The sequence below is a fragment of the Lentilactobacillus parafarraginis DSM 18390 = JCM 14109 genome, from assembly GCF_001435895.1.
Taxonomy (GTDB): domain Bacteria; phylum Bacillota; class Bacilli; order Lactobacillales; family Lactobacillaceae; genus Lentilactobacillus; species Lentilactobacillus parafarraginis.
This window is the reverse complement of the sequence record NZ_AZFZ01000006.1, coordinates 1-57,671: the sequence shown is the minus strand read 5'-3', so window position 1 is coordinate 57,671 and position 57,671 is coordinate 1. Positions and strand designations below refer to the sequence as shown.

The window sequence follows — 57,671 nt, the reverse complement described above, 5'->3', positions numbered from 1 at the left end:
AGGTGGTCTCGTTTTTTAGAGCGATTCCCTTTATTATCCTGCTGGCGTTTATTGCCCCGGTCACTCAAAAAATTGTTGGGACCCAAATTGGGACCACCGCGGCTCTTGTGCCCTTATCGCTGGGGGTGTTTCCGTTTTATGCCCGGCAGGTTCAAGTGGCATTGACCAGTATTGACCATGGTAAGATTGAAGCCGCGCAGTCGGTGGGCGCAACGTTTGGTGATCTGGTGTTTGACGTCTACCTGAAGGAGGCCCGGTCTGAATTGGTTCGAGTTACCACGGTGACGCTGATCAGTCTGATTGGTTTGACCGCGATGGCTGGGGCAATCGGTGCCGGGGGTTTGGGAAATACGGCGATTGCCTATGGCTATAACCGTTTTGATAATGACGTGACGGTTGTCGCAACCTTTTTAGTCCTGATTTTTGTCTTAATTATTCAGGTGGGCGGCGATTACCTGGCAAAGATATTAAATCATAAAGCTTCTTAAAAGAGGGTAATGGGTGTTGGATCAAACGGAACAGTTGAAGATATTACGAGATTTAATTCAGATTCAAAGTCCGAATGGCAATGAAATTGCGGTTTCGAAATACATTGGGCAGCTTTTTGACAAGTATGGCATCCACTATCGACTGGATGCTTTTGGGGATCGGCGGGCTGACTTAGTGGCGCAGATTGGTAATGAAGAATCGACCAATATTCTGGGCTTTACCGGTCATCAGGACACTGTCAGTGTTTCGAACCCCGATCAATGGCAGCATGATCCCTTTTCCGCAGCCGTTGTTGGTGATCAGGTGTTTGGCAGGGGGGCTGCCGATATGAAAAGCGGGTTGGCGGCCCAAATCATTGCCCTGATCGACTTAAAGCAGGCTGGCTTACCTAAACACGGCCAAATTCGGTTTATTGCGACCGCGGGGGAGGAGTATGGCACGCCGGGCGCATTTCGATTAAATGATCAGCACGTCGTCGATGACGTGGCCGCCCTTGTCGTCGGTGAACCAACCAGCGGCCAGGTCGTTTACGCCCATTCCGGGAGTATTAACTACCGAGTGAAAAGCTTTGGCCAGGCGACCCACAGTTCGACCCCCCAAAAGGGCATCAATGCCATTAGTGGGTTGAATCAGTTTATTAATCGGGAAACCACTTTGTTTGACCAGGCACCGGTCGATCCATTCCTCGGGCACGTTCAGCACAGCATTACGATGATTAAGGGCGGTGAGCAGGTCAATATCATTCCAGCGGCCGCTGAGCTTTCTGGGAATATTCGGCCAACGGAATCTTTTAACAATGACGCCGTGATTCGGACGCTTAAACAAGCCGTGGTTGACATTAACGCGGCCAGTCATTATCGGTTGGAATTTTCACTCATCCACAACTTCTTTCCGGTTGAAACGGATCCGCAAAATGGGTTTGTCCAGTTAGCCAAACAGGCGGCAACCGCCCACTTTTCTGATCGGCAAGTCGATTTGATCACCATTAACGGCGCTACCGATGCCAGTGTCTTCGTTCAGGCAAACCCGCAAATGCCCGTGGTTGTCTTAGGGCCGGACACTTGGGCGGAGGCCCATCAAACCGATGAATTTACCACCATCTCAAGCTTTCGCAGGACGATTGGCACCTATGAGCAGTTGGCCCAGGATTATTTTCACGAATTCGACTGAGCATCCCAGACGTGGCTATGATAAAATATCCCCAAGAAGGTGATCCCGTGAAAATTAGCTGGAACCCGACATTCTATCGAAACGTGAATTTCTGGTCGGGAATTTCGTTTTCGATTGTGGGCCTCGTCTTGTTAAGCGGCACGTTTAACCGGTTGATCAGCGCACTGTTCCTGGTGGCCGGCATTGGGTTGCTGTTAACGGCGATCCTAAATTTGGTGCGAAAGCCATCCGGAAAGTGAAACCAGTATTGATAAATTTTCAAAGGCGTTTTCGATTGGGAATTCCAGTCGGAAGCGTCTTTTTCGGATTGGAAATCGGGCGGGCATCAATTTGAAACTTTTAGTGGAAACTTGGTCACTTCCAAAGAAATTCCCATTAATTTTGCGTATACTATACTGAGTGACAAAACTAGAAAGGGGACTTTTTTTCGATGACGCCCCAAGAACTTTTAAAAACAAAATTTGGCTACGATGACTTTCGCCCCGGCCAGCAGGCGGTAATCGACGATATTTTGGCGCACAAGAGCGTGCTGACGATCATGCCCACTGGTGGGGGAAAGTCGCTGTGTTACCAGATCCCGGCGCTGATGCTTGATGGCTTAACGCTTGTAATTTCACCGTTAATTGCGTTAATGAAGGATCAGGTTGACGCGTTAAATGACAGTGGAATTCCCGCTACTTTCGTGAACAGTACCCTGGATTTTCAACAGATCGATGAGCGGCTCGCCGAAGCCCGGAACGGTGACGTTAAATTGCTGTATGTTTCTCCAGAACGGCTTGACTCTGGGGCTTTTTCCCAATTGGCAGCTTTACCGATTGATCTAGTGGCGGTTGACGAGGCGCACTGTATTTCTCAATGGGGCCATGACTTTCGTCCCAGTTACTTAGCGCTGACGCAACGATTAAATGATTTACCAAGCGACCCAACCATTGTGGCGCTAACGGCAACCGCCACACCGCGAGTTGCGCAGGATATTCAGCAGCGATTAGGCATCCACGAAGAGGTTAAGACCGGTTTTGAACGGGATAACCTGGCGTTTAAGGTGATTAAAAATCAGGATAGCGATCGGTTTATCCTGGATTGTTTGAAGTTAAATTCTGACCAATCCGGAATTATCTATGCCAGCACCCGTAAAGAGGTTGAACGGCTGACCCGCCTGCTGAAAAAGCATCATTTTTCGGTGGCGATGTATCATGGGGGCTTAAGTAAAGAACAGCGGCGCAAGAATCAGGACGATTTTCTATACGACCGGTCGTTGGTGATGGTGGCAACCAACGCCTTTGGAATGGGAATTAACAAGAGCAACGTCCGCTTTGTCATTCATGATTCGGTGCCGGGAACGTTGGAGGCCTACTATCAGGAAGCTGGCCGTGCCGGCCGGGATGGGCTGCCAAGTGAGGCAATCCTGATTTTCAAGCTCAAAGACGTTCAGACCCAGCACTTTTTCATCGAACAGTCTGATCGTGACGAGCAGAGCAAGCAGCGGGAGTATGAAAAGCTGCAGATCATGACCCAGTACGCCAATACCCAGCAGTGTCTGCAACAATTTATTCTGAATTACTTTGGTGAAGATGGCCCGAAATGCGGCCGCTGCAGCAACTGCTTGGATACCCGAGAAGCACGGGACATTACCGTTGATACGCAGAAGGTGCTGTCATGCGTTTATCGAATGAATGAACGGTTTGGCAAGAATCTAGTCGCTCAGGTTTTAAGCGGATCCCAGGTTAAGAAGGTACTGGATCTCCACTTCGACGACCTGTCAACCTATGGCATTATGAAATCGATGTCGCAAAAAAATATTGTGAGTCTCATCGACTATTTAACGGCTACAGGCTACTTGCAGGCTGATGGCGACCAATTTCCGGTTTTAAAAATTACGGCGAGTGGTTTCGCGGTTTTAAAGGGCCAGCAAAAAGTGACTCGAAAAACCGCTGTCCACGCAACCAAGAGCTTGCCGCAAAATGATGAATTATTCGAAGAACTCCGGCAATTGCGTCGTGAATTCGCGGAAAAGCAGGGTGTGCCACCGTTCGTTATCTTCTCGGATAAGACGCTGCATGAAATGAGCGCGGTGATGCCCGCAACTGCCGCTGACATGTTAAATGTGAAGGGTGTCGGTGAGAGTAAGATGGAGAAGTATGGTAAACAATTCCTAGAAGTTATTTCAAAGTATCAGGATGATCAAGCTAGTGATAAGGTCAAAGCGTAGTTAGGCAAGATCGATTTTGTAATTCGCCAATTAATGATTTGACAGCTCGTTAGACCAATTAAAAGTAATTAAAGAGGCCGAAGCACAAGCGTTTTAACTGGTGTTTCGGCCTTAATTGCGTATTTATGTATTCATTCAGATTTAGATGGCTGATTATAGCTCCCAATACCGGTGAGCACGGCGCCTTGCTTTTCCACTAGTGCGAAAGACCAAGGGTAAAGCCAACAACAAACGCAAGGCCAAATAAAATAATAATTGGTCCGACGTGAATAGCAAATTTTAAAAGTGCTTTTAACACGAAATCAACTCCATCGATTTGGTAGGTAAAGCGCACTGTTAATGCTTGGACAGGAATTCTTAAAAATGCGTTGGAAGTTTGAATGAGGAGGTCCAAAGAATTTTATTTATGGATTTCGACTTTGAACTGGTTATTTGCAGAGTGAGTTTGCGAGTATGCCTCATTGCCTCGGGTGGTTACTAACTTTCATGATATCAGATATTCGGCCATAAAAAAATCCCAATAATAACAGACGAAATTATCGAACAAGGTAACGGCGAAAATACCAATGATTTGTGACGGTTCACCATAAGGAAGCTAATGATATAGGCCAAAGCAATAATTACCGCCACTCAAACGATAAAATGGTAAGCTAACAGTAACTAGTAAAGCGATTACATTTGGCGAAATGACTCATTAAAGGAAGTCCTCACCATGGCCCGTTCAACTCACAAACAACTTAACGCCCTCAGCATCTTTTTACTGGGAATTGACGGCATCATTGGATCCGGTATTTTTCTAATGCCCAGCCGGGTTTACGCAAAGCTCGGTGATTTGAGTATGGTTGTCATGCCGCTTGCTGGAATTGCAATTTTATCGATCGCCCTGTGCTTTGCAAACCTCGCCAGCAAGATTCCCGGGGATGGTGGCGCCTGGTTATACACCTACACGGCATTCGGGCGGTTTGCCGGCTTTGAGATCGGTATCTTTACCTGGTTACTAGGGATTATTACGATGGCAACGGAAATATCGGCCTTTGTGACCAGCTTACGGAGCCTTTTTCCGGTGCTTAACCAGCACGGGCCGTATCTGATTACCGCCCTTGGCATTTTAGCCGCGTTAACGGGTCTGAACCTCATGGGATCCGGATTCATGGACTGGGTTGACAACGTTTCGACGATCGCTAAAGTGGGGGTTCTGGTGGCCTTTGTCGTGATTGGCCTGTTCTTTATTCATCCGGCGAACCTTGGAAATTTAACGGGAAGTCCAGCAGCGACGCCACTTTTCAGCCGTTTTAACCAGGGATTTGGCATGGTATTCTACATGTTCACTGGTTTTTCGTTCTTACCAATTGCCGCGTCCAAGATGAAAAATCCCGAAAAAATGCTGCCCCGAGCACTGATCAGCGTGCTTTTAACGGCTGCCGGGCTCTACTTAGTGGTTCAGCTGACGGCAATTGGCGTGGCCGGTAGTGGTCTGGCCGCCGCAAACGTGCCGATTGCCGTGGCTTTCAGTCACTTTGCCGGCACGGTGGGTTATGATCTGGCATTGATGGGGATGCTGATTTCGATTCTCGGCGTTGCTTTGTCGGTTTCGTTTTCAACCCCGCTGATCGCCAGTTCACTGGCTTCCGAACATCAACTGTTGCCGCGAACGCTGGGCCGGCAGAATAAGCGCGGGGTCCCGCTGCAGTCACTGATCCTATCGGTTGTGATCTGCGCGTTATTCTTGCTGTCCGGCAACTACTTATTTCTGGCTTCCTGCATTGTTTTCACATCATTTGTGCAGTACGTGCCGACAATTTTCGCGGCGATCAAATTACGGCATCACAGTAAATTGCCGGTGGGCTTCAAACTTCCGGGGGGACTCACAATTCCAGTTCTGGCACTGTTGGTAACCATGTATTTGACGCTCAGCTTTTCAGTCACCTTGGTTTTGACGGGGTTGGGGATTTTCCTGGTGAGTGCCCTGTGGTATCTGTACGATGACCGTGATCGCAAGGCAAACGGCTTGGAACGGGACATTTCGGCTAAGGACCGGCCATTTTAATATAGCCCGGCTATCGTTTTTTCAGGATTGGACAAATTGAATCACAGCCTCCACATCGTTGGCTTTGGCAAGTTTATTGGCCGTGGTTTGGATGGTCGCACGTGACTTTTGACCGCGAGATGTTAGTTGAATCGCAATTAACTGGCGCTTGTGATTGGCCTTATCGACCACTTCACCGGTAAGCACATTGGTAATTTGGCGGGGATACTGCTTCACCAAATCGGATTGCACATGATTAAGAGACTTATTTTCGGGCGTCTGCGAATTCACCGCTGGGGTCGTTTGGGGATTATTCTGCTTCATATAATCTTGAAATTCTTTGGCGGTAATATAGTTTCCCCGGGTAAGCTGCTTAATTGAGAGTGCATAGTGGTCGAGGTGGTAAACTTTAAGTGAGCGATCCAGGCTTTTAACCTTCTGATCACTGAGGTGGGTGCCGATCACCGTTAGCTGAATTGTTTTTCCAGTCACTGACTGCTGGGCAATGTATTGATCAGGAAGCTTATCCTCGACAAATTGGGATAGTTGGGCGGTTACGTACGATTTCTGCACGATTGAATAGGCAGAAATGGAGCTTGGAATAACGACGATAATGGCCACAATCAGCACGATGACTTCCTGTTTGACGGACACGTTTAACCGCTCACCGCTGCGAATTCTAAAGAAGATCGTTCCCACAGCGGTTGCCAGGGCAATAAAGAACGCGTTGATGAGAAATAGGTACCCGGCGCCCCACACAAATGGCCAGTTCAGATGACTGATGCCATACCCAATTGTACACAGTGGCGGCATCAGCGCCGTGGCAATGGCGACGCCGGGGACCACGTTTCCGCCGTCCTTCTTGGCGGAACTAATCACCCCGGCAAAGCCACCAAAAAGGCGATTAAAACGTCCCACAGGGTTGGCTCGGTGCGGGCAAGTAACTGGTCAGTGGCGGCATTCAAGGGTGAAACGAAGAAGTAAATCGTTGCTCCAGTAACGGCAATGATGAACTGCGCAGCAAATAGCCGAGCGCCCCGGGAAAGAAGGCCGGAGTTGCTATTTCCCAACGCGTACCCGATGCCAACGATTGGGCCCATCAGTGGGGAGATTAACATTGCCCCAATGACGATGGGCGCTGAGTTGGTATTAAGTCCGATACAGGCAATGATGATGGCACAGAATAGAATTGCCTGAGTTGACCAGTTTAGCGTCAGGCCCTTGCGAACATTTTGATTTAAGACGTCAGTTGAAATTTCTTGCATGATAACTCCCCCATAACCAGCATTTTAATGACAATTTCAGAATAGCACACCCACCGAAAATGCTCATTAAATTAGGTTCACCTAGCTAATTGTTACGGAGGGAAAGTTGCACCGAGGAGGTTATTTAAATGGCAGAGAATTATCCAGAAAACATGACAGAATTAAATAAGCAGTATCTTGAGGAACAGAAGCGTGATCCAACAATCACGAAGCAGCAGCTGATTCGTCGCGCCGTTGCCGATGCCTTTCAGGACTTCTTGTCTGAGGCTGAAGAGGGCCATTATGATAGTGGTAAGTTGGTTGGCAATGAAATACAGGTGTTTGGGATCAATCAAAAGCTGCGGCACGTGATCAAACCAATGGGGACGTCATTTGAGAGTGACTTTGAGAAGGATGGCGCCAAATTGATGTGGTATCTGGAAGAACAGGCCAATAAGGCGATTAAATAGGGGCACGCCAGCGAAAGCAGGTTACTCACAAAATGTTTTTTAAAATTGAAAAGAAGCCACCGGCTCAAGCGCTTAAAGCGTTGGGCTGGTGGCTTCTGTCATATTACAAAAGTTATTCGGTGTGGGTAGTTGATCGGCGGCGCTTATAGATTTGGAACCCTAAAAATAGGATGATTAACCCAAGCGTTGTCAACGAAATTGTGAGCCCTAAGCTCAAGCCAAGTGGGAAGTAGGTGAATTTAACGACGTGGTGCCCCTTGCCGAGGTTAATCGCCATAAATTCATGAGCCCACTGCTTTGGCGTAACGGTTCGACCATCGACAGAAGCGTGCCACCCCTTTGAATACGGAATGGTTGTGACCATCGTGCCGTTGTCCCGTGGCGAATTAATCGTCCCGGTGATCTCCGAATTGGTGTACTTTGTGATGCGGTACGGGTTCTGCTTCAAATGATTGGCAAATGTGGCAACCTTGGTGTTATCCACACTGTAGAGATAAACGTTTTGCAGTGGGGCCCGATTGACGTTGGCCAGGATTTTAAAATGAATGGTCTTGTCGGTTCCCTTAACGCTTGACAGGTTCAACAAGGTATCCTTGGCGGAAGCCCGGTACTGCTGAAGGGTTTTGCCATTGACCTGGTAAGTGAACGCCTGTTGCGACATTCGCGGTCCTAAAGAAACGTAGTATGAATGGTGCTTTTGAACCGGAACGGTGATGTCAAGTGAGGCGGGTTCGGTTTTGTCCCGCTTTCGAATAACCCCGTTAGAAATGTTCACCAGAGGGTAGGCGTTGTCATATTTAACGTGAGTGATCGGAATTGGCGTAAAGATGTTCTTAACCGTCGGATCCAGCTGGGAGGCAATCTCAGTTTGATACGAAATCGGGTCGGCCATGTTATTGATGGGGAACATGTACTGTGCCCGGGTCATGAATCCCAGCGGCAGGGCGTTTGGATTTTCGTGAATGTTGATCAGATCAGTCTGGGCCTTGACCGGGTAGTTATTGAGATCGGGACGCGACGTGAGCGGGACCAGATAATTTAAGGATTTGCGGGTTTCGTTGGCCCCGGTGACTTTTCTGGCGGTGAAGTAATACTTCATCGAGAGAAGGGAGTCGGTAAAGGTGGTGCCATTCGCGTAAACCGCATAGTAGACGTCACTCGGATTTCCCATATTGTTGAAGAATTGGGTGGTTGACGTTTCCAGAGTCGAAGAAAATACCGATCCGCCGTTGAAGTTGCCCGTAAACGGATCGTTTCGGGTCCGGTTAAAGGTCTCGGCAATCCGGTGGAAGTTCGGATCCATCTTGTTGGCCTTGGTGCTGGCCTGCCGAATCAGTTTTGAAAATTCAGTGTAGTTGGCGTTTGGCAGATAGGAAAGTCCATTTAAGGAGGTCACAAAGTTGGTGCCCATTTCCGCGGCCATGACAACGCAGAGAAGCAGCGGGAAAAACCGCTTCTGGGGATATCGTTGCCAAGCAAACAGAAGCCCGGCAGTAATGAGGAGAAAAATGACTGTGATGACGAGTTTAAGTGGCGTTAGGAACGTCAGCTTTTTGAGGATGATGAGAATGTAAATGAATCCGAGAACCATCAACCCCAAAGAACTGGCAAATCCCCACCAAACAACCCCGTTGGCCAAAATATCCGCCAGGGCTTCGAAGGCAATCACAATGAGGAGAAACGAAAAGACAAACGAGAATCGGTAAGGATACCAAACTGGCGCGGCCATCCCATGCCAAATAACGTCCAACGGCTGGAAGGACATTGATAGAACCAGAAAAGCGGTCAGCAGGCCGTTGGCGATTTTTCGGCGGCGGTTAATCGTTGGTGAGAAAAACGAATACAGAAATAAAATGAGAACCGCGCTGCCAACAAAAATATTCGGCGTTCCCTTTGGCAATTGCGTGAAGTCAAAGGCGCCGTTCACGAATTTGGCAATCATATTGAGCGGGTTGTATTCAAATTTAAAGGCGAAGATTAACTGCTGAACCCCCATCTTGCTGGAAGCCAGCGCCTTAAAGGTTGGAATCAGAATCCATGCCGCCAGCACGCCGCTGACCAGTGAAGCACCGAGCCACTTCAGGAAAACTTTGAGGTAGGATTGCGTGGTTTCATAAGCTTTGCAGAGGGTAAAAATGACCGTGTAGGCACCGACGAAGATGGCAATCATCCAGCCGATGTAGTAGTTGATCATCAGGACGGCGGCTAAACTGATGATATACAGTTTGGTCGATTGCCCCTTTAACAGTTGATTGAGACCCAAGAAAATTAACGGTAGTAAAATGACGCCGTCAACCCACAGAATGTTCAGCTGGTTGGCCACCATCCAGCCAATTAAGGAATAGGTGGTCGCAAAGCCAACCGTGATCCAGCCGTTTATCTGCGGACGGGTTTTTATGAATAGAATCGCGCTGGTGAGGCCGGCAAAGGCGTATTTGAGGATGGTGATAATTGCGACGACGCTTGGAAGCTTGCTCAGTGGAAATAGTAACAGAAGCAGGTTGAACGGACTCATCAAGTAATAGCTCCACGTTCCCAGCATGTCACCGCCGAGAGCCTTCCCAAACGAATAGAAGAATCCGCTGGGATCATGAAGCAGAGTTGTCCGAAAATACGAAAAGAAGTCGACGTACTGCTGCCCCATGTCGACAGTCATGACTGATGATGAGCCGAAGGGCGCAAAGCCCCGGTAGATAAAGTAGCCGGTCACAATCAGTGTGGGAACTAAGAAACTCAAAAACAGTGTCAGGCGCTTTGATTTCATGAGACGGGTCCTTTCTTAAATCTATGTAATGATGCCTAAATCATCATATCATTTTTTTAAATGATTCGGCACCAAATCTTTTTACAAAAAATGCTCTCGTTATGGGTGAGGTAGATGACCTGAGATGCCTCAATCACGGGAGCATAGTTATAAATCGTTCAAAAACACGATGGTAAATGGTAGGCGGCTAACTAAAAGAGCGCTTTGGCAAGCTTAGCTGGCAACTGTTTGGATGACATGGTTACTTGAGCCGGCACGTCAACTTTCTTGACCTTGTTGATGTCTTCATAGCTGCCGCTGACGGTGCTGGTCGTTGCCCCCTTCGAACCATCGGTGTATTTCATCTTGATGGTTGACTTTGTTGGCAGGTAAGTCTTCTTGTTAACGGTATAACTGAACGTTAAGTGGGAGACCTTGTATTGGCTGGTGGCGTTGGCCTTGCTGCCGGATTCAGCCTTGATAATCTTTTGGGCAACCTTCTTGGCCTTGCTGCTGTTACCTGAGTAAGACAGGGTGTAAGTATTCTTGTTGCTCTTAGCTTTCAGATCGGACTTCATGCCCTTCAAAATATCGGTTGCAGAAGCTGAAGTTAAGGCCCGCTTTGTGTTCTGCAAGATTGGGCTGTTATCAGCGACTTTTTGACGATACCACTTATTTGCCATCTGGAAGTACAGGGTGTTGCCGACAAAGTAATAGTGGGTTGTTTGCTGATTCTGGTTCGATTGGTTCAGGGTGATGACCTGGGGCTTCAAGGTAAACGTCCCGCCATCAATGGTCTGCTGGGTGTTGCCGTTGGCCGTGGTTGACATGGTCACAACCGCTTGACCACTCTTGATCGTGTCAGCTGCTTTGGTTGCTTTATCAGCGACTTTGGCTGAGTTGACGCCACAGCCCCCCAATGCTAATAAACAAACGCCGACTACTACCGCTAATGCTTTCTTCATGTGAAAATTTCTCCGTCATAATTCAGAATATGATATTATCGCCAAATTAAATCTCTGACAATCAAATAATTACAATAACCATTTTAACACGTTGACTGCTTCGTTAAAATTGATAATCCAGCAAAAAGAAGAATTGGCAATAATAAAATGATTATCTATCAGGTAATTTAGACAGTTTTGCTGGAAAGTCCTTAAATTTTGGATATGATTTTGCCAAATCAGTCATGGGCTCAAGATCGAAACGGGATATGGGCGAAAAATAACCTCTTTGAACCGAATGATTCCGATTCAAAGAGGTATTGTAAGTATTCAGGCAGGTGAACAGATTCAAAGCGCCGTTGCTTGGAACCGGGCTTTCTGGCCTAATTTGTTTTATAATACGTTTCTTTATTGGTATTCTTGGTTCCAGTACCGACGACGATTTTTTTCTTGTTAATCTGCTTCACGTTTAAGATTGTGCCCTGACTATCAACGAATAACGTTCGAATGAGGTACGTGTGCTTGCCCGTTTTACGGTATTGCACTGGCCGAATTCGAAATTCAAGGGTTTTCTTGTTAATTGTGGCGGAATTGCCAACCGTCTTTTTAGTGAACGACAGCGAGTAATAGACGATCACTTTTCGACCGTGGTCAGTTTCCGTTTTGGCATTTGAATTCCAATTTCCACGAAGAATGGCGGGAGTCCCGGTATGCCATGAAGCGGCCTGGGCAGTTGTTAAACTCAACCCTAGTATTAACGTCATAACCAAGCCGACCAGGGCGATGCTTCGTTTAACAAACTTTGTCATTTTCATTTATCTAACTCACCTCTCAATTCCTTTAATATAGCACCTGGTTATGGAATTGCCAACTTGTTTCAGTTAAAAAGAATCGCTGGTCACCATTTTGCTGATGACAACGATTCGTTGTGAATCTTTCCGTTAGGCTTTATAGTACTTGGCTGGATTAACATTCTTAGTTCCGTTGCCGATAACGAGCACCTTTGAGCTTTGTTTTTTTACGTGAAGGGTGCCGTACACGCCCTTGGCGATCTTAACTTTGATGACGTATGTATACTTACCCACGGTGGCATATTTTGCCGAAGTTCCCTTAATGCCAACTCTCGAGGAGCCGGTGTATGAATAGTCGGCAAGGCTGGTTTTGCCAATCGTTACCTGGTCGTAGGCGGTGAGTGAGGTTGAGCCGGTATTCACCTTGAGCTTTTTAGTTTTCCATGTACCCCGGACGTTAGAGGGAGTCCCTTTGTGCCACGTTGCGGCCTGAGTAGGTTGAGCAGCCATGAAAAGTAAGGAACCGAACGTTGCGCCAACTACGAGCGTCAAGCGGGCTGTGAATCTTGTCATGTTCATAAAAATCATCCTCCAATGGCATTAATGTATCACGTCCTCTACAAATACACAACTATCAGAGTCTTCACCAATCGGCTTCGATTAGGTGTATGATAAGGGTACCTTGGCAGGGGCACTAATTGCCTAAACGAGCTCGGACAAACGCAAAATTTTGTTCGAGCTCGTTTTTTAATCTGAGCGCGCCAATTGGCAGGTGGGGTTGTATGGTATCATTGATTTGCCTTGGGAGGGTTTCGCCTCATTTGGTGAATCGATGTAAAAATTGGCCATCCACAACTTTTTGGGAAGTGGATGGCCAATTTTAGTTAACTTATTCTTTGACAGTGTCGTTAAGTTCCTTGGCCTGATAATAATCCGGGAATACGTGCGCACTCTTGATTCCCCAAACGTAAAAGCCGAGGGAAGCCAGGATAATGACAACAAAATCCCATGGATAATGAATCCAGTTAATACCGTTGAACTGGCGGCTGCCAATGTAGGACATCACCGAGATGAAAATCAAGTAGAAAATCATCCACATGCTTGACCAAAAGGCCTTGCGAGTGTTGACGTAACCGGCGCGATATTCGTAGTAGAAGTAAAACGGTAAGCCTAATAAAATGACCAGAATCACTTCAACGGTTGTTGGCCACATGGCCCAGTAAACTGCCAATGAAGCCAGCATAAACGATAATGGGGCCATCCAATTAAGATGCTTTAGGCGAACGGGGCGTTTGAAGTCCGGGGCCATTTTCCGAAATGAAACGGCCGTCACCGGCCCGGTCAGATAAGCAATCAGTGTCGACGTACAGATAACCGTCGCCAGGGTTGCCCATGAACGAAACACCGACACCATCAGCATACTGAGGATCAGGTTGACGATCATTGCCACCCGGGGAATCCCGTACTTTTGGTTGATTTTCCCCAAAAAGCTGGGGATGTGCTGATTACCTTCCATGGCGTAGAGCGCCCGGCCAGTTGAAGCGGCAAAGGAAACGCCAGTGCCGACTGGAGATACAAACGCGTCCATGTAAAGAAGAATTGATAGCCAGCGAATGCCCAGCATGATTGCCAAGTCCGCAAATGGCGAGTTGAAGTTGATGCCGGCCCAACCGTGGGCGGCAACGACTGACGGCTTAATGGCGGTAATGAAGACACTTTGCAGGGTAACGTAAATGACGCCGCTGATCAACAGCGAGTAAAAGATACCCCGACCAATATTCTTCTTGGGATTTTTAATTTCACTTCCCATGTTAATGACCGTTTGAAAGGCATTAAACGAGAAAATAATGCCGGCAGACGAGGTTGCCGCAAAAATGGGGGCCGATCCGTATGGCATAAACTCGTGTAGCGAGTGGCCATAATTTTCGGGATGAAAACTTGCAATCGTCAACATCACGATTGTCAACGCAGGCACCCCGATTTTAAAGATTGAAATTAAACTGGTAAAACTTGTTAAAATTTTGACGGACCAGAAATTAAGTAGGGTAAATACCAACATGAATAGAAAAACAATCATCAGGCCAGCAGTCGTAATCGTTCCCTTGCTGAGAAACTGGTGGGTCCAGTTCGCCCATGACCAGGGCCAGGAGCTCATGTACTGAACGGCGGCCACGGCTTCGATAGGAATCAGGGTGATGAGCGAAATCCAGTTTGCCCATGACGCGATGAATCCCAATAGCGGGCCGTGAGAATATTGGGCGTACTTGCTCATCCCACCAGCTTCGGGAAACATTGCCCCAAGCTCTACGTAATCGTAAGCGACCGCGGCAATCACGGCGCCACCAATCAGCCATGAAATGATGGCTGAAGGGCCGGCAATCTTGGAAGCCTCCCAGGAACCAAACAGCCACCCGGAGCCGATGAGCGATCCCAGGGTGAGCATGATCAGTTGAAACAGGCCGATCTTTGTCGTTTTGTCAGAATCCATTGTTACCTCCTTTAAAACTATGACAACCAGTGTAACAAATGAGAAAATTAATGCAAATCAGTGAAAACCATTAAAAGACGCTCGTGACTATTATGATACCCTTAGATGGCGGCTATGACAATTTCGGAATACCCATTTTCCGGATGGATGTGATATCTTGAGGTTAATGACCGATTAACCGATGTCTGGTAAGTACATAGTTGTTAATTCTGCAGGCTTTGATGAGGTGAGATTAATGAGAAAATGGTTGACGAATCATCCGAAAATCAGCGCGTTTCTGCTTCTGGAGTTTGCTCTGATTATCGGCACCTGTTTGTGGGCAGCGGTGAGCCCGGCCACAATTGGGGCGCTTGTGATCGGAAACATCGCGATTCCCAGTGTTGTTCTGATAGTTATCTTCGCAATTGAAGCGGGGAAGAACCTTCTCAAGCAATAACGGGGGACCGAACGACTCATTTAGTCGGATTAATAAGAAAATCAGTGAATTCAAAAGAGGTTGGTGCAAAACTGTTCGTTTTGGGCCAACCCCTTTGCTTTTAATGTTGATGACTGCTAGTAAATCACCTTTGTCTTTTGATCGGCAAACTTATCGAACGCCCCAATCGTTTCGTGACGATCACTTTGATGCAGGGCGAGAACCGACGCATCATGGCCATCCTTCTTGATGAAGTCGTAAATGTAATCGTCCCGAAAGCCAATTTTGGCAGCGTCCTTGGCACTATTTCCATAGTAGACCACTTTAATATTTGACCAGATAATGGCCCCGAGACACATCGGGCAAGGGTAGCAGGACGTATACAGGGTGTAGCCGCTGAGATCATAGGAGCCAAGCTTCTTAGTAGCCTTTCGAATTGCCGTGATTTCGGCATGGGCGGTCGGATCCTGATCCTTTAACACTTGATTATGAGCAGAAACGAGCAGCTGACCGTCCTTAGCGATCACGCAGCCGAATGGACCGCCATCTTGAGTTGTGAGGTTGCTTTCGGCCTCTTGAGCTGCCTGTTTCATAAAAATTGTTGTTTGATTATCTGTCATGTATTAAGACTCCTGACGTTTTTGAATTAATTTAGATTGGGTGTTGTCTGGTAAAAGCTGGTTGAGAACAATTGCCGTAATGGCCGCCGTGGCAATCGGTGAATCAAGTAAGTACTGAACAAACGTTGGTGCTTCGGTTTTGAGCGATGACGGCATTAAGACAAGCGCCATGGTTAGGATAATCGGAATCCCAAGAATATACAAGTCACGTTCAACGAAGTGGCTTTGGCTGACAACCTTTAAGCCGTTGAGCATAATGGTTGAGCAGATAATCGCAAAGACCCCGCCGATAACGGCTGACGGAATTGCCGCTAGAAGCGCCGAGAGTTTTCCGACGAAGCTGAAAAGCACAAACCAGATCCCGGCACTGATAAAGGCCCGTTTACTTGCCACCCCGGTGATTGAAATGATCCCGGCGTTGGTTGAATAACCTGTGACCGGTGTCGCCCCAACGAGCGCGGATACCAAGCAGGAGACTCCTTCACCGAAGACGCCGCGATTGATCCGTTGCGTGGTGAGCTTGGTGCCGGTGACTGCGGAAACGGCAAACCAGGTTCCGGTTGTCTCCGTCATGAGGACAACGTAGATGATGAGCATGGTTAAAATTGGTGACAGTGAGAAACGCAGACCATAACTGGAAATTGCAAATTTGGGCAGGCTAAACCAGGGGGCGTTGGCAACTGAACTCAATGACAAGTCACCCATGAAGGCGGCACTGATGGTACCGACTGCCAAGGCAATCAGAATGGATCCCAAGCGAAAGACCCGGTCAAACTGAGGCAGATGCAGACTAATAATCACACAAATGACGAGGGTGGCGGCAGTGATCACACCGAGCAAAACGTTGGTGTTTAAATGGCCGCTCGCCTTAAAGATATTGTCATTGAGGGCTGATGGAATCAATGATAACCCAACGTTGGTGATAATCGTGCCACCGACAAGCGACGGGACAAGTTTGTGAATCAGCTTGGGTACCGTGTGAGAAAAGCCGAGCAACAAAACAAATACCGCGCCGACGATTAAGGACCCAAAGATTGTCGCCATGCCGGTATTGCCGCCTCCAGCCGCTAGGTAAATGCCGGCTAACGCGCCAAGAGGCACGAAGGAGGCACCCTGGGTGACAGGCATGCGCATAAAGACACCCGTTTGGAGGATTGTACCAATCCCGGCAGCAAGAAAGGTTGCCTGAATTAACCCCATTTTGTTGGCGAATGGTAAGCTCAACATCCCGGCGATGATAATCGGGACAACGTATACGTCCATTGCCAGCAAGTGTTGTAATCCCAAAACAACGGCTTGACCAGTGGAAATATCAGCGTCAGGGGTGACCATTAGCTGGTCGGACAGCTTCGAAGCTGAATCAGATGACTCTGGTAATGCTTGATGAGGTTGCTTACCAAGACTCTTCATCATACACAAGACTCCCTTATTCAATTGGACAAGCCTGCCGCCTGCTTGCAACGTTAATGTAATAATTTCTAACATTAACGTTCTTTTTTATAGCCGCCTGATCTTGACTGATTTCGTGAAGATCTTTAAAAAGATCATACGCTAATGATGCCGCCACGGCAACGCAATTCGGTGAAAAACATTGGGGCGTCACTAATAATTAGCAGGTGATTGGTGAGTTATTTCAGTCAAGCGTTACCTTTCCGAAATCCAAAAAAATCAGAAATCGGCACGTTAATGTCATAAAGCATAACATAAAAGCAGTTAAAACAACCGTCCGGATTGTTCCAACCGCTTTTAATGTGGCCTGATACTCAGGAAGTAAATGATTTTTCATCTAAATTCTTTAAACTAGCCAGCCCTATTCTTCAATCATAATGGCTTTAATGCCCTTTCCCGCAAGGACCCGGGAGGCATTGTAGGGGCCAAGCCCCTTTCGGAAGGTGATGTAAACCTTTTTATCAGTCGGAATTTCGTCAATTCGATCTCGCAGGTCGGAAAGGGGGATATTCAGCGTGGGTTGAATTGAACCAGCAACCGGTTTACCAGCTTCGCGGATGTCCAGGAAGACGGCCGTTTTAAGATCGGCTGCCGGAATGTCGGCTGCTTTGATGGTGGCGGTCCGATTGGTCAATTGATTGATGGCAACGTAGCCGGCAATGTTGAGGACGTCGCGGGTCGATGAATATGGTGGTGAATAAGGAATTTCCAAGGCGGGCAGATCAAAGACGCTTAAATTACCAGTGATTGCAACTGACAGTTGGGAGATGCGCTTATCGATCCCCGTGCGACCAACTGCTTGGCCCCCGAGGATTTTGCCGGTTTTGTCCTGATAAAGGAGTTTGAAGTTCACCCGGTCGGCGTTAGGGAAGAAGTAGGCGTGGTCAAATGGTGTGATGAAAACTGAGCGATAGTCGTTAATATTTGATTGTTGGAGCGCTGATTCCGTGTATCCAACATAGCTGACGGTGAGGTCAAAAAACTTTGAAACTCCGGCACCGATGAAGCCCTTATACGTCAGTGGGCTGCCATTGAGAATATCCGCCAGCAAATGGCCCTGACGATTGGCCGCGCTGGAAAGGAGACTGGGGATTGGCTGACCCGTAATCAGGCTGGTCGTTTGAATCACGTCCCCAATCGCGTAAATGTCATCCACGTTGGTTTTCAGCTGATGGTCAACGATGACGTGGTGGTCACCGGAAAGTTCAATACCGGCAGCTTCTGCCAGCTGGCTGTTTGGCGCAACCCCGGTTCCCAAAAACAGCATGTCGGTGTGGTGGGTTGAACCATCTTCAAACACCAGGGTTTTACCATTATCAGTGATCTCCTGGATGGTGTGATTTAGAAATACATGAACGCCCTGGTTATTGAGTTCTTCGGCAACAATGTCGGTAATTTCGGTATCAAACGGCGCGGCGACTTGATTGTTTTGTTCAACAATTGTCACGTCCATTCCGTTGTCAATGAAAGCCTCGGCCACCTCAATGCCAATTGTGCCAGCGCCAAGGATTGTGACTCGTTTTGGCCTTCTTGAATCAAGAAAATGTTTGATATTATCGGCGTCGGTGATGGTGCGCAAAACAAACGCGTCATCCGCGTCATCAATGCCCTTAATTCGCGGCACGGTTGGGCTGGCGCCGGTTGCAATCACCAATTTGTCGTAACTTTCCGTGTAGGTGTCGCCAGTAACCAAATTTTTGACGTCGACAATTTTCTTTTCCGGATCGATGGCCGTGACGTCATTGTATAGCCGGACATCAATATTGTTTTTCTGCTTGAGGATCTCGGGGGTTCGTTCAATCACGCTTGCCCGATCCTTGATGAGCCCACCGAGATAGTATGGCAGTGCACAACTGGCAACCGAAATGGCCGCTCCCCGTTCGAAAATGATGATTTCGGCGTTTTCGTTAATGCGACGAAATCGGGTGGCAAACGATGGCCCGCCAGCAATTCCGCCAATGACTAGGACTTTCATTGTGAAACTTCCTCATTTGTACAGCGCTTACATAACTAACCTAATCATACCCGATTAGCTGAGGCGGCGAAAGGATTTGGAACCGCTGGCAACGGCTTTGGCAATAAAAAAGTTCCGGGACGCTAAACGTCACTGGAACAAAGGATGAAACTTGTTAATGAATACACAACTATTTCTTTTCAGGTACTGAAGGTTCGTTCTTTTGATTGGTCCGGGCAACCATCACGTCACAATGGGCGTTGCGGTTGACGAATGATGAAACGGATCCTTCAAGAACGCGCTGGAGACGACTCATTCCAGTTGCCCCAATCACGATTAGGTCAGACTTGTGATCACGTGGGAATTCAAATGAAATGACCGTTTTGGGATTGCCGAACCGAATGTGAATACTGACATCATCAATTCCAGCGTCCTTTTTAATTCGGTCAATCAGTTTGTTTAAATAGTCCGTGGTGTCTTCAACCAGGTTATTGATGACGTCACCGTCAACCATCCCGCCGTAATTGTAGCCGTACTGAGTGGTACTAAGAACGTGTAAGACGTCCAGATGAGCATGATTATTTTTAGCAATTAACGCACCCTTGGCTAATGCATCCTCAGCTTGTTTGGATCCATCAACGGGTACCAAAATGGTTTTGTAATTGGCTTCCATAATGAAGCGGCCCCCTTACGGTAATTAATATGTTTATTATATCACTAATTTTGGCTTGGAATGACGATCTCTGCAGTTTGGAGAATGTGTCCGCGCATCTGATCCTGCAGTTCGTTCAGCCAAAAGCCGTCCTTCAATGGTAGTTTTCTATCCAGCGCAAACACGGACAGGTGATAATTGTGGACTTTGTCCGGGGGCACTGGACCGTTATAACGCCAAGCGGTATTGGGATCCTGATTGCCGACCAATCCGCCGGCGGTACTGTTGCGTCCCTGCGTCATTGGGACTTTTAACGTGCGACTGTTATCTTCAGGAATTTCCAAAACATCTGGTGCGATATTAGCCGCAATCCAGTGAATCCACGGAAATCCGCTGACCGGAACGGCATCCCAATCCAGCACCGTTAAGGCCAAAGATTGGGCGTCCTTGGGCACACCGGTAATTTGGATTGGAAACGATACAACCGGCTTGCCATCAACGGTATATTCTGATGGTGCGTACTTCGCGTATTTATCTGGTAGTAATCCCTTGTTCAAAGGTACTTTGATTTGCATTGATTGATCACCCCTCAATATCATCATAAGTCATTGTGAGCTGGAAGAAAATAAAAACAATCTCTCGGATTGGCGCCTCGTTATTTCATAAACTTAAGCGTGTAGTATCCCTGGCCATTTGACGTAATGGTGTAGTTCACGTAACCGGCTTTTAGCCATTGCTGTTTGGTGGCGTTCGCCCAATTCTTTGCGTCCTGAATCGATGTAAAGGTGTGGGTGGTGGCAAATTGATCCGGAGCCTTTGGCCGCTTTGGTGACGGGCGGGTCTTTGTCTTGTCTAACAAGGACTGTTCCTGGAATTTAACCGACTTATTTTCTTCCTGGTCAATTGAACTTTGGAACTGGCGCCGCTGCTGCTTGGTAATGCCATTTTGGTCAGCAACCGCCAATTGATTTTTGAAGGTGCTGACGCGGTTATTTTCAAGCTTACTGGTCAAAGATCCCTTGGAAGCTTTCTTTCGCAGGGCGCTTTCAGATTTGCTGATCGTCTTACTGATTGAAGTACTCGAAGCGTGGTTATTTGACGAATGGCCATCTTTGGTTAACACCCAGTTAATTGAAAGGGCAATCCCCAAGGCAACAACCAGAATTAGAAGGGCAAACCACCAGCCGCTATACTGTTTTCGACGTTGACTCCGCCGCGTTTGCTCGGAATTAAAGTCATATTTTTTATACTGTGGTTCATTGTCGTGCTTATTCACATTAATACCTCATTCACTTCGGTTAGCTGAAGGTGTGACTTGTGGGTCGTCACACGCTGACACTTGTACCTTATCCTTATCCAATATATTATAACAGAAAGCAAAAGCCTTGTACTTTTGAAGAAGGATGGGATCTTCATGATGATTGAAATCAAACGGTTTGCGGATTTGACGCCGCAGACGTTATTTGCGATTTACAAACTGCGGGTGGCGGTATTTGTCGTTGAGCAGGCGTGTCCTTATCAAGAGGTGGACGGCGCCGACCTAACGGCATTTCACTTGATGATTCGGGAGCCTTCCGGCGGGTTGGCAGCCTATGCCCGCCTCATTCCGGAAGCCAACGGGACCGTGGCCCGCATCGGCCGGGTGATTGTGGCCCAACCGTTTCGGGGCCGTGGGCTGGCGAAGAAATTGATGAATCTGGCAATTGACCAATCACCCCGGTTAATACCAAATGCTAACAAGATTGTGCTGGCGGGGCAAGCCTATTTGAAAGATTTCTACCACTCATTTGGCTTCAAAGATACGAGTGACGGCTATTTGGAAGACGGAATTCCCCATATTAATATGGCAATGCCGATTAATCAATAATGTCCGGCTAGCTTTAAAAATAATTGTTCCGGAATGGACTTCGTTTCCGCGGTATACTATACTTTACATTGAATTAAATCTTTAACTCTGGTCCCGTGAGGCTGGTAAGAGTCCGAAATCAAAACGAGTGTCATACTCGAACGCGGTCATCATCTTACTGGAAACGGAGGATGGTGGCTTTTTTATTACCGGCGCTCACGGATCGGTCCAATTATATATCACTAGGGAGAATCTATTATGGCAGATAAACAAGAGTTTCACGATGATCGCGCAATTCTGGACATCCATGATATGCCGCCATTTTGGCCGTGGGTTGGCCTGTCGCTGCAACACATGTTTTCAATGTTCGGTTCAACGGTTATTGTGCCATTGCTGGTTGGGTTAAGCCCAAGCATTGCGTTGTTTGCATCCGGCGTTGGGACATTGCTGCATATTATGATTACGCAGCGGAAAATTCCCGCGTATATGGGATCGAGTTTTGCGTTCATTACGCCAATGCTGGCATTGATGAAGACGACCGGCTATCCTGGAATCGGTCAGGGAGTTGTCGGCGTCGGGATTGTCTACATGATCGTTGCGGCGATTATTTGGGCGGTCGGGTCCGATTGGGTGGACCGAATACTACCGCCAATCGTCGTTGGCCCAATCGTCATGGTGATTGGTTTGTCACTGGCAGGCAGCGCGGCTACCGATGCCATGATGAAGAACAACCATTACAACCTGGAATACTTTGTGATCGCTCTGATTACCTTATTCTTGGCAATCGGATTCAACATGCTGTTTAAGGGCTTCATTGGCCTAATTCCGGTTCTCCTTGCCATTGTCTGTGGCTACATTATTTCCGCGTTTTGCGGATTGGTTGATTTAAATGCGATTGCCAGTGCTCCGTGGTTTAAGCTGCCGGCCTTTGAAATTCCCGGGTTGTCGTATCACTTCAAGATTGACTGGGCGGCTATTTTGTCAATTACGCCAATTGCCTTTGTGACGATGACTGAGCATATGGGCCACATCATGGTGCTTGATGAATTAACCGGTCGGGACTTCTTTAAGAATCCCGGATTAAACCGGACGCTTGCCGGAGATGGTGCCGCCTCGCTGTTTGCCGGGTTGGTTGGCGCCCCGGCGATGACCAGTTACGGGGAAAATATTGGCGTTATGGCGATCACCAAAATTCATAGTGTCTACGTGTTGATGGGCGCCGCCGGATTTGCGATCCTGTTCGCCTTCGTCAATAAGTTGAACGTGTTGATCATGCAAATGCCGCTGCCGGTGATTGGTGGCATTAGCTTTCTGTTGTTTGGAACGATTGCCACGGCCGGAATTCAAGTCATGGTTGAAAATAAAGTTGATATGGGATTGAAACGGAACCTCATGATTGCTTCTACGGTAATGGTTATTGGGATCGGAAATGCTTATCTGCAAATTGGCCATTTCCAGTTTACCGGCCTGGCATTTGCCACGATTATCGGGATTGTCCTGAATCTGGTTCTGCCGCAAAAAGCTGCCAGCGAACGGGAACATGAAGCTAAGCTGGCTTTGGATAAGAAATTGCATGAAGTTTCAAAGTCCGTCACTGACGAACATAAGAAGTAAGGTCATTGGTTGACGGCTGTTAACCAATTTTGCATCAATTCCTGAGTTAATGTAGAATGACAAAAAATGATTGTCAGGAGGGATGAAATGACTTTATCAGATACGCAAGTTCACTATCAACACGCAAAATCACCGATGGATTTTCAATCAGCAAAGCAATTATTCATTGAATACGCGCAGTCCCTTCATTTAGATTTAGCCTTTCAAAACTTTGATGAGGAATTGGCCGACCTTTCACAGCGATATAGTGGCCAAACCGGTGATTTGATCATGGCTTACGTGGATCACGAGGTTGCCGGCGGGGTTGCCGTTCATCAGTTTGAACCTGGAATTGGTGAAATGAAACGCCTGTACGTTAAAGATCAATTTCGCAGCTTGGGAATTGGTCACGAACTGGTCGCCCGCATTTTGGCGAGTGCCGCCAGCATGGGGTACCAATCGGTTCGTCTGGACACAATTCCCGCGATGAAGCCGGCTCAAAAAATCTATCGTGAAGCCGGCTTTCAAGATATCGAACCGTACCGATATAACCCGGTACCTGGAACAATTTATATGGCTTGTGAGTTAGCATAATCAAATTCACGAAGGGCGGGGACAAAGCCGAAGAGGTTTTGTCCCCGCCCCGTTGTATTCTGGTGGTTAATTGCGTCTTAACACCCACTTTTTTTGAGTGCCAGCATAACCCTTATGGTATGATTTGAGACAAGGGGATGTGAATATGCAATTTAAGAAAATTTGGCAATTAGGATTGATCGCGATTGTTGCCACCGTTGGTTTTGCGGTTTCAGAAGCACCAACAATGGCCGCAGCAAAAAATTGGCGCAACGGAATGCCCAGCGTTTTGAAGGGGTCATTTACGTCGCGTTATCAAAAGACCGGCGGCTATTTTCCAACGTTGACGGTTAGTTCCAAGAAAATCATTATTTCGACCCAACCAAAAGTTGCCACAACGCTGCAAAATTTATCCTATAAACGAAGCACGCCAGTTTCCTATTTAATCAAGGGAACCTATAAGAATGGCGGCCGCACTTATTTACGGATGATGTTTGGCACCTATCAGGGGAAATCCCGGATCTCTTATCGAAATAGTCATCAGGTTAACGGAAAGTTGGTTTGGACCAAGCATTACGCCGGGTGGTTTTATCAAAAATAAAGCGGTATCAAGGGCCCGGCGGCTTGTTTTTTGTGAGATATGATTAGAATTTATTGTGGCTGAGACAAAAGGATATCTTGTCTCAGCCTTTTCTCATCTGTCCGAATCTTATATTGACAAAGCGTGAGACTCAAAGCAACTTTGAGTCTCACGCTTGTTTTGTTATTTTCGATTCAACCCAATTTCAATAAAATGCTGAAAAATCCGGTTTTTGGTAATTTTACCCACCACCATTTGCTGATCGGTCTGATCTACAACCGGCAGCGAGTCCACCTTGCGATCCAGCAGGAGTTGACCGGCCTTGATGACCACAATATCGGGTGTCACGGTGAAAATATTGGGCATCCGCGTCATCACCGTGCTGGCGAGAGTCAGCGACGCGTTCGTATTGTTCAAGGTTGCCCGCAGGAGGTCCTTTCTGGAGATCAGCCCCACCAGGTGGCGGTGATCGTCAACGACGTACAGGGAACCGACATCCTCAATAAATAGCGTGTTGACGGCTTCTGTAAGGGTCGCGTTTTCTTTGATTTCGGTTGGCTTTTGGAGAATCGTTGAGATTGGCGTTTGAAATAACTGCTGGTAACTTAAATGCTTTTCGGGTGAATCATCATAGGTGTAGCCAATTCGCGGCTTGGCGTCCAAAATACCGAAGGCGGTGAGGAGGCGCAGGTCGGCGCGAATGGTGGGCATGCTCAGAGAAAGCTGTTCGGCAATTTCTTTGCTGGTAATTGGTTGGGAATGCCTGACGATATCGATGATTTTTTTCTGGCGGCTGGTTGGTTGCAAATGACTCGCTCCAAACTTAATAGATTGTGGGGATATATGACGTCTTAATTATAGCATACGGCCGAATTGTCGTTTGAATAAGACGCCTTATTTGATTGTCAAAATTATTTTGGGGTGGCGTTAAACACTGGTAATTCATCGTTTTTGCCCGCTTCAATTGGACGTTCTTTTAAATTATTCTTGCATATTTAAAACGTCTAATATATGATTAGAGCACGAATCAAATGTCACAGTACTTTTAGAAGGGACGTAATATGATGAAATATATCTATCCGTTTGAAGAAGGTAACAAGGACATGCGTCAACTTCTGGGTGGTAAAGGTGCCAACCTTGCTCAGATGACTAATTTAGGCTTGCCAGTTCCCAGTGGCTTCACCATTTCCACGGAAGCCTGCAACGCCTTTTATGAAAATCACAATCAGTTAAGTGATGACCTGCTTGACCAAATTCACAGGGCTGTCGCTGCGTTAAGCGCCAAGGTCGGGAAAACATTCAATAGTTCAACCGCGCCCCTTTTAGTATCCGTGCGTTCCGGCGCTGCAATTTCAATGCCCGGGATGATGGACACAATCTTGAACATTGGGCTGAACGACCAAACGGTGATCGCTTTGGCCAACCTGACGGCCAACGAGCGGTTTGCCTACGATAGTTACCGCCGGCTGCTGGCCATGTTTGGCAACGTGGTTTACGGCATATCCGAGGCAACGTTTGATGGGGTCATTGAAAAGCGTAAGGCTGATCAGGGTTACCAATCAGATCTTGATCTCACCGTGAACGATTTACAAGAAATTGTAAGCGAATTCAAAACCATTTATCAAAAGGAACTCAACCATGAATTTCCTCAGGATCCGACTGATCAGCTGATGGCCGCAATTAACTCAGTGTTTGAATCTTGGAATAATCACCGGGCCCAGGTCTATCGGCGGGAAAATGATATTCCAAGTGATCTGGGGACCGCCGTCAACGTGCAGATGATGGTCTTCGGGAATGCCGGCGAGGATTCTGGGACCGGCGTGGCGTTTACGCGTGATCCGGCCACCGGCAAGAAGCAGCTGTTCGGCGAGTACTTATTGAACGCCCAGGGTGAAGACGTTGTTGCGGGCATTCGGACCCCCCAGCCAATTGAGACATTGCGGTCCTCAATGCCCCATCTATATGATCAATTTGCGACAATTGCCGAAAAATTGGAACTGCATTACCGCGACATGCAGGATTTGGAATTTACCATTGAAAACGGCAAATTGTACATGCTGCAGGCTAGAAATGGCAAACGAACCCCAACGGCTGCCGTTAAAATTGCCGTTGATCTCGTTTCTGAAAAGCTTATTTCCAAGCAAGAAGCGATTATGCGCATCAAGCCGGAGTCGGTCCAGGCAATCCTCTACCCAGAATTTGACGAACAGGCTTTAGCCGAAAATAAAATTGTGGCCAGTGGCTTACCGGCTTCTCCAGGTGCGGCAACCGGACAGATTTACTTTACGGCTGAGAGTGCCAAGAAGGCCCACGACGACCAACATCGCAAAGTTATTTTGGTCCGTCAAGACACATCCCCCGAAGATATCGAGGGGATGGTTGTCAGTGAGGCGATCGTCACGTCCCGGGGCGGGATGACTTCCCATGCCGCCGTTGTGGCTCGGGGAATGGGAACCCCGGCAACGGTTGGCGTGAACGGCCTGCAGGTTAATTATCAAACCAAGACGGCAACCATTTCTGGTAACCAGCTTCACGAGGGGGATTGGCTGTCGGTCGACGGCACCCATGGGAACCTTTATCTGGGTCAGATTAAGACCACCGATCTCACCGTCAATGATGACTTGGCAACCCTGCTGGATTGGGCCAAAGATGAGGCTAGGCTGGGCGTTTACGCGAATGCCGACACGCCCAAGGACTTCGCCCAGGCCCTGAACTTTGGCGCCGACGGCATTGGACTGGCCAGAACGGAGCACATGTTTTTCAAACCGGAACGCTTGCTGGAAATGCGGCGGTTGATTATTGCTGAGGATGCGGAAGGCCGAAAGACGCCATTGAAGCGGTTGCTGGAGATGCAGCGCGGGGACTTTTACGAGTTATACAAATTATCAAAGGGGCGTTCGGTGACGATTCGGCTGTTGGATCCGCCGCTTCACGAGTTTTTGCCCCATGATGAAAAGGAAATTAAGGCGGTCGCTGCCCAATTAGGAATTGATCCTGATTATTTGGCCCAACGGGTGGACGCACTCAAGGAATTAAACCCAATGTTGGGGCACCGGGGAGATCGATTAGCAGTGACGTTCCCGGATATTTATCAAATGCAGATCCAGGCCATTATGGGAGCCGCCCTGCAGCTATTGGATGAAGGCATCATTATTGAACCGCATATCATGATTCCGCTGACCGATTCAAAAGCGGAAATGAGCTGGGTTCGCGACCTCGTAGTGAACCAAATTGAGGACCTGTTCGATGCTCACAATGCGAAGCTGGAATATACGGTGGGAACGATGATGGAAATGCCGCGGGCCTGCTTGACGGCTGATAAGGTGGCCGAAGTTTCGGATTTCTTCAGCTTTGGGACCAACGATCTCACCCAGTTGACCTTTGGCTATTCCCGGGACGATGTCGGGTCGTTTATGCCGGCATACATCAAGGAAGGCATTTTACCGGCCGATCCATTCCAGACGGTTGACGTTGAGGGCGTTGGCGCGTTGATGAAGATGGCCGTTGATAAGGGCCGGTTTACCAAACCCCAACTCCCAATTGGCGTTTGTGGTGAAATTGGTGGTGATCCCAAATCAATTCACTTCTTTGAAGCCATTGGCGTCACATACGTTTCGTGCTCGCCATTCCGGGTGCCAGTGGCAAGATTGGCTGCGGCCCAGGCTCACCTGAGCGCCAAGCGGCCGATTGAACAGGCGGCGGGGGTGAAAGCCCACTAGTTTTAAGAATTCAGATGCACTGTAATACAAAAAAACTGGCAGCCTCGTTAAGAGAACTGCCAGTTTTTGCGATTAGAATCTGAAGAATCTTGGACCGCCAAAGCCAGGTCCATGAGGTCCATGATGGCCGTGAGGGCCACGGGGGCCGCCAAAACCATGATGATGGTGGAATCCGTCTGGACGCTCGTCTCGATCAGGGAGTTTTTCCTTGAGTGAGGCGTTGAGCTTGTCAAATAGACCGCTCAACTGGTCGAGCTCTTCATCTGTTAGACCCTCAAACAGAGAGTTTAGCAGGTCGTCATCTGATTCGTCGCGGCCTTCAACTGCCTGCTTGCCAGCTTCGGTTAGGGAAACGTTCGTAACCCGTTTGTCGCTCTCGTCGGGGGTGCGGGTGATCAATCCGCGTTCCTCCAGCTTCGACAACAATTCGGTAAGCGATGATGGGCGAATGTCCAAAATCTCAGCTAATTGGGATTGAATCAGGGTGCCTTCCTTCGCCAGAACGCCAAGGACCCGATGCTGGCCACGTAATTGGTAAGGGCGGGCAGCGTGCCGCGCAAGGCGTTGGGAGCCGTGAAGGAAGCCGAAAATTTTTCTGAGTAAGTCGTTTTTATCAGCCATTGATATTTCTCCTTTGTTGTTATACTTAGGTACCTAACAATGAGCAGTATATGCCCTTTGTCAGAGAAGGTCAAACATTTTGATTCGGTACCTAAGTATCCGAGAAAAGTTAAAATTTGGGGCGCCAAACAAGCAAATTTCAAAATCATGAGGCTGCTAACTGAATTTCAATCGTTGGTGCGGTATCATGATGATATTAATTGGGACGGAGGTTAGTAACATGAAAATAGTGGATTTGGATGGATACGCCTTAAACCCCGGTGATTTGAGCTGGGCCGGATTTGAACAGTTTGGTGATTTGACAACCTATGATCGCACTGACGCTGACGACGATGAAATAGTGAATCGGATCGGGGATGCTGAAATTGTATTGACCAATAAGACCCCGTTAGACAAGCAGGTGATTGATCAGGCGCCAAAGCTGCAATATATCGGCGTACTTGCAACCGGGTTCAACGTGATTGATACTGCCGCGGCGAAAGATAATAACGTGATTGTGACCAACATTCCAAGTTATGGCACCGACGCGGTTGCCCAACATACCTTTGCGTTACTGTTGGAAATCGTTAATCAGGTCGGCCTGCACAGCCAAGCGGTTCGAGCTGGTGAGTGGACTCACGCCAAAGACTTTACGTTTTGGAAGACGCCGCTGATTTCATTAACGGGTAAAACACTGGGAATTATTGGCTATGGCCATATTGGTCAAGCGGTTGCCCAGGTTGCCCATGCATTTGGAATGCGGGTGATCTTCTATAATCACCATACGAAGGACGTGAGCGAGGACTGGATTAAGCAGGTTCCTCTGGAGGATCTCTATGCCAAGGCCGATGTGATCAGCTTACACGCGCCACAAACTTCCGAAACGGCCGGAATGATTGACCAGGCGGCAATTAGTCAGATGAGAGACGACGTTATTCTGATTAACACGGCCCGTGGTGGTCTCATTAATGAAGCCGATGTCGCCAGTGCGTTAAACACTGGTAAAATTTACGCGTACGGCGCCGACGTTGCCGCAACCGAACCGATTGCGGCGGATAATCCGTTATTGACGGCTAAGAATACATTTTTGACCCCGCACATTGCCTGGGCCGCAACCGAAATTCGTAACCGGTTAATGGGAATTGCCGTGAATAATTTGAAGGCCTTTATCAACGGCCAGCCGCAGAACGTGGTGAATTAAGCAAGTAGTGGCGCCTTTTGACGATAATAATAAAAATGCGTGTCCGTTTAATTTCTGATCGTTATGACAGAAATTAAACGGACACGCATTTTTCGAAGTTTCCAGAATGAGCCAAAAGGTTCCGTTAGCGGGCTTCCTGGATTGAGATTGTTTCCATATGCCGACCCAACTGTTGGACCGCCCAATCATAATGGATTGCCGTCACGGTCTGGCAATAGTTGCCAACTGACGCGTTGCCGGTCCAATCAAAGTGCGCCGGGGTGAACAGTTCCGTGTCGGAAAAGTGGTTAATCAGATGCAGGACGTCCGAATGGCTTTTGGCAACCAAGGTTTTGGCGGTCGCCAGAGACGTTGTTTGGTGACATTGCTGCAATTTGCAGTTCATGTCAGCTTTGGTTCGATCGGTAAACGGAATTGGTAAAAAATCAACCGGATGATGCTTGAAGTGGTTCTCGGTAATCCAGTTAAGGAGGATTTGATGCCATTCATAAAGGTGAATTAGCACGTCACGCACGTTGCGATCACGGCCTTCAAATTGAAAGGGGGTGGTCGCTTGTTCTGGGGTCATCTGGTTAATGATGGTTACAAGTTGGTTGAAGTTCTTCTGAGAAGAATCGAGTAGGGCTTGCTTTGCGGTTGGTCTGGTCATTTAGGTCACCTCAATCGTTAGTCGTTATTTCTTGATGAATCATAGTATAACGATTGCCGTCGCTAAAATGCCAGTTTGAAAACTGAAAATTTCTAATTGTCAGAAACAACGCCTGACGGCATTTTAATGCCCATGAAGGTTGGGATGGTTAAAATGGCAAAAATTGTAAGGACAACGCCGCTGATCGTGAAGACGCTACCGCTTGGAAAAATTTGAAAAATAAATGAGTAGACCAGCGAACCCAGCGGGACTGAAGCGGTATTGAGGGCTAGCTGGGTTGAGGAAACCCGCCCAAGCAATCTGGATGGAATTGTTTTTTGCTGATACACGCTGAACGGCGTATTGATGAATGCAAGCGCCAGGCCAATGATTAACTGGCAAGTACCCCCAAGCAGCTGTAATGTCAGCCGATCGCTTGAGAGTGAGAGGAGAACCCCAAGGCCAGTCAAAGACACGCTAAGCGTTAGGAAACTAATTGTCAGCATTGAAGCGAGATGCTTAATTTCCCGCATCATGCTGATTAACAAATTACCGACGAGCATCCCAACTGCCCAGCAAGCGTTGAGGATTGCCAGGGTCATGGCCCCTGCGTGTAAGTGGTGGACGATAAGGAAGGGCAAGCCAATGGTCAGCACCGCAAATATAAAATTGATGAAGCAGGCGATAAAAATGATCGATTTTAGGAATGGATGGGAAAGCAGATATGTGAGTCCCTGCTTGAATTGCGCCAGTTGGCCGAGTTGCGGGCTTTCTGAGTGATTGGCAACGAGTTCCTCATGGAATTTCATTGATAGCAATAATAGAAGCGCGATGAGGTGTGCGCCAAGTTGAAACCAGATAAACGCATTGAAGCCAAGAATGACGAACAGTGAGGCAGCGGCAACGTTTGAAAAGATGGCCGCAAATGAGACCCCCGACTGGGTGAGCGCCTTCAGTCGTTGGATGTGTCCCGGATTTACCAACTCTTTGACTGCAGCAGTATAGGCGGTTGTTGAAACGTTGACTGAGAGGTAGTTAATGATCAAAAAGCAAACGGTTGGCAAAATTTTTCCGGTGCCGTGAAAGCTGTTGAGGACCAGGGCGTAGATGATCAGTGCCCCGATGCGCCCAGTGAGACTGATGACCATGATTGGCTTTCGCGGATAATGGTCGACCAGATTACCAACGGGGACTAATCCCAGCAGGGTGATGATTGGCATAATCATGAGTGATAGGCCAAAGCTTAGAGACAGCCCGGTCGCGTGAAGCAACATCAACCCCAGGGCAAAGGAGAACATGTCACCACAAAAGGTGCTGATAAAGTTACTGGTAACGTCCCGCCATATTTGTAAGTTTGAATCATGATCGCTAATTGCCATCAGTATCCCCTCCAATTTTTTGTTAACTGAATCGTACTATCAAAACGGATCGGTTGGGAGTAGAATATGTGGCATATATGATACATCGGAGGTGCCTTATGAAGTCAATTGGGGAAACGGTGAAGACGATTCGTAAGATAAAGGGATATACCCAGAGCGAAGTTTACTCAGGAATTATGTCTCGATCATTCGGTCATCGATTTGAAAGCGGTGAAAATGACATCAGTGCCACCAAGTTATTTCAAATATTGGATAATTTATCGATATCTGCTGATGAATTTCGGTTTATTCAGAACAATTATCAGCAATATACGTATCAAGCCGTTTTGCAAACGTTGATGGCGGCTTACGATTCTCATGATCTCCAGATAATGGGAAAAATAATTGGTGATTATAAAAATAGCCCTGAACTGAATTTGCGGTCAGTCAGTGCTATTGGTGAGATTCTGCTTGAAACTTATCATTCAAAAACGTTTCGGGTTACAAGCGATATTCAAGTTCTCTGGGACCAATTATTTTTAGCGAAAGCCTGGACCATCCAGGAGATTAAGATTGCCGAAATTCTGTTACCCATAGCAGTGAGTCTTGATCGGCAGGCGATGATTCCAACAATTGTTGCCCGATATGAAGAAAACTGTCAGCGGTACATTTCAGAGACCAGCGATCCGTTTCGTATTTCCGATCAATTAGCCGAAGTTGATCTCACTCTGATTCAAATTTATCTTAACCTCAAAGACTATGCGCGAGCACGAGGACTCCGATCCAAAGTGATGGCGCTCAAGCCAGCATTCTTAACTTGGCAGGGACGGTTCACCCAACAACTGGTTATTCTCATCTGGCACCTGTACTTTGGCAGTGAGGATGAGGCCGCTAAAATTAGTGACGCGCTGACCGGCATTGAATCGCTGTATTCGCCGGTGATTGACCATAACATTTTTGCAATTATTAAAATCCGTCAGAAACTGGCGAAACAGTATCGGAGTGGCCATTCAGCATAACGCGGTTCGTGATCAGTCTATTCTTCGATCTCATTAAAGAAGCTTAACAGTTCTTCCTTTGTCAAATTGTCCTTTTCATCGCCGGCGATATCATAGGTGATCTTGCCGTTATCGAGGACAATCAGTCGGTTGCCATACTTGAGGGCGTCGTCCAGATGGTGGGTGATCATGAGACAAGTTAAATGATTACGGGTAATTTGGTCATTTGTCGCGTTCATCAGTTCCTGGGAGGTCTGGGGATCAAGGGCGGCGGTATGTTCGTCCAGCAATAGGATCTCCGGGCGCTTGATGGTTGCCATTAGAAAGCTCAGGGCCTGACGCTGACCCCCGGATAGTTTACCGGTTGCCGTGTTTAAGCGTTCCTCCAAGCCGTTGTTCATCACGGCAGTAATTTCTTTGAATTTGCCCATGTTTTGCTTCAGATGCCGCGGGCCAAATCCCCGCCGCTGGCCGCGCTTCATTGACAACAACAGATTTTCTGCCACGGTCATTCGGGGTGCAGTTCCCATTTTCGGATCTTGGAAGACCCGGCTGAGAAAATGCGTCCGGCGTTCAACGGACATATTGGTAATGTCCTTACCGTGAAGGAGAATCTGGCCGCTGGTCACGTGAATGTTGCCACCGACAACGTTGAATAGCGTTGATTTGCCAGCCCCGTTTGATCCTAAAATGGTGATGAAGTCGCCGGGATAGATGGCAAAGTTGACGTGATCCATAATGTTGATTTCTTCTGGAGTGCCCTGGTTGACGGTCACCACCACGTCTCTCAGTTCAAATATTGGTTCAGTCATGACTGCTCAACCCCCTTGTAAACGTGTGCCGAAGCCGAAATCGTTTTTCGAAAACTGGAAACATCATGAACAGCGCCAAAACGATTGCGGAAATTAAGTTGAGATCGTTGGCGTTGAAGCCCAACTTTAAAACGATGAGGATGACGAATCGGTAGAGAATACTCCCGATGGTCACGGCAATTAAGCGTTCGTTCATGGTCAGGTCACCGAAGATGACTTCGCCGATGATAATTGAAGCCAGGGCAACCACGATGACACCGATGCCGCTGTTAACGTCGGCAAACCCGTTATTTTGGGCAACCAGCGCCCCACCCAGGGCAATCAGCCCATTGGAGACGCTTAGGCCCATAATTTGCATCCCGTCGGTGCTAATGCCGAGCGAGCGGGCCATCGTCGGGTTATCACCAGTGGCAATGAAGGCCTGGCCGAGATTGGTTTGGAGAAAATAAATAATTAGGACTGTGACTACCGTTACGAAAATTAATCCCAGGGTCACGCTGTCGAAGTAGGGCGGCAACGATTCAAGAAAGGAATTTTTCAGCATGGAAGGTTTTCCATAGAGCGAAAGGTTGGCGCGATTCATGATTCGGAAGTTCACCGAGTAAGCTGCCGTCATCACTAAGATTCCGGCGAGCAACACGGGGATGTGGCCCTTCGTGTAGAGAATGCCGGTCACAAAGCCGGCCAACATCCCCACGGCAAAGGCGATGATGGTGGCCGTCAGCGGCGAGAAACCGTGGTAGATTGCGGCGACGCAAGCAGCTGCCCCCATTGGGAAGGTGCCTTCAACGGTCATGTCCGGGAAGTCTAAGATTCTAAATGTGAGAAATAGCCCAATTCCGACGATTCCCCAAGTGAGTCCCTGGCCGATTGCGGAAACAATAATACTCATTCGATAAGCACTCCCTTCTGTTGAGCCTGTTTAAGCAGGCGATCCGGTACGTTAATTCCAAGTTTATGGGCTTGACGCTCATTGATGATCAGCTTGCCGTGCCGGAAATACTTGATTGGCGTGGTGGCAGGTTTCCGTTTGCCCTTTAAGATTTCGGCGGCCATCTTTCCGGTGGCGACACCAAGCTGGTACTGGTCAACGCCGTAAGTCGCAACGCCACCATCTCGAACCATTGTATCGACGGCCGGGAAAATTGGGACTCTGGCTTTGTTGGCAGCGCCCACCAGCGTTTGCATGGCTCCGGCAATCGTGTTGTCGGTCGGGACATAGATCGCGTCAACGGCTGATACCGCCTGCTCGGCAACCTGATTGAGGTCGTTAGTGTTGGCAATCGAATACGCCTTTAAGCGAACGTGCTGCTGACGACAAACTTTCGCGAATAATTTATACTGGGCCACCGCGGAATCGTCGCTGGAGGTGTAGATGATTCCCAGCGTCTTCATTTTGGGCATGAATTGTTTGATGAGGCCCAGTTGTTCTTTTAGTGGGGCTTGATCAGACACGCCGGTAATGTTACCGCCAGGGCGGCGATTATTTTTGACTAAGCCGGCCCCCTTAGGATCGGTAATGGCGCCTAATAGAATTGGCTTGTTGTTGATGGTGTTGGCCAGTGCTTGAGCAGAAGGCGTGGCGATGCCAATTGACAAGTCGGCATTTTCATTGGCAAATTTCGTGCTCATGGTTTTCAAATTGCTCTGATCATTCTGGGCATTTTGAAAGTCAATCTTTACGTTTTTTCCGGGGTGATAGCCCCCTTCTTCAAGGCCATGAAGAATGCCGCGGTGGATCTTATCCAAAGCGGGATGCGACATGAGTTGTAAGATGCCGACCGTTGGTGTTTTGGCGGTCTTTTGATCGTTACTCTCCTGAAAAAATGCGTAGCCTAGAAAGGCGAATAATAGCACGATGACGGTGAGCAGTTTATATTTATTTTTCATTGAGTAAAGCTCCTTTCAGTGGATTCATTAATTTTGCGAACAAAAAACGAGTACCTCGGCCAGGCCGAAATACTCGTTCATTCGTCGGCCTGGCGGAAATCATCTGCACAGACCGTTTCTTTTCGGAAAAGATTGCCGGCACAGATGCGTTCATGATCGCATGCTTAAGATCAAGTCGCACCTGTATCGTGTGACCTGTTTACCGGCTTTGCCAAGTTTGATAAACGTGAGTTGTCATTGCAATCTTTTCCTTTCGCAGAGAATAACTATAATTTTAGCGGAGCTACTGGGCGGTGTCAAGAAGCGGATTTTATGATTGGTTTGAAAGGCTGTTGGAGCACTTTAAGTGGGGTGGTTATTTCGTTGACAACGCCCGCCAATAGTGTAAAATACACATTAATATTTAATGATCTAACCAATATTTAATGGTTACGTGACGATTCTGATAACGTCTACTTGGGTAGTCGCCCGGATATGCCGTTTCTGTGTCTCGTGCACAGGGACGGCTTTTTGGTTGGTTTAAAATGTGCATGCTAAAAGGAGGCAGTTCAATTGAAAGTTGGCTCATTTTTAAAGAAATTTGCGTTGCTAGTGAGTGTAATGGCAGTTGGTGGGGTGCTGACGGCTTGCGCCTCAAATTCGAATTCAGCGTCAAAACCGAATTCCTATAAATCCGAATTGAAGCAATCAAAGCATTTGACAATCGGTCTGGAGGGCACCTATCCACCGTATTCGTATCGCCAGGATGGCAAACTGACTGGATTTGAGGTGGATTTGGGCAAGGCAATCGCCAAGAAAATGGGGGTTAAGGCAACCTTTGTCCCAACTAAGTGGGATAGCCTGATCACCGGACTGGGGACCAGCAAGTACGACGTTGTGCTGAATAACATTACTGAAACGCCTGAACGGCGCAAGCAATTTATTTTCTCAAAACCTTACGTTTATTCAAAATACGTTCTGGTTACCCGGGCCAAAGATCAATCCATTAAGACGACTGCTGACATTAAGGGCAAACGGTTTGCCCAAACGACCGGGTCCGATAATGAATTAGTTGCGAAAAAATTTGGCGCAACCATTGTTCCCCAAGATCAATTCCAAACAACACTTGATTTAGTTAAGCAAGGCCGGGCTCAGGGGACCATTAACGCTGAGTCGGCACTGCTGACTTACGCGAAGGACAATTCGCTTAAAGGACTGAAATACCGGGTGCTAAAGAATTCCGAACAGCAGCCGGCTAAGATTTCCGCGCTCTTTAACAAGAAGTCGACGAAGCTTCGCGATAAGGTTAATCAGGTATTAAACCAGCTTCGAAAAGACGGTACGCTGGAGAAGCTTTCTCAGAAGTACTTTAATAAAAACATTACGACCAAATAATGACCGGTTTGGTTACCAATCATTTGGAAAGGAAGATGGTTCACCGTGGCTAATCAGCAGGTACCAAAAGTATCGTTAGGATTTTTCCCGACGCCGATTCATCGTTTGAATCGGTTATCGGATCAGTTAGGCATCAATCTTTATTTAAAGCGGGATGATTTCACTGGTCCCAATTTATTTGGCGGCAATAAAATTCGGAAATTGGAATATTTATTAGGCGACGCCATGAATCGGGGCGCCGATACCGTTATTACGTTTGGGGCCACGCAGTCCAACCACGCGATGGAAACGGCGGTTGCGGCCCGAAAACTCGGATTGGCAACCATCCTCTACCTTGAAACGATTACGCCAAACGATCAGCAGGATGACCGGGGCAATATTTTGATTGATAAAATATTAGGGGCGACGATCCACTACGTTTCAATGGTCGATCGAACTGAATCTGAGGCGGACGAAGTGGCGATGCAAGCCGCTCTTAAGGAGAAAGCCCGCTTGGAAGCCGACGGTCATACCGTTTATATTATCCCGGTTGGCGGGGCCACGCCAATTGGGTCGGCCGGGTTTGTCATGGGTTTTAAGGAACTGACTGAACAACTACCAGATGTCACAATTGACGCCGTGGTTCATGGAAGTGGCACCGGCGGAACAGCCGCCGGGTTGATTGCGGGTGCCAAGGCCTTTGGTAGAACGGATCATCCCACCAAAATTTTATCCATGAACGTTAGCCCCAAACCCGTGGCGCATTACCAGAAGGTCGTTGATTTGGCAAACGCCGCGCTTGCCTATTTGGGGATGGATAACCAAGTTACTCTGGCCGACACTCACTTTGATCAGTCATACTATGGGGAAGGTTACGAAATTCCCAGTGAGGCCGGGTCGGCCGCCATTCGCCTTCTTGCCCGAACAGAGGGGATTCTGACAGATCCGGTATACACAGGCAAGGCGTTTGCCGGGCTATTGAATTACGTAAAATCAGGCAAGATAAAGCCGCATAGCAACGTTGTCTTTTGGCATACTGGTGGCATATCCGCATTGTTTGCCGAGCATCAGATGGTCGGTCAAATTTATTAGCCTGTTTGAATCTGTCGTTTATTGAAAATAATTGAATCCATTGTCATTCGCCTGATCTGTCTGGCAAGGATGCAAAAAGCAATCTAATCGTAGGTTGCTTTTTATTTTTAATTGGCAGACGCGTTTTTAAGTGGGCTTGGGGAATAGGCATTATGCAGAATCCGCGGTTTATGGGAACCCTCTTCACTGCCACCAGGCACCCAGAAATTGTGGCGCCCAAAAAGGCGTGAAAACAAATCCAAATTTCGAAATTGTTTTCACGCCTTATTAAAGTTTCTTAGTGGGGGATTAGTTGCTAATCCGGGTATCCGTGCCGCTCCACTTTTCAAAGAATAATCGGTGCTTCTTCGAAAATGTTTCAAGCAATAGATCAACCAGAAAGAGCAAGAGCACAAACGATAACCCCAAGACAATCTGACTAATCAAGGTTAATTGTGAGTGGGGTGCGTAGGCCGTCATATCCAAGAACCGGCCCTGAATGGCCAGGGTGCCGCCAATTAAGCCGTAACTCAGGATGTTACGAATAATGACCTGCATTGATGTGGGCTTTTGACCCGTTTGGTTGACCACTTTAATATTAACAATTCGCATTCCAATGGTTTGCTGGCGATTGATTTCCAGCCAGACAATCAAGATTCCCCAAAGGACAAGGGTTGTGACCCAGTGCAAATTGATAATGAAGTCCGCAACGCTGGCGATAATCGAAATAATGAGCCAATCGATTGCCAGGGCAGTGCCACGGCGAACCGGGGAAACTGATCGGCTGGTTGGCGCCATTGAGGCCATCGGCTGGCGATTGGGAACCAGTTTGGCAAAGCCAGCCGCGACCCAGTAACCCAGAAAGCCGCCAAAGGTGTTGAGCATTAAATCATCGACGTCGAATAGCCGGTAGGGACGAGGATACAAACCGTACAATCCTGAAAGTTGGGTTAATTCAAAGAACAGGGATAGGCCAAAACTGAGGAGAATGGTCTGCCACCAGTTTCGCCGAAAATAGTAATGCAGGTAGAAGCCGAAGGGTAACGTCAGCAAAATATTAAACGCTGGCTGAATGACGGTTGGGGCCTTTAATGCCGCAATCCAGGTGCCCGGATGAAGCAAGGAGAACGGATTGTATTTGATAAAATTAGTGATGAACGTAAACGGCACAAAGTTGTGCGTTGGCGTTGTTAAGTGGGCGACAAAGCTCCGCGTTGGCAGCGGTAAAATTGTCAAAAAGTAGGCACAGATCATGTAAAACACAAACGTGTAGAGCAGAAAAACGTGCCACTTGGGCAAGGATCCGTAACGCCGATAGTTGACAATTAGTATCGGCAGGGTAATTAAGTAGGCAATAAATGGGAAAATAATTGCTGCGGTGTAAATAACGGTAATGTACTGAGACATGAATTAGGCTCCTAAATTAAATTTTTTCAGCTTGAAATTGCTTTACGAGACGGGAATTAAAACCTGGGAGATCCCGATTCCCAGAGAAATCAGGAACATGAGAATGATCATAATCGTGTGAAAACGCTTGTGCATCACAAAGAGCGCAAGATATTCGCGAATAACGGCGTTTGGCAGAAAATAAAATGGGGTGGGGGCGCCCAATCCATAGATAGCGATCTTAAGCTGATGGGCAAGGATGCCTGCTCTTAAGGTGTGGTAATTGTTCGTCACAAAAATTTTCTTGGACCGCGCCGATCCGCCGTCCTGCTCGATGATTTGCTCGGAGAATTGCATGTTTTGCCTAGTGTTGACTGAGCGGCCTTCCACTAACGCATCGGCTTCCGGGACGCCGTGAGCGACGGCATATTGCTTCATCGCCTCGCCTTCGGGCAACTTTTCGTCGCTCCCCTGGCCGCCGGAAAAAATCAGCTTGGCCCGTTTGTGGGTTTCCTTTAACTGCCGATGATAAAAATCAATGGCGGTGTTAATCCGGTTTCCCAACAATTTGCCCACCTTGTAACCGTCGACTAATCCGGCTCCAAGAACGATGATGTAGTCCTTGTCCCTTTTAGGAAAGTACCAGTGATATAAAATCATTGATAGCATCGTGTTCCAAACGGTTAACAGGACGTAAAAGATGATCATCGTCAAGAAGGACGTGAGAAACATTTTGACGGGGGCCGGTGCGGAAATGGGGTTAAAGAAAATAAAAATATCGACCAAAATGATCCCAATCCCAGCAATCAGGGTCAGCGAACTACTCAGACTATGACTTTCGCGGCGAAAAACGATGAACGAGTTGGCAAACAAAAAAATGAAGCTGAGGGACAAACCCAAAAATAGGATTAAACCAATAAGCATCATTACCAGGCCAAAAATAACGCCGAGAACCCAATTGTTAAATATACTGATAAGATCGGCGAACAGAAAAAGGATGCTGATCATTGATAGATTGGCCAGCCAACCCAGCATCGTTGAATTACGATTTTTGAATAGATATGTACAAAAGGCACTCACTAAGCCAATCACAAGAACGCAATTGGCAATTAATATTGTCCACAAAATAACCCCTCCTTTACATTATTATATTTCACGAGATTACGACTCGTAAAGGGTTCAGAGGATGCTGATCGGCGCGTCCATTGAACTGCTTTCGTATGAAAGGTCAATGACTGAATCACTAATTAAGTATACATAAAATTGTGAATTAATAGTGGGAAAAATCACTTTTTTCTCAGGGAAATCGGTTCAAAATGACCGAGTAACAGAATTGGTGGCCGAAAATAACTGAAAGCAAAAAGGTGAGATTGGGTTGTTTATCGGAACGTATGTTTGGTATAATTTAATTAATTACTGCGAGTGAGGCCTAAAGGGCTTGGTCTTTGTCTCAGTATCGATTTCTTGTAAACGAGTTTGTAAATGATCAATGAAAGGACCAAATAAGATGCGATTTTTACACACAGCTGACTGGCACATTGGCCGCCGGTTACATGGCTTCGACCTGACTGATGAGCAGGAGGATGCCTTCAGCCAAATTGAACGGATTGCCTTGGCGCATCAAGTTGATGGGGTCATTATTGCCGGTGATCTCTATGATCGGGGGATGCCGGCTGAGAGTGCCGTTGCCCAGTTGAATCAGATGATTCAAAAATTAAACCTTGATGATCACCTGCCGATTTATGCCGTTTCCGGCAATCATGACAGTGCCATTCGATTGGCCACCGGGACGCCCTGGTTTAAAAGTACCCATTTTTATTTACATACACAGCTGGCGCAGGCCTTTGAACCGATTGAATTAGCCGATACGCAATTATTCTTATTGCCGTACTTTGAACCTTTCGATGCGCAACAATACTTTGAAGATGATACGATTCAGCATCTTGATCAGGCCTTTGTTAAAGTGGTTGCCAAGATGAAGACGCTTTTTGATCCCGCCAAGAAGCACGTTCTCGTGGCCCATTTTTTTGTGGCCGGGAGTGCGGTTACTGATTCGGAAACCCAGCTTAAAGTCGGCGGCTTAGCGGCGGTTCCAGAAAAATTGCTTCACGATTTTGATTACGTGGCGCTGGGGCACCTTCACGGAAAGGACGCCCTGCACGCCGATCATGCGAGGTACAGCGGCTCGCCGGTTAAATTTTCACTTTCTGAAGCCAATCAGAAAAAGGGCGTGTTTATCGTGGACACAGATCCGTTCAACTTAACCTTTGTCCCCCTCACCCCGCTGCGGGATGTGAAGCGACTCACCGAATCGTTCGCGACCCTGATGGATGACTCATTTTACGGTACCATCAAACGGGATGACTTTATCGGCATCACGCTCACGGATCGCCAGCCAATTCCCAATGTCTTGGCCCGTCTGCGGGCAATTTACCCGAATATTATTTCACTTGATCGCCTGCACGGATACGATTCGCAAGTGTTTGCCGGCGGCGAGTCGGGGGCCCAAATCCGCCAGAAGAATCCCATGGATTTGCTTTCTGGCTTCTATCAGCAGATTGCAAAGGATGAACTGACGACTCAACAGCGAAAGTGGGCACAAGCGGCCCTCAAGATTGCCCGTAAGGAGGGTCAGCAATCATGAAACCATTACAATTGACACTCATCAATTTTGGTCCGTATGAACATGAAACCATTGATTTTACGAAATTGGCTGGGGCCTCCGTCTTTCTGATTTCTGGCAAAACCGGTAGCGGCAAAACCACGATTTTTGATGCCATTACCTTTGCATTGTACGGAGAGAGCGCAACTGACGATCGTTCGGCTCAAAGCCTGCGGTCGGACTTTGCCGATCCCCGGGTGCCAACGGAAGTCGATTTAACGTTTGAACATCAGGGGACGGTTTATCAGGTCAACCGGCAACCCAAACAAACCCTTGATAAGAAACGTGGAACCGGCCAAAAGACTTATGAAAGCACGGGTAAATTGGCGATTTTTGATGACCAGGGCAAGAAACAGCAGGAAATCACCAAAATGCGGGATATTAACATTAAATTGCGTGACGTTCTCCAAATTGGCCCAAAACAGTTTGTTCAAATCGTTCTCTTGCCACAAGGGGACTTTCGGCGGTTCTTGGTGGCCTCGAGTACCGATAAAGAAACCGTTTTGCGGAAAATTTTTCGAACCCAACTTTATCAACGGTGGGGGGACGCGCTCAAGGACATGCTGAAGGCCCAGAAGGCTAAGATCAAAACCGCAAATAATGCGATTGAACAGGACTTGAAGCAGGTTCAATGGCTGGACGCCCCTGCCGACATTGCTAACCAACCGGTTTCCGATCAAATTGCTGTTTTAACTGCCCAACAAGCGCAGGCAACTGCAGCGTTGAAAGACATCCAGAAGCAGCAATTGACCGCACAAACGAACTATGAAACGGCCAATACGCAACTTTCCAACGACGCGCGAATGAATGATCAAATTATGGGTTTGGAGCGCCAGAAGCAACAGCAGATCACCCTTCAATCGCAACAAGATCAATATCGCCAATTACAGCAGCAGATCGAACATCTGACGTGGGCTAACACTTTGAAGCCGCAGTATGATCGGCTACAGGAGCTTCAAGCGGACGTTGAGGCTGATCAGAAGCAGTTAACGACCATTTTAGTGGCGATTAATCGATCTTCAAAGCGTCAAGCGGACCAACAGGCAACTCAACAACAATTACAACGGCAGCAGTCCAGTCAGGATCAACGATTGCATGACCAAACCATTTTAGTCCGGCAACGACCTGCTTTCCAAAAAGTAGCAGCCTTAAAGGATCAATTAACCAGCGCCCAAACAACCTTTACCAAGATCAATGATCATCTGACAGCCCAAAAGCAGCAAATTGCGGATCTAAACCAACGGTCTAATCAGTTAGCCGAAAAATTGGCTGAGCGGCCGGCAATTAGTGATTCGCTTGCACAACTCAGGCAAACTGGCGAATGGCTGCTAAATGCCAAAAAGCAGGTTGACCAGTTGACTGATCGCCAGACGGGCATTCAGCAGCTGACCGAACAAATCAGTCGTGATTCCAAGCGGCTTGACGATCTCGCCGTGCAAGTGACTTCGCAACAAACCGCGTATGATCAGCTGCGAAATGCTTGGCTTAGTAATCAAATTGCCAACCTTGTCGATCAACTGGCGCCCGGAACGCCATGCCCGGTTTGTGGAAGCCGAACTCATCCCAGTCCCGCGCAAGTGGCGGATTTACCACAGGTCAGCGATACCCAGATTAAGCAGGCTGAACAGCAATTGCAGACGATTAAAAGCCGTCAGGCTGGGGCCAGCTCGAAACTTAGTGAAGAAAATAAGCACTTAAGCGATCAGAAGCAACGCCTTGAGCAAGATTTTGCGGCCCTTCTGACTGAGTTTAAACAGCGAGAAGTTGCCAATGAGGAGACCCAAAGTTTGCCAGCCCTTTCCCAGCTGATTGCCAATCAGTTGGCAGATAATCAAAATCAACAGCAGCTTCTCGACAAACAGCTTAGTGACCTTAAACGGAAAGCCGAACAGCGGGAGACGATTCAGCAGCAGCTGGAAACCTCTCAGAAACAAGTCGATCAACTTCAAGTAGATTACCAAGACGCCCAGAGTGCCTGCCAAAAATACCAAGTTCAGCTCAATGACGTCCAGGAGAGCTTGCCGGCCGATTTTGCAAATTTACAGGAACTGGATGATCATTTGGCAGAATTAAAACGACTGAGTGCCAACTTTGACCAGGCGGTGTCGGATAATCGCCAGGCGCTTCAGAACGCGGCTGCTGAATTAGCGACGGCCAATGGGAAAAAGGTGACCCTGGATCGGTCATTGGCTGACACGAAAAATAAGATTGCCAAGATTCAGAACGCCCTTACAACTGCGATCAATCAGCAGTTCCACACAACTGACTGGCACATTCTGCAAGAACTTCTGGGCCAGCTTGACACGCTGGATAAAAAGCAAGCCCAACTAGTGGATTATCAAGATCAACTAAAGAACGTTGCCGCAGCAATTACGACTTACCAAAAGATTATTGGTGATCATCAACCTGTGGATTTGGATGCAAAAAAAGCTCGGGTTGCGCAGTTAGCAGCTATTCGAGACGAATTAACCGATCGCTATTCAAAGGCGCACGATGTGGCGTTATTTAATAATGATCGTCTTAAACGGATTAAACAAAATGACCAAGCAATTCACGACCAGCTGGAACAGACGACTGAACTTGAGCAACTGGTTCAGACGGTGAGTGGTGATAGTGACGCCAAGCTTGGTTTGGAACGCTATGTTCTGCGAGCAGAATTAATTGAAATTTTGCAAGTTGCCAATGAGCATTTGAAACAGTTGAGTTCGGGACGGTACTTCTTGCAGCTTCATAAGGAAGCCGGCACCTACCAGAAAGATACCGGCTTGGAAATTGACGTTTATGATGATAACGTTGGCCAAACACGCAGTGTCCACACGCTATCCGGCGGTGAGAGTTTTATTGCCGCGTTAAGCTTGGCCCTGGCGCTGGGCGAAGTGATTCAAAACGAATCTGGTGGTATTAGCATTGATACGTTGTTTGTTGACGAGGGATTTGGATCGTTGGATCAAGAGTCGTTGGCAATGGCAATGGGCGCCTTGGAAAATATTGAGAGCAATAGTCGGATGATCGGCATTATCAGTCATGTGACAATGCTGCAAGAAAGTATTCCCTATCAGATCAAAGTTCAGGCCCAGGGACAGGGGAAGAGCACCACGTCAGTTATTCGTCCCTAACAGCGCTAGCGACTTTTAGAGCAACTGGTTAGCGTCATGGAAAGCGCAGATAACCAGCTCTTTTGACCGATCGTCAACCCATTATAAACATTAATACAGCAATCAATGAACCGCTTTCACAAAAGCGGCTGTCCCGTGGTATACTTGAATTACGCATAAAATAATAGTGTGCAATGGGATGGAGGTATTTTCAGCGAATATGACACAACAAGTCACGAGTAAGTATCAACCATTATTCTTACCAATCACATTTCCAAATGGCATTCAGTTACCAAATCGATTTTCGCTTAATCCAATCACGCTCAACGCGTCAACCAGTGAAGGTTACGTTACAGATGCGGATGTCGCGTATGCAAAACGCCGGGCAAAGTCTGCCCCGCTTCAGATCACGACCGCTGCGTATATTGAAGAATATGCGCAACTTTTTGAGTACGGCCCGAGTGTCCGAAATGACACATATATCAAGGGGTTGTCGCGGTTAGCCAAGGCGATGAAGGCAAGTGGTGCGAAAGCCATTCTTCAATTGACCCATGCTGGTCGATTTGCCCGGATTAGCTTGAAAGACTTCGGGGTTGTTTATGGGCCCAGTGAGATGCACCTTAATTCCCCAGTCAAACATGAAGTACTGGCGATGAGCCAACGCAAGATTCACCACGTGATTCAACAATACGCCGACGCAACGCGCAGGGCAATTAAAGCTGGTTTTGACGGGGTCGAAATTTCTAATGCTCAGCGTCTGCTTCCCCAACAGTTCTTCTCAAAGTTTTCAAATCAGCGCACGGATGAATATGGCGCTCAGTCAGTTGAAAATCGCGCCCGGTTTGGTGTTGAAGTCATGCAGGCCGTTCAACGGGTTGTCGATGAGGAACATGCTGATCAATTCATCATTGGCTTTCGGGGTACCCCGGAAGAAACCAGGGGATCGGAAATTGGCTACACAGTTGATGAATTTAATCAGTATTTCGACAGACTGTTAGACGTTGCCGATGTCCAGTACTTTGCCATCGCTAGTTGGGGTCACGATATTTTTCGGGAGAAAGTCCGTTCTGGCAACCACCGTGGTGAGCTGGTTAATGATGTTGTCACTAACCATATGAAAGGCAAAGTGCCAGTGATCGCCACCGGCGGGATTAATTCCGCCGACAAGGCGCTGGAAGCTTTGCAGCATGCGGACATGGTCGGTGGTTCATCGATGTTTATTACCGAACCGGACTTTGTACCTAAACTGGCGGCTGGTAAGGAAGATCAGATTGACCTGTCGCTCACTGATGAGAAGTGGCACGATCTCGCAATTCCGGCGAATGCGTTTAAAGATATCGTTGAATTTATGGACTTTGGCGGATCGTTATCCAAGCAAACCCGGGATGAAATTCGCGAAGAGCCCCGTCAGGGATCGGTTGATTATTTCAATAAGTATCAATAACTTGTTAAAAGCGAAAGGAAAATCATTTATGAAAAAACGTGGAGATTATCTATTTGTTGACGAAGAAAACGGCACTTACACCATTTCATTAACCCCTGAATTACAGGATGATATTGGAACGGTTGGCTACGTGGAGTTCAAGAACGACGATGATGTTGCCAAGGGCGATCCGATCGCCAAGCTTGAAGCCTCCAAGACGGTGCTCGACGTTCCGGCACCCTTATCAGGAAAGGTCGTTGCAAAGAACACCAAACTTGAAGACGATCCAAAACTGTTAAATTCAGCCAACGACAACGAAAATTGGCTGGTGAAATTAACCGATGTTGACGAGTCGGCGTTTGACGCTTTGAAGAATGCGTAATTTTTTGAATGTAAGAACGACCATGTGAGAAAGGGGGAGGAGATATGACCAGTCAGCAGCAACGACGCCAATATCTAATCGACTATTTACAAACGGAACGGGTCAATGAGCTGCATGTTAAACCCGAGCCGATTCCTGACGATGAGGCCGGTCAGAGACGATTGTTGCATCGATTATTCAATCTCCGAGAACCCGTGCCGGCGAGTCGTCAATTTATCAAGATTCAGGACGAGTATCTGGATCACCTTATCCATGAGAAACCAATTATTCAAAAGGCGGATTTAACGGCTATTCGTCCCAAAATTTACTTGTGGCGCGGTGATTTAACCCAGCTGGCAGTGGCCGCGATCGTGAACCCGGCGAATTCAAGAATGTTAGGGTGCTTTATTCCCAATCACCATTGTTTGGATAACCAAATTCACACGAAAGCTGGTATTCAGCTCAGATTGGCTGATCAACAAGCTATGGGCGATGAGACCGTGGAGGCAGTTGGAAATGCTAAGATTACCCCGGGATTTAACCTCCCTGCAGCCAACGTTATTCACACGGTTGGCCCCGTTATTATTCACCAAGTAACCCCGCTGCGTCGGGATTTGCTGGCAAAGTCATACCGTTCGTGTATGACACTGGCGACGAAGAAGGGGTTATCTGAGATTGCCTTTTGTTGTATTTCAACTGGGGAGTTTCGTTTTCCTCATGATCTGGCGGCGCAAATTGCCATCAAAACGGTTACTGATTTTCTGAGGGATCAACCGCAGGCGCCTGACGTGATTTTCGCCGTTAATAATGAAACCGATTACGAATTGTATCAACAAAGTTTGGAGCGAAAGAGATCATGAAACAGACAACTGAAATTTGGCGGACGGCCCAACAATCCGGGACCGAAGCTGATCAACTCCGATCATTGATAACTGAAGCTGACGCAACGGTCATTGGAATTGGCGCGGGGATGCCGGCTGCCGATGGATTCATGTATACCGGACCACGGTTTGAAAAGCCATTTGCTGACTTTATCGAAAAGTATCACTTCTATGACATGCTGCAAGGCTTTCTGGCCGATTTTGAGGATTGGTCGGAATACTGGGCGTTTGAAAGCCGGTTTGTTCTATTGAATGGCATTGAACAGCCGGAAGGCAAACTGTACCATCATTTTCAGCAATTCCTCGATGGCCAGAAAGTCAACTACACAATTATCAATACCAATGGCGATAATACGTTGGAAAAGGCCCATTTTGACCGGGATCGGGTATTTAATTATCAGGGGCAGTATTCGCGGCTGCAATGTTCGAAATTTTGTACGCCCGTGACTTACCGCAACGATGATTTAATTCGCCAAATGGTGCGGGATCAGCGGAATATGCGGGTTCCAGAAGATCTCATTCCGAGATGCCCAAATTGTGGGGCCCCGCTTGAGGTTAATAAGCGGACCGATGCCGGCATGGTTGAAGACGCTGAGTGGCACCGCGAATCAACCCTTTACCATCAGTTTATTGATAAGTGGGCTGGTAAGAAGGTCTTGTTTCTCGAAATTGGGGTCGGTAATACGACACCGTGGATTATTCGCCAGCCGTTTTGGCGGATGACTAGCCAGAACCCCAATGCTCGATATGTGATGGTCAATCAAAAGGACTATAAAATTCCTGAAGCGGTTCAAAATCAAAGCTTCAGATTGACTCAGGATATGAATGACATTATTGGTAATTTATAGGGGGATTTCGAATGTACGTTGTCGAATTAAAGCGTGATGGTAAGCGAATTTACGATGGCGCTCTTGCATTAGCCAGTCAGGTTTGGTGTATGAACCATTTATTTTTGGATGAGCCAATTCTGTTTCCGTATAATTGTGATCCGAAGATCGAAATTGGCCAGTTTCAAAACGCCCGTCAGGAGATTAATCAGCAGGTCGTTGATCAGCGGCATATTCAGGTTGTCCGCCGCGACACCGGTGGGGGATCAGTTTATTGTGACCGCCACGGAATCAACTTCTGTTTCTTAGCCGATGAGGCAACTCCGGATTTATACGGAAACTTTTCCAAAATGTATCGACCAGCAATCGACGCTCTAAAATCGTTAGGGGTGAAAAATATTGTGGACAGCGGCCGTAATGACCTGACCGTGGATGGCAAGAAGATCTCCGGCGGAGCGATGGCAATTGTTAATCACCGGATTTACGGTGGCTTTTCACTGATGCTTGATATTGACTATGACAGTATGGTGCAGTCGTTGACGCCGAATGAAAAGAAGTTGATCTCGAAGGGAATTAAGTCGGTTAAAGCTCGGGTTACTGATATTCGCAGTCATCTGGCTCCTGAATATCAGGACCTTACGCCTGAAGAATTCATGCAAATCATGACCCGAAAGATTGTGGGGGTCACTTCCGATAAGGACATCAAGTATTACACGTTAACTGACGATGATTGGCGGCAGATTGACGAACTGGCTGCCCGGAAATATAAGAATTGGGATTGGAATTACGGGGCTGCTCCGGAATATCAGTTTGAACATGACGTTCATTTAGCGAACGTTGGGACCGTCGAGGTTTATGTAACCGTTGACAATGGGAAAATTAAGGCGCTTTCTATCAATGGTGACTTCTTTGGCAAGGGCAATCACCAAGAATTAATTGATACCCTGGTTGGCGTTAAAATTCGCCGCGAAGATCTTGAGGGAACACTGAAAAATGTTGATCTCAATTACTATGTGAATGGTCTTCAAAAGGATCAGTTGATTGATTTGATCCTTGGGGACAAGGTGCTGGTTAAGCAGGCAAAATAAATTGGAATTTAGAGGGTTGGTTTAATCAGATGGAATAATGAATCCGTTTTCTTGAATGGGCTTCCAAAATAAGCTACCTTTAACTTGAGAGAGGTTAGGCACGATTGTTTTAGGGGAAAGGATGTTTATTATGAAAGAAATCAGTTATACCCAAGCATTCACAATTTTGGTTTTAAACCAAAAGCCCAAGTTGAACGCATTCAAGGATCGGCGAATTGCCGCATGCCTGTTAATTTCGGAGCTCGTTGAATTAATGCGCAGTCGGACAGTTCGAACAACGGGTGCTAATCGGATGGTGGTTGCGCCAGTTGAAACGACCGATATCGATTATCTTCAACCAATTTTACGTGATCTCAAGGGTCGCGATCCCGAAACGATGGTTAATTACGTTAAAAGCGCCGTTCTTTCACTTCGAAAGCGCCGGGTGTTAACCTTTGCCAAAGCCGTTTGCGACTCACTGATTAAATCTGGCCGCATCGAAGAAGACGATCGGCGCTACTATGTGACCCAAACGATGGCTTATCGATTGGTTACTGAGGTTTACAATGACCTTTTGGGTGATAAGGAACCGGCCGATCAAACGGTGATGTTGGCAATTCTCTTAATCAATTCGGGTCTTTTGAAGGACTACTATCCAAAGGCTGAAGCCGATAAGATCAAAGATCTGATTGAACAAACGGCGCACCCCGATAAATATCTGTTGGTTTCAGACGTTATCAAACGCATCAACCACGTAGTTGCCGAGATTGTATCGGCAGTTGAGTCTTGAGATGGTTAAAATTCAGTTGATATTAACAAGTTCATCGGGGATGGCGCTTCATAATTACTAACAAACAATCTAAAATCTGGCGCCGCAGTATTGATGTCATCAATACCAGCAACGCCAGATTTTAGATTGTTTTTACTGTTATAGTTAGTTTTGAACAAGAAAGATTAAGCAGTCGCGGCTGTGATCTTCTTGCCAGTCAGGCCCATCGCGTTTAGCGCAACGATCACCGTGGAAAGGCCCATGACGGCGGCCCCAACGGCTGGATCGAGGATCAAGCCGGCAAACGCCAGGATTCCGGCGGCAAGGGGAATCGCAACGATGTTGTAGCCGGCTCCCCACCAAAGGTTTTGAACCATTTTTCGATTAGTCAGCTTTGCTAAATCAAGGAAGTGGTTGATATCACTTGGATCGGACTTAACTAAGATGACATCCGCCGAGTCAATTGCCACGTCGGTTCCTGCGCCAACCGCAATTCCAATGTTGGCCTGAGCCAAGCTTGGCGCGTCGTTGACACCGTCACCAACCATGATTACGTGGTGGCCGGCAGCCTGATATTTTGCGACGATCTTTTGCTTATCATTTGGCAGCAGGCCGGCGTGAAATTCATCTAATCCCAACAAATGAGCGACGTGTTCAGCGGCCTTCTGGTTATCTCCGGTCAACATGACTGGGGTGATACCACGAGACTTAAGGCTGCTAATTAAGGATTTCGCCCCGGCCTTAATGGTGTCACCTTCCGCAACCATTCCTTGAACCTGATCATCAGCGAGCAGAAAACTAACGGAATTTCCCTTTTCGGCCCATTGGTCTGCACTCGCTTGGTCATAGGTGATACCTTGCTGCTGCAGGTACTTACCGTTCACAATTGTATAGTGGGTGCCATCAATATCACCGGAAATCCCAACACCAGGAATGGTTTGTGAGTTGGCTGCCGAAGCAACTTTGACGTGTTCACTTTGGGCTTTGGCAATAATTGCCTGGGCCAGCGGGTGAGTTGAATTGCTTTCCAATGCTGCCAAGTGGGCTAACAATGTTTTTTGATCGGTTTTGGCGGTTGGTACCAGGGCATTCACCGTGAATTTGCCTTCCGTCAACGTTCCGGTTTTGTCTAACAGGACGTGACTAACCCGTTGACTTTCCTCAATTGCCTGGCGATTACGAACAAGCAGCCCGTTTTGGGCGCCAATTGACGTTGAGCGGGAAACCACTAGGGGAATTGCAAGTCCCAAAGCGTGGGGGCAGGCAATGACGAAGACGGTGACCATTCTGGTCATGGCCGTTTCTAAGCCCTGCGGCAGCCATGCAAAGAAGGCGATGATGCCAACGAAGAAGGCCGCATAAAAGAGATATTTCGCAACCTTATCGGCCTTATCCTCGGCTTTTGATTTGGATTGCTGCGCATTTTTGACCATCTTCATGACTTGTGACAGGTAGCCCGAATCACCGGTTCCGGTAATTTTGACGGTTAGCGTGCCGTTATTATTGGTGGCACCACCGATGACCTTATCGCCAACCTGTTTGGAAACAGCGGCGGATTCACCGGTGACCAGCGCTTCGTTAATGGTGGATTGCCCATCAGTGACTGTTCCGTCGGCAGGGATGCTTTCACCTGCCCGAACCTGAAACAACTGGCCGACCTTTAAATCGGCGACTTGAACGTCTTGGACTTCACCATCAGCCCTTACCAGATGAGCGGTCTTAGGAAGCAGGGCGGCCATTTTTTGTAGCGCGTCGCCGGCTCCCATCAAGGCGTTCATTTCGATCCAGTGGCCCAGCAACATAATTAAAATCAGGGTTGCCAATTCGAATGAGAAGTCCATCACGTGATTGGCTGGGCTCAAGAAGTTATTTGCGATGAATGCATACAGACTGTAAAAATACGAAACCGAAATCCCCAGCGTGACCAGCGTCATCATTTCTGGTGATTTATCCTGCAATTCGTATTTGGCACCCTTTAAAAAGGGGGCGCCGCCGTAAAAGTAGAGGGCAGTATCAAATAAAATGATGATGATCCCCGTTATCAGCGGAGCGTTAAAATTCAAAATCGACATGTTAAGGCCCATGATGGGGGCTAGTAGCAATACCGGAATTGCGAGAACCACTGACGCCCAGAATTTTTGCTTTAAATTCCCCATGTGCATCATATGACCGCCATGCATCATCATATCGCCGCTCATATCCATGTCATCCATGGATTGATTATTCATGGCCATATGATGATCCATTGACGCGTGATCGTGATCCATTTTCATGTGGCCATGATCCATCCCCGCCATTGAGTCTGGATGCTCGGATGTCATTTTCATGCCCTTCATGGTCTGGTGCTCGTCTTCGGGCATCTTCATGTCAGAATCGGTCATCGAATCCGGTTCCGGTTGGTGGTTCATCGCCGCCATTTTATCGTTCTTATTTGCCATATTTGACCCCTCCTTTGCCGGTCATTAAGGCCGACCTTGCTTTTCGGTTAAATCATTCAACAATTACAGTCTACAATTGTAAACTTTAAAAAGCAAGGATAGCCATTTATTTTATTTCTTGAGGCCAATGACGCGTATAATCAGGAGTAATCAATGAAGAAGGAACTGATTTCAAATGAAAATTGCCGTTCGTTACTATTCGCGTTCTGGAAGCACCAAGAAACTTGCCGATGCGGTTGCTCAAGCTGTGGGCGTGACCGCGCAGACAACCGATCAGCCACTGGCAGAACCGGTGGATCTATTGTTTGTTGGGGGTGCCCCGTACGTCGGTTCGCAGTTGGACGGGCATCTGCGTGAATTTTTGCATCAACTGACCTACGAACAGGTTAAACAAATTGCCGTCTTCAGTACATCAAACTGGAAAATGTCGATTTATAACCAAACTCACCGGGCTTTGCGGGATGACCGGATCCAAATCGTTGACCGGGGTTACATGGGCCGCGGCGCGCTTGGGGTCATCAACCAGTCTCACCCAACCCCTGAGGAATGTGCCGATGCCGCAGATTATGCGAGAAAAACGGTGGCTAGATTATCAAACGGGTAATGAGGACTTGCCCACCAATGCAGAAAAAAGGTGCATCGATGTCGTTTTAATGCGACTCGGATGCACCTTGCTTTTTTGATCGATTTATTTTGGTGATTTTGCCCGGTCAACGAAATAATTGAAAATCCGTTGAAACTCGGGATGCTTTTCCGCCATCATTTCCGGGTGAAAATCCACGCCGATCACGTTACCGTCCTCAGACTCAATCCCTTCGACGACCTGATCATCACTGGCAGCGATCTGCTTTAAATGATCTCCAAGTTGATGAATGCCTTGATGATGAAAGGAGTTGACTAAAAAACGGTTACCCAAAATCTGGTTCAGCCACGAGCCGGCAGTCGTTGTGATGTGGTGGGTGGGAATTTCCCAAGAAGTCGGGTATTGATTATGTTTTAACGAGGCGCCGGCCTGTTTGTAGACGTCTTGGTAGAGGGTGCCGCCAAGGGCAACGTTTAGGATTTGGATTCCCCGGCAGATACCAAGGATTGGCTTTCCCGCTGCCACGGCGGCTTTGACCAGGGCAATTTCAAATTGATCCCGATAAACGTCCGTTTCGGCCACTTCTCTGAGGGGCTCCTCGCCGTAAAGGGCGGGGGTAACACCCTGGCCGCCCGAAAGCAGAAGACCGTCAACGCTGTCAATGTAGTCGCCGGCGTCGGCTGGGGCGCCAAGCGGAAGAACGAAGGGTAAGCCGGCGGCCCGCTTAATACCGTTCACGTAGTCAATTTGGATGTAGTCAATATAGTTCGTGTCAAATCGTGGGTTTGGATGGATGAGATGGTTACTTGCGATACCAATTTTTACCATTATTTACCTCCGTTACTTCCAGCTGCCATATTCATACTTCTGGTAGCCAATGAGTGGATAATCGATACCTTTGACTTTATTGCTTAACAAATGAACCGATGAATACTGATAGAGTGGCGTGATTCCCTGTAGTTGGTTCAAAAGGCTGGCGGCGCGCTGCTGAAGCTTAATCCGTTGCGCCGGGGTCTGGTTTTTCGTGTCGTTAATTTGATCGATGAGGGCCTGATACTTCGGATTGGTCCACTTGGTGAAGTTGATCACGCCCGCTTTGGAAGCCAAATTCAGGTAGTCGATTGGATCGGGGAAGTCGGTGGACCACCCAAGCGTTCCGGCCTGGAAGTTGTGATTGGAAAAGTTTGAAATTTCTTGCTGAAGGGGCAGCGACCGAACGGACACATTCAGATCTGGCGAAATCTTTTTGGACTGTGCCTGAATGTATTCCGCCACGGCTTTATAGGCGTCGGTGTCAGCAGAAATTAACTGAAAACTAATCTTCTTTCGGCCAAGCTGCTGCTGAGCCCGGGCAAAATACTTTTTGGCCGCGGCTAAATTATACGTCAATTTATGGGTGACACCGGCGTTAAAGTCCTTGCCGCTTGCATCCTTGACCTCACCTTCAGGAACGACTGATTGTGCCGGGGTTGAGCCATCGTTTAAGACGTGTTTGGCCAATTGCTTGCGGTTGATGGCGTAACTAATTGCTCGGCGAAGGTTCAAATTACGGGTGGTCTTGTCGTAGTTGTTCCACGGGATAAATGCGAGCTGGCCGTATTGGCGAATCTTGAGCTCGTTTTTAAACTGCTTTCGGGCATCGTTGACCCAACTCCCGGAAATTTGAGTTTCGTCAACCGATCCTGATTGAAACAGTTTAAAGCTCGTCTGGGGCGAACCAACCACTTGGAAGTGAATCCTTTTAATGGCAACCCGCTTTGCATCGTAGTACTTCGGGTTGGTCACGAGATTCCAAGTATCCTTCGAGGAATTCCAGTTACGAATTTGGTAGGCGCCGTCGGAAACGGCATGCGATGAATCCTGCCCGTATTGATTCCCCCATTTGGCGAGCGCGGACGTTTCGATTGGATAGATTTGCGTGGCAATGACGTAGTTATAGTAGGGGATGGCGTGGCTCAGATTAATTTGCAGTTTGTCGTTGCCAAGGGCCTTAATTCCTAACCTTTTGGGGGTTAATTTCCCGGTGTTCACTTTGGTGTAGTTCACCAAATCACTTAAATGACCGGCCCGCTGAGACTTCGTTTTGGGTTCAACCTGACGCCGCGCTGAATTAACGAAGTCGTAGGCTGTCACCCGTTTGCCATCATTCCACTTTGCGGTTTTTCGGAGGGTGAACGTGTAGGTTTTACCATGGTTGGTCGGCTTGACAATTTTAGTTGCCACAGACGGCACAATTTTCCCCTGATTATTTTGTTTATAAAGGCCCTCTAACACCTGATTGATGGCTAAATAACTGCCGACATCCGTTGCCCGGTTGGGATCAACGGTGATCACGTTGGCCTGCGCCGTGGTTTTAAAGACCTTATCCTGATTGCTGGTTTGCTTTTTGCCGCAGCCGCTTAGGACGAGTAATCCCAGAGCGAGTGTCACGACGGCCAGTGATTGTTTTTTCATGATGATGTCCCTCCAATGTTATTCAGTCAGAATCTTGGTAATGGATTGTATTCAGGACCAAAAATCGCCCCTCAGCCAAATGAATTGACTAAGGGACGATTTCTCGTGTTACCACCCTAAATTCGTGTCCAAGACACCTCTTCAATACCTTTCGATATCAGGGAAAATAACGGTTCCTACCGTTCGCCATGCGTGAACATGACATCCCCATCAACGGGCTCATCTTCACCAGTCAATCACCGTTCTTTTCCATCAACCGAACTCTCTTCACATGATTTTGTGGTTACTCTTCCTTGGGGTTTCTAACTGAAAATTAATTTAGACTCATCATATAGAGACCTGGATCGAATGTCAATGACTATTTTCGGCAAATTGGCGAGCGTTCTTTACAGTTTAATGACGTTCATAAAAGCGGTTGACATTGATGGGATTTAGAATTAGAATTCCTTTCATTAAGTTAATTATAATATTATTTTATTTGATCCTTGCACGTGACGTTCCGATGTCACTTGCAGGGATCCTGACATAGCGCTTGATTAAAGCGCGTCAGTGCCGTGGATTTTACTTATTTTGGAGGGATTTATATGATGATTTCAAGAATTGGACCGCAAGAATATTTGTCAGGTGACAAGGCGTACGACTATTTGCCGCAATACATAAAGAGCAACGATTACACCCGCGTGTTATTCCTTCACGGCACAAAATCTTTAAACGCGGCAAAACCATACTTACCTCAATGGGCACCAGAGGTCGACGTTGACGATGTGTTATTCAACGGCGAGTGTTCACCAGATGAAATTGCCCGGATTCGTGGGATCATCCGCGATCACGACATTCAATTGGTGATTGGCCTTGGCGGTGGGAAGTGTATCGATACGGCCAAAAGTGCGGCGCATTATGAGCACCGGCCATTTGCGGCGATTCCAACCTTGGCAAGTAACTGTGCGCCGTGGTCGTGTTTGAGCGTCCGGTACAAAGAAAATGGCGAACACATCGATCATGAAGTTTATGATAATGCCAATGCGCTTTTGATGATTAATCCTAAAGTGATCATGAATTCACCGATTGACTACTTTGTAGCTGGGATTGGTGACACGTTGGCCAAGTTTTATGAGTCGGAATTGATTTTCAAAGACCTGTTGAGTAAGAAACCGCTAAATGTTGCCCTTACGATTTCGAAGCAAATGTCTGAGAATTGTCGCGAAGTCCTCCTCAACCAATCAGTTGCCGCGCTTAACGACATGAAAGCCGGAAAGATTACTTCCGAATGGATGAACGTTGTCGAAACGATTATTGTGACTGCTGGAACCGTTGGTGGTTGGGGAGATGAGTACAGCCGATCAACGGGGGCGCACTCGGTTCATGACGCGCTGACAACGTTTGATGAAACGAAGCCCTTGCTGCACGGTGAACGGGTTGCGTATGGTAATTTGGTTCAGCTGTCATTGGAACAGCACTATGATGCCTTGCAGACACTGCTTAAATTGTACGGCACGTTGAAATTACCGCGCTCATTGAAGGAACTTGGCTTTAAAAATCCTGACGATCAGCTGGTTCACGCGATTGCTGCGGAGACAGTGACACCAGAAAAAGCCATCCACTTGCTGCCGTTTAAGGTAACGGAACCAGATGTTGCCGAGGCGATTAGTAACTTGGAGAAGATTACCGATAAGTATTTGGCGAGGATGAGTGCCTGAAGGAATAAAACTTAAAAAGTTATGTTGACAATTTTAGAAATACGATTTATCATTTCAAATATTAAATTTATTAACTTAATATTAAACGTTGATGAGAAGAAGTAACTTATTAAACTAACGCGTTGTGCTAGTTATGAAATAT

49 protein-coding genes and 1 pseudogene (1 of these 50 running past the window's edge) are annotated in these 57,671 nt (G+C 47.5%); 26 read left to right on the top strand and 24 right to left on the bottom strand.

Annotated features, from left to right (window positions below; genetic code table 11):
• From FD47_RS02710 to FD47_RS02690, 5 genes are all read left to right on the top strand, one after another.
• Nucleotides 1-488 carry the 3' portion of a methionine ABC transporter permease gene (locus FD47_RS02710; RefSeq protein ID WP_056980015.1) on the top strand. It extends 214 nt beyond the left edge of the window, so 488 of the gene's 702 nt are visible here — the last part of the coding sequence; its start codon lies beyond the left edge, outside the window; the stop codon is at nt 486-488.
• A gap of 16 nt (nt 489-504) precedes the next feature.
• Nucleotides 505-1,659, top strand: coding sequence for an ArgE/DapE family deacylase (locus tag FD47_RS02705; RefSeq protein ID WP_054732834.1), 1,155 nt, complete (start codon nt 505-507; stop codon nt 1,657-1,659).
• Nucleotides 1,660-1,706: 47 nt separating this feature from the next.
• Nucleotides 1,707-1,898 (top strand): hypothetical protein, encoded by a 192-nt coding sequence (locus FD47_RS02700; RefSeq protein WP_054732759.1) that lies wholly within the window; start codon nt 1,707-1,709, stop codon nt 1,896-1,898.
• Between the two features lie 191 nt (nt 1,899-2,089).
• The gene (recQ, locus tag FD47_RS02695) at nt 2,090-3,868 is read left to right on the top strand and encodes a DNA helicase RecQ (protein WP_054732760.1); all 1,779 of its coding nucleotides are present in this window, start codon (nt 2,090-2,092) and stop codon (nt 3,866-3,868) included.
• Nucleotides 3,869-4,580: 712 nt separating this feature from the next.
• Nucleotides 4,581-5,915, top strand: coding sequence for an APC family permease (locus FD47_RS02690; RefSeq protein WP_054732762.1), 1,335 nt, complete (start codon nt 4,581-4,583; stop codon nt 5,913-5,915).
• A gap of 21 nt (nt 5,916-5,936) precedes the next feature.
• Here FD47_RS02690 and FD47_RS02685 read toward each other — a convergent pair.
• Nucleotides 5,937-6,994, bottom strand: a pseudogene (locus FD47_RS02685) (DUF389 domain-containing protein).
• Nucleotides 6,995-7,287: 293 nt separating this feature from the next.
• On the opposite strand from FD47_RS02685, the gene FD47_RS02680 reads away from it, so the two are divergent.
• Complete coding sequence (locus FD47_RS02680; RefSeq protein WP_008211256.1) at nt 7,288-7,608, top strand: hypothetical protein; 321 nt, start codon at nt 7,288-7,290, stop codon at nt 7,606-7,608.
• Nucleotides 7,609-7,720: 112 nt separating this feature from the next.
• Here FD47_RS02680 and FD47_RS02675 read toward each other — a convergent pair whose 3' ends face one another.
• From FD47_RS02675 to FD47_RS02655, 5 genes are all read right to left on the bottom strand, one after another.
• A complete protein-coding gene (locus FD47_RS02675) occupies nt 7,721-10,372 on the bottom strand; it encodes a YfhO family protein (RefSeq protein ID WP_056980014.1) in 2,652 nt (883 codons plus the stop codon).
• A gap of 191 nt (nt 10,373-10,563) precedes the next feature.
• Entirely contained in the window at nt 10,564-11,316 is a 753-nt protein-coding gene (locus tag FD47_RS02670; RefSeq protein ID WP_054732765.1) for a DUF6612 family protein, read from the bottom strand.
• A gap of 362 nt (nt 11,317-11,678) precedes the next feature.
• Nucleotides 11,679-12,110, bottom strand: a complete 432-nt coding sequence (locus FD47_RS02665) for a hypothetical protein (protein ID WP_171035045.1) — start codon at nt 12,108-12,110, stop codon at nt 11,679-11,681.
• A 126-nt stretch (nt 12,111-12,236) separates the two neighbouring features.
• The gene (locus tag FD47_RS02660) at nt 12,237-12,665 is read right to left on the bottom strand and encodes a hypothetical protein (RefSeq protein ID WP_225352728.1); all 429 of its coding nucleotides are present in this window, start codon (nt 12,663-12,665) and stop codon (nt 12,237-12,239) included.
• A 310-nt stretch (nt 12,666-12,975) separates the two neighbouring features.
• Nucleotides 12,976-14,574, bottom strand: coding sequence for an APC family permease (locus FD47_RS02655; RefSeq protein ID WP_054732769.1), 1,599 nt, complete (start codon nt 14,572-14,574; stop codon nt 12,976-12,978).
• Between the two features lie 235 nt (nt 14,575-14,809).
• Between FD47_RS02655 and FD47_RS02650 the strand changes: the two genes are divergently transcribed.
• Entirely contained in the window at nt 14,810-15,010 is a 201-nt protein-coding gene (locus FD47_RS02650) for a hypothetical protein (protein ID WP_054732772.1), read from the top strand.
• A gap of 116 nt (nt 15,011-15,126) precedes the next feature.
• Here the strand turns inward: FD47_RS02650 and FD47_RS02645 are convergent, their stop codons facing one another.
• The 6 genes from FD47_RS02645 to FD47_RS02620 form a co-directional block, all read right to left on the bottom strand.
• A complete protein-coding gene (locus FD47_RS02645) occupies nt 15,127-15,609 on the bottom strand; it encodes a nucleoside deaminase (protein ID WP_008211266.1) in 483 nt (160 codons plus the stop codon).
• A gap of 3 nt (nt 15,610-15,612) precedes the next feature.
• Entirely contained in the window at nt 15,613-16,941 is a 1,329-nt protein-coding gene (locus FD47_RS02640; protein ID WP_054732836.1) for a uracil-xanthine permease family protein, read from the bottom strand.
• Nucleotides 16,942-17,419: 478 nt separating this feature from the next.
• Nucleotides 17,420-19,033: an FAD-dependent oxidoreductase gene (locus tag FD47_RS02635; RefSeq protein ID WP_056980013.1), complete on the bottom strand. Its 1,614-nt coding sequence runs from the start codon at nt 19,031-19,033 to the stop codon at nt 17,420-17,422.
• Nucleotides 19,034-19,202: 169 nt separating this feature from the next.
• Nucleotides 19,203-19,685, bottom strand: coding sequence for a universal stress protein (locus tag FD47_RS02630; protein WP_008211270.1), 483 nt, complete (start codon nt 19,683-19,685; stop codon nt 19,203-19,205).
• 44 nt (nt 19,686-19,729) lie between these two features.
• Entirely contained in the window at nt 19,730-20,239 is a 510-nt protein-coding gene (locus FD47_RS02625; RefSeq protein WP_040537578.1) for a YbhB/YbcL family Raf kinase inhibitor-like protein, read from the bottom strand.
• A gap of 80 nt (nt 20,240-20,319) precedes the next feature.
• The gene (locus FD47_RS02620) at nt 20,320-20,940 is read right to left on the bottom strand and encodes a hypothetical protein (protein ID WP_054732775.1); all 621 of its coding nucleotides are present in this window, start codon (nt 20,938-20,940) and stop codon (nt 20,320-20,322) included.
• Nucleotides 20,941-21,081: 141 nt separating this feature from the next.
• Here FD47_RS02620 and FD47_RS02615 point away from each other — a divergent pair, with 141 nt between their 5' ends.
• From FD47_RS02615 to FD47_RS02600, 4 genes are all read left to right on the top strand, one after another.
• Entirely contained in the window at nt 21,082-21,531 is a 450-nt protein-coding gene (locus tag FD47_RS02615; protein ID WP_202813710.1) for a GNAT family N-acetyltransferase, read from the top strand.
• 237 nt (nt 21,532-21,768) lie between these two features.
• Nucleotides 21,769-23,124: a uracil-xanthine permease family protein gene (locus tag FD47_RS02610; RefSeq protein WP_056980012.1), complete on the top strand. Its 1,356-nt coding sequence runs from the start codon at nt 21,769-21,771 to the stop codon at nt 23,122-23,124.
• Nucleotides 23,125-23,211: 87 nt separating this feature from the next.
• Entirely contained in the window at nt 23,212-23,697 is a 486-nt protein-coding gene (locus FD47_RS02605; RefSeq protein WP_040537580.1) for a GNAT family N-acetyltransferase, read from the top strand.
• A 145-nt stretch (nt 23,698-23,842) separates the two neighbouring features.
• Nucleotides 23,843-24,277, top strand: a complete 435-nt coding sequence (locus FD47_RS02600) for a hypothetical protein (protein WP_054732781.1) — start codon at nt 23,843-23,845, stop codon at nt 24,275-24,277.
• Between the two features lie 162 nt (nt 24,278-24,439).
• On the opposite strand, the gene FD47_RS02595 is transcribed toward FD47_RS02600, so the two are convergent.
• Nucleotides 24,440-25,063, bottom strand: a complete 624-nt coding sequence (locus FD47_RS02595) for a CBS domain-containing protein (RefSeq protein ID WP_054732784.1) — start codon at nt 25,061-25,063, stop codon at nt 24,440-24,442.
• Nucleotides 25,064-25,317: 254 nt separating this feature from the next.
• On the opposite strand from FD47_RS02595, the gene ppdK reads away from it, so the two are divergent.
• A complete protein-coding gene (ppdK, locus tag FD47_RS02590) occupies nt 25,318-27,975 on the top strand; it encodes a pyruvate, phosphate dikinase (protein WP_171035046.1) in 2,658 nt (885 codons plus the stop codon).
• A 72-nt stretch (nt 27,976-28,047) separates the two neighbouring features.
• Here the strand turns inward: ppdK and FD47_RS02585 are convergent, their stop codons facing one another.
• Entirely contained in the window at nt 28,048-28,596 is a 549-nt protein-coding gene (locus FD47_RS02585) for a MarR family winged helix-turn-helix transcriptional regulator (protein ID WP_054732788.1), read from the bottom strand.
• A 220-nt stretch (nt 28,597-28,816) separates the two neighbouring features.
• Between FD47_RS02585 and FD47_RS02580 the strand changes: the two genes are divergently transcribed.
• Nucleotides 28,817-29,776, top strand: a complete 960-nt coding sequence (locus tag FD47_RS02580; RefSeq protein WP_056980011.1) for a D-2-hydroxyacid dehydrogenase — start codon at nt 28,817-28,819, stop codon at nt 29,774-29,776.
• A gap of 124 nt (nt 29,777-29,900) precedes the next feature.
• Here FD47_RS02580 and FD47_RS02575 read toward each other — a convergent pair whose 3' ends face one another.
• The gene (locus FD47_RS02575; RefSeq protein ID WP_054732791.1) at nt 29,901-30,425 is read right to left on the bottom strand and encodes a ClbS/DfsB family four-helix bundle protein; all 525 of its coding nucleotides are present in this window, start codon (nt 30,423-30,425) and stop codon (nt 29,901-29,903) included.
• 92 nt (nt 30,426-30,517) lie between these two features.
• Nucleotides 30,518-31,783 (bottom strand): MFS transporter, encoded by a 1,266-nt coding sequence (locus FD47_RS02570; RefSeq protein ID WP_056980010.1) that lies wholly within the window; start codon nt 31,781-31,783, stop codon nt 30,518-30,520.
• A 98-nt stretch (nt 31,784-31,881) separates the two neighbouring features.
• Between FD47_RS02570 and FD47_RS02565 the strand changes: the two genes are divergently transcribed.
• Nucleotides 31,882-32,781, top strand: a complete 900-nt coding sequence (locus FD47_RS02565; protein ID WP_054732795.1) for a helix-turn-helix domain-containing protein — start codon at nt 31,882-31,884, stop codon at nt 32,779-32,781.
• Nucleotides 32,782-32,798: 17 nt separating this feature from the next.
• Here FD47_RS02565 and FD47_RS02560 read toward each other — a convergent pair whose 3' ends face one another.
• The 3 genes from FD47_RS02560 to trpX are packed head-to-tail and all read right to left on the bottom strand — an operon-like array spanning nt 32,799 to nt 35,462.
• Nucleotides 32,799-33,572, bottom strand: a complete 774-nt coding sequence (locus FD47_RS02560; RefSeq protein WP_008211288.1) for an ABC transporter ATP-binding protein — start codon at nt 33,570-33,572, stop codon at nt 32,799-32,801.
• Complete coding sequence (locus FD47_RS02555; RefSeq protein ID WP_056980009.1) at nt 33,565-34,464, bottom strand: ABC transporter permease; 900 nt, start codon at nt 34,462-34,464, stop codon at nt 33,565-33,567. The genes FD47_RS02560 and FD47_RS02555 overlap by 8 nt, the downstream gene beginning before the upstream one ends.
• A complete protein-coding gene (gene trpX / locus FD47_RS02550) occupies nt 34,461-35,462 on the bottom strand; it encodes a tryptophan ABC transporter substrate-binding protein (protein WP_056980008.1) in 1,002 nt (333 codons plus the stop codon). The genes FD47_RS02555 and trpX overlap by 4 nt, the downstream gene beginning before the upstream one ends.
• 600 nt (nt 35,463-36,062) lie before the next feature.
• Here trpX and FD47_RS02545 point away from each other — a divergent pair.
• On the top strand, nt 36,063-36,836 hold the full coding sequence (locus tag FD47_RS02545; RefSeq protein ID WP_173585503.1) for a transporter substrate-binding domain-containing protein: 774 nt from the start codon (nt 36,063-36,065) through the stop codon (nt 36,834-36,836).
• Between the two features lie 45 nt (nt 36,837-36,881).
• Nucleotides 36,882-37,907, top strand: coding sequence for a D-cysteine desulfhydrase family protein (locus tag FD47_RS02540; RefSeq protein WP_138468038.1), 1,026 nt, complete (start codon nt 36,882-36,884; stop codon nt 37,905-37,907).
• 288 nt (nt 37,908-38,195) lie between these two features.
• Here FD47_RS02540 and FD47_RS02535 read toward each other — a convergent pair whose 3' ends face one another.
• A complete protein-coding gene (locus FD47_RS02535; RefSeq protein ID WP_056980007.1) occupies nt 38,196-39,293 on the bottom strand; it encodes a VanZ family protein in 1,098 nt (365 codons plus the stop codon).
• A gap of 42 nt (nt 39,294-39,335) precedes the next feature.
• Nucleotides 39,336-40,397: a YdcF family protein gene (locus tag FD47_RS02530; RefSeq protein ID WP_054732802.1), complete on the bottom strand. Its 1,062-nt coding sequence runs from the start codon at nt 40,395-40,397 to the stop codon at nt 39,336-39,338.
• A 382-nt stretch (nt 40,398-40,779) separates the two neighbouring features.
• On the opposite strand from FD47_RS02530, the gene FD47_RS02525 reads away from it, so the two are divergent.
• The 8 genes from FD47_RS02525 to FD47_RS02490 all read left to right on the top strand — a co-directional run bounded on the left by FD47_RS02525 (nt 40,780) and on the right by FD47_RS02490 (nt 50,378).
• Entirely contained in the window at nt 40,780-41,916 is a 1,137-nt protein-coding gene (locus FD47_RS02525) for an exonuclease SbcCD subunit D (protein WP_054732838.1), read from the top strand.
• The gene (locus tag FD47_RS02520; protein WP_054732805.1) at nt 41,913-45,050 is read left to right on the top strand and encodes an AAA family ATPase; all 3,138 of its coding nucleotides are present in this window, start codon (nt 41,913-41,915) and stop codon (nt 45,048-45,050) included. Before FD47_RS02525 ends, FD47_RS02520 begins: the two co-directional genes overlap by 4 nt.
• Before the next feature lie 199 nt (nt 45,051-45,249).
• Nucleotides 45,250-46,473, top strand: a complete 1,224-nt coding sequence (locus FD47_RS02515) for an NADH-dependent flavin oxidoreductase (protein WP_056980006.1) — start codon at nt 45,250-45,252, stop codon at nt 46,471-46,473.
• A 28-nt stretch (nt 46,474-46,501) separates the two neighbouring features.
• Nucleotides 46,502-46,834 (top strand): glycine cleavage system H family protein, encoded by a 333-nt coding sequence (locus FD47_RS02510; RefSeq protein WP_008211311.1) that lies wholly within the window; start codon nt 46,502-46,504, stop codon nt 46,832-46,834.
• Nucleotides 46,835-46,878: 44 nt separating this feature from the next.
• Nucleotides 46,879-47,673: a protein-ADP-ribose hydrolase gene (locus FD47_RS02505; RefSeq protein ID WP_054732812.1), complete on the top strand. Its 795-nt coding sequence runs from the start codon at nt 46,879-46,881 to the stop codon at nt 47,671-47,673.
• The gene (locus tag FD47_RS02500) at nt 47,670-48,542 is read left to right on the top strand and encodes an SIR2 family NAD-dependent protein deacylase (RefSeq protein WP_056980005.1); all 873 of its coding nucleotides are present in this window, start codon (nt 47,670-47,672) and stop codon (nt 48,540-48,542) included. Before FD47_RS02505 ends, FD47_RS02500 begins: the two co-directional genes overlap by 4 nt.
• 11 nt (nt 48,543-48,553) lie before the next feature.
• Nucleotides 48,554-49,609 carry a lipoate--protein ligase gene (locus FD47_RS02495; protein WP_054732815.1) on the top strand — a complete coding sequence of 352 codons (1,056 nt, stop codon included), beginning with the start codon at nt 48,554-48,556 and terminating at the stop codon, nt 49,607-49,609.
• Between the two features lie 130 nt (nt 49,610-49,739).
• Nucleotides 49,740-50,378, top strand: a complete 639-nt coding sequence (locus FD47_RS02490) for a GPP34 family phosphoprotein (RefSeq protein ID WP_054732818.1) — start codon at nt 49,740-49,742, stop codon at nt 50,376-50,378.
• A gap of 164 nt (nt 50,379-50,542) precedes the next feature.
• Here the strand turns inward: FD47_RS02490 and FD47_RS02485 are convergent, their stop codons facing one another.
• Nucleotides 50,543-52,795, bottom strand: a complete 2,253-nt coding sequence (locus FD47_RS02485; RefSeq protein WP_056980004.1) for a heavy metal translocating P-type ATPase — start codon at nt 52,793-52,795, stop codon at nt 50,543-50,545.
• 175 nt (nt 52,796-52,970) lie between these two features.
• Here FD47_RS02485 and FD47_RS02480 point away from each other — a divergent pair, with 175 nt between their 5' ends.
• On the top strand, nt 52,971-53,399 hold the full coding sequence (locus FD47_RS02480) for a flavodoxin family protein (protein WP_054732820.1): 429 nt from the start codon (nt 52,971-52,973) through the stop codon (nt 53,397-53,399).
• 84 nt (nt 53,400-53,483) lie between these two features.
• On the opposite strand, the gene FD47_RS02475 is transcribed toward FD47_RS02480, so the two are convergent.
• Together FD47_RS02475 and FD47_RS02470 are read right to left on the bottom strand one after the other, a co-directional pair.
• On the bottom strand, nt 53,484-54,206 hold the full coding sequence (locus tag FD47_RS02475; protein WP_054732823.1) for a gamma-glutamyl-gamma-aminobutyrate hydrolase family protein: 723 nt from the start codon (nt 54,204-54,206) through the stop codon (nt 53,484-53,486).
• Nucleotides 54,207-54,218: 12 nt separating this feature from the next.
• Nucleotides 54,219-55,832 (bottom strand): peptide ABC transporter substrate-binding protein, encoded by a 1,614-nt coding sequence (locus FD47_RS02470; RefSeq protein ID WP_054732826.1) that lies wholly within the window; start codon nt 55,830-55,832, stop codon nt 54,219-54,221.
• Between the two features lie 584 nt (nt 55,833-56,416).
• Here FD47_RS02470 and FD47_RS02465 point away from each other — a divergent pair.
• Entirely contained in the window at nt 56,417-57,529 is a 1,113-nt protein-coding gene (locus tag FD47_RS02465; protein WP_008211329.1) for an iron-containing alcohol dehydrogenase family protein, read from the top strand.
• Nucleotides 57,530-57,671 lie beyond the last annotated feature (142 nt).

Coding starts and splice junctions, on each gene's coding strand:
- recQ (WP_054732760.1), top strand. CDS start 2,090: ATGACGCCCCAAGAACTTTTAAAAACAAAATTTGGCTACGATGACTTT.
- FD47_RS02690 (WP_054732762.1), top strand. CDS start 4,581: ATGGCCCGTTCAACTCACAAACAACTTAACGCCCTCAGCATCTTTTTA.
- FD47_RS02680 (WP_008211256.1), top strand. CDS start 7,288: ATGGCAGAGAATTATCCAGAAAACATGACAGAATTAAATAAGCAGTAT.
- FD47_RS02675 (WP_056980014.1), bottom strand. CDS start 10,372: ATGAAATCAAAGCGCCTGACACTGTTTTTGAGTTTCTTAGTTCCCACA.
- FD47_RS02670 (WP_054732765.1), bottom strand. CDS start 11,316: ATGAAGAAAGCATTAGCGGTAGTAGTCGGCGTTTGTTTATTAGCATTG.
- FD47_RS02665 (WP_171035045.1), bottom strand. CDS start 12,110: ATGAAAATGACAAAGTTTGTTAAACGAAGCATCGCCCTGGTCGGCTTG.
- FD47_RS02660 (WP_225352728.1), bottom strand. CDS start 12,665: ATGAACATGACAAGATTCACAGCCCGCTTGACGCTCGTAGTTGGCGCA.
- FD47_RS02655 (WP_054732769.1), bottom strand. CDS start 14,574: ATGGATTCTGACAAAACGACAAAGATCGGCCTGTTTCAACTGATCATG.
- FD47_RS02650 (WP_054732772.1), top strand. CDS start 14,810: ATGAGAAAATGGTTGACGAATCATCCGAAAATCAGCGCGTTTCTGCTT.
- FD47_RS02645 (WP_008211266.1), bottom strand. CDS start 15,609: ATGACAGATAATCAAACAACAATTTTTATGAAACAGGCAGCTCAAGAG.
- FD47_RS02640 (WP_054732836.1), bottom strand. CDS start 16,941: ATGGTCACCCCTGACGCTGATATTTCCACTGGTCAAGCCGTTGTTTTG.
- FD47_RS02635 (WP_056980013.1), bottom strand. CDS start 19,033: ATGAAAGTCCTAGTCATTGGCGGAATTGCTGGCGGGCCATCGTTTGCC.
- FD47_RS02630 (WP_008211270.1), bottom strand. CDS start 19,685: ATGGAAGCCAATTACAAAACCATTTTGGTACCCGTTGATGGATCCAAA.
- FD47_RS02625 (WP_040537578.1), bottom strand. CDS start 20,239: ATGCAAATCAAAGTACCTTTGAACAAGGGATTACTACCAGATAAATAC.
- FD47_RS02615 (WP_202813710.1), top strand. CDS start 21,082: ATGATTGAAATCAAACGGTTTGCGGATTTGACGCCGCAGACGTTATTT.
- FD47_RS02610 (WP_056980012.1), top strand. CDS start 21,769: ATGGCAGATAAACAAGAGTTTCACGATGATCGCGCAATTCTGGACATC.
- FD47_RS02605 (WP_040537580.1), top strand. CDS start 23,212: ATGACTTTATCAGATACGCAAGTTCACTATCAACACGCAAAATCACCG.
- FD47_RS02600 (WP_054732781.1), top strand. CDS start 23,843: ATGCAATTTAAGAAAATTTGGCAATTAGGATTGATCGCGATTGTTGCC.
- ppdK (WP_171035046.1), top strand. CDS start 25,318: ATGATGAAATATATCTATCCGTTTGAAGAAGGTAACAAGGACATGCGT.
- FD47_RS02585 (WP_054732788.1), bottom strand. CDS start 28,596: ATGGCTGATAAAAACGACTTACTCAGAAAAATTTTCGGCTTCCTTCAC.
- FD47_RS02580 (WP_056980011.1), top strand. CDS start 28,817: ATGAAAATAGTGGATTTGGATGGATACGCCTTAAACCCCGGTGATTTG.
- FD47_RS02575 (WP_054732791.1), bottom strand. CDS start 30,425: ATGACCAGACCAACCGCAAAGCAAGCCCTACTCGATTCTTCTCAGAAG.
- FD47_RS02570 (WP_056980010.1), bottom strand. CDS start 31,783: ATGGCAATTAGCGATCATGATTCAAACTTACAAATATGGCGGGACGTT.
- FD47_RS02565 (WP_054732795.1), top strand. CDS start 31,882: ATGAAGTCAATTGGGGAAACGGTGAAGACGATTCGTAAGATAAAGGGA.
- FD47_RS02560 (WP_008211288.1), bottom strand. CDS start 33,572: ATGACTGAACCAATATTTGAACTGAGAGACGTGGTGGTGACCGTCAAC.
- FD47_RS02555 (WP_056980009.1), bottom strand. CDS start 34,464: ATGAGTATTATTGTTTCCGCAATCGGCCAGGGACTCACTTGGGGAATC.
- trpX (WP_056980008.1), bottom strand. CDS start 35,462: ATGAAAAATAAATATAAACTGCTCACCGTCATCGTGCTATTATTCGCC.
- FD47_RS02545 (WP_173585503.1), top strand. CDS start 36,063: ATGGCAGTTGGTGGGGTGCTGACGGCTTGCGCCTCAAATTCGAATTCA.
- FD47_RS02535 (WP_056980007.1), bottom strand. CDS start 39,293: ATGTCTCAGTACATTACCGTTATTTACACCGCAGCAATTATTTTCCCA.
- FD47_RS02525 (WP_054732838.1), top strand. CDS start 40,780: ATGCGATTTTTACACACAGCTGACTGGCACATTGGCCGCCGGTTACAT.
- FD47_RS02520 (WP_054732805.1), top strand. CDS start 41,913: ATGAAACCATTACAATTGACACTCATCAATTTTGGTCCGTATGAACAT.
- FD47_RS02515 (WP_056980006.1), top strand. CDS start 45,250: ATGACACAACAAGTCACGAGTAAGTATCAACCATTATTCTTACCAATC.
- FD47_RS02510 (WP_008211311.1), top strand. CDS start 46,502: ATGAAAAAACGTGGAGATTATCTATTTGTTGACGAAGAAAACGGCACT.
- FD47_RS02505 (WP_054732812.1), top strand. CDS start 46,879: ATGACCAGTCAGCAGCAACGACGCCAATATCTAATCGACTATTTACAA.
- FD47_RS02500 (WP_056980005.1), top strand. CDS start 47,670: ATGAAACAGACAACTGAAATTTGGCGGACGGCCCAACAATCCGGGACC.
- FD47_RS02495 (WP_054732815.1), top strand. CDS start 48,554: ATGTACGTTGTCGAATTAAAGCGTGATGGTAAGCGAATTTACGATGGC.
- FD47_RS02490 (WP_054732818.1), top strand. CDS start 49,740: ATGAAAGAAATCAGTTATACCCAAGCATTCACAATTTTGGTTTTAAAC.
- FD47_RS02485 (WP_056980004.1), bottom strand. CDS start 52,795: ATGGCAAATAAGAACGATAAAATGGCGGCGATGAACCACCAACCGGAA.
- FD47_RS02480 (WP_054732820.1), top strand. CDS start 52,971: ATGAAAATTGCCGTTCGTTACTATTCGCGTTCTGGAAGCACCAAGAAA.
- FD47_RS02475 (WP_054732823.1), bottom strand. CDS start 54,206: ATGGTAAAAATTGGTATCGCAAGTAACCATCTCATCCATCCAAACCCA.
- FD47_RS02470 (WP_054732826.1), bottom strand. CDS start 55,832: ATGAAAAAACAATCACTGGCCGTCGTGACACTCGCTCTGGGATTACTC.
- FD47_RS02465 (WP_008211329.1), top strand. CDS start 56,417: ATGATGATTTCAAGAATTGGACCGCAAGAATATTTGTCAGGTGACAAG.